Genomic DNA, 54,757 nt, shown 5'->3' with positions numbered 1-54,757 from the left:
CAGGGCGGAGCACGACACCACGATCGCTCTCTCGCGCGCCAGGAGCGCACCGATGTCATCGAGCCAGGGCCCGCGGTCTGCGTCGTCCAGCGGAATGCCGCGCCGCATCTTGCCGACATTCGCCGGCGAATGCAGACTGTCTCCTTCGACGAAGGGACAGCCGAGATAATCCGCAAGCCGCTCGCCAACCGTCGATTTGCCGCAACCCGAGACGCCCATGACGACGACCGGGCTGACGCTGCCGTCGGCGTCAGAGGCTTGTGGTGATGCCGCCGTCGACATAGAGCGTGTGTCCGTTGACAAAGGAGGAAGCGCGGCTCGCCAGGAAGACCGCCGAGCCGACCAGTTCCTCGACCTCGCCCCAGCGGGCCGCGGGGGTCCGCTTCTCCAGCCAGGACGAGAATTCCTGGCTGTCGACCAAGGCCTGATTTAAGGGCGTCTTGAAGTAGCCCGGCGCGATGGCGTTGATCTGCAGGCCATACTTCGCCCAGTCGGTGCACATGCCGCGGGTCAGGTTCCTGACCGCGCCCTTGGTCGCCGTATAGGGGGCGATGCCCGGGCGCGCGAGTTCACTCTGAACCGAGGCGATATTGATGATCTTGCCGGCGCCGCGCGCAATCATATGTCGGGCGACGGCCTGGCCGACATAGAAGACGCTGGAGACGTTCGTCCTCAACAATTGCTCCCAGCGCTCGGCCGGGAAGTCCTCGAGCGGCGTGCGGAACTGCATGCCGGCATTGTTGATCAGGATGTCGATCGGCCCGATGTCCCTCTCGATCGCGTCGACCCCGCGATTCACTGCATCGGTGTCGGTCACGTCGAAATCCGAGACCGCAACGTCATGACCGGCCTCTTTGAGAGAGCTCGCAGCCGAGGCCAGCTTCGAACGATCGCGGCCGTTGAGCACGACGGCCGCCCCGTGCTCGGCCAGCCCGCACGCCAGCGCATAACCAATGCCTTGCGACGATCCGGTGACAAGAGCCCGCCTGCCCGTGAGGTCAAAAATTGGAAAAGCCATAACTTCCTATTCTCCTGTGCCGTCGCGCCTGGCGGCGAGTTTGTCGTCTTCGAGGCGTAGCAGATGGCTCGTCAGTCTTCGACGACGAAACCCTTTGCCTTCAACACCGCTTCCAATTTGCTGACCTCGACGACCGACTTGCCGGCCTTGTATGCGGCGATGTATTCGGCCTCGGCATCCTCCCTGGCCCGCGCCAGCTTCGCCACGTCGCGTGCTTCCGATCGTCGCACGACGACCAGGCCGTCCGCGTCGCCGACGATGATATCGCCCGGATGCACGATTTCGTCGCCAATGAGGATTGGCTCGTTGGTGGCGCCGAGCGTCTCCTTGACGGTGCCCTTGATGCAGACGCTCAAGGAAAAGACCGGGAAGCCAAGCTCGCGCAATTGAAGCGTGTCTCGAACGCCGGTGTCGGTTACAAGGCCGCCGATGCCCTTCGCAAGGCAGGCATTGGCGAGGACATCGCCGAAAGACCCCGCCTCCTCATACTCGCCGGCGGAAACGACGATGATGTCTCCCGGCTGCGCGTAATTGATCGCCACCTGGAGCATGATGTTGTCGCGCGGCGCGCATTTGACCGTGAAGGCAGGTCCGCAGAGTTTCATTCTGTAGTCGATCGGCTTCAACCGGGAAGACAGCGCGCCTCTGCGACCCTGCGCTTCGTGAAGGGTCGCCGGCGAAAACTTGGCGATAGCCTCGATCTGATCCTTGCTCGGACGTTCAAACCGTTGCTTCAGTTTGATCATTTGAAGTCTCCTGGGCCACCGACGGCTGCCGGCATTATTTTTGATCAACGCTGCGTGCAGCTCCCGTATGCGGGCGGCGCGCACGATTGCTCGATGACGCGGCCCGCGCTCGGGCCGCATCTTGGGAAAGCGATATCCATCGCCGTTCAGTGATTACGGGATCGGCTCGAACTTCAGTTCGGTGATCGGGACGACCTTGTCCGTGCGGGTCATCTTGTACTCGGTGCTCGGTCCGAGCCATTTGTCCCAGATCTTGTTGATCTCGCCGGACTTGTCTAGCGAGACCAGGATTTCGTTGATCTTCGCGGTCAATGCCGGCTCGTCCTTCTTCATGCCGATGCCGATCGGCTGGTAGAGCATGGGCTCTTCGATCATGCGCATCTCGGCACCCTTGGTCTTGGACTCGTTGACGATCTTGGTCGTCGTCATCGTGTTTGCGACCAGCCCCCGAGCCTTCCCCTGCTGAACGGCGAGATATGCAGAACCGGTGTCCTGGAACGTCAGCGGCTTGGACTCGTTCTTGCGGATGGCTAGTTCGGACGTCGAGCCCTTTGTCGAGGCAAGCCGGACACCGGCAAAATCGGCCTTCTTCTTGCCAGGGTCATCCGCCTTCACGATCAGCATCTCCTTGGCAAGATAATAGGGATGGCTGAACTCGATCTGCTCTGCGCGGCTCAGAGTGTAGGCAAGATTGGCCACCGCGATATCGACGTGCCCGAGCTTCACCTCGGGAACGCGCGCTTCGACCGAGAGCGGCTTGATCTCGGCCTTGACGCCGAGTTCGCGGGCAATCGCGTTGCAGAGATCGACGTCGAAACCCGCCATCTCGCGCGTTTTCGGATCCGGGGCCGCGAAAGGCGGCACGTCGGCAAAGGTCCCGCAACGAATCACCTTGGCCGCGGTGATGTCCGCAAGCTTGTCTGCCTTTGCCGGACCAGCGATCGCGGTCACCACGAGCGCGACGCCCAGGGTCCATGACTTCAATTTCATTGCTCGTTCTCCTCTGGAGTTGGTTTTTGGTTAATGCCGCAGATCGCTCAGGAAGCGCTGCGCTCGCGTCGTTTGGGGGCGAGAGAAGAATTGTTCGGGCGGGGCGGACTCGACGATCTGCCCCTGATCGATGAACCAGACGCGATCCGCGACATCACGGGCAAATCCCATCTCGTGCGTGACGCACATCATCGTCATGCCGTCGGCCGCCAATCCCTTCATCACGGCGAGGACCTCGCCGACCATTTCCGGGTCGAGTGCGCTTGTCGGCTCGTCGAACAGCATCACTGGGGGCTCCATCGCCAGTGCCCGCGCGATGGCGACCCGCTGCTGCTGACCGCCCGACAACTGAGCGGGATAGGCATGGGCCTTGTCGGCCAGACCTACGCGTTCCAGAAGTTGCGTAGCCTTGGCATAGGCAACGTCGCGCGGAACGCCTTTCACCCGGATCGGCGACATCGCGATGTTGTCGATGGCCGACAGGTGAGGAAAGAGGTTGAAGCTCTGGAAAACGAAGCCGATGCGGCTGCGCAACCGGTTGAGCTCCTTGGCAGGCATCGGCCGATGGATATTGTTGCCGTCGCAGATGATCGAGCCGCTTCCGATTTCCTCCAGCCGGTTTACGGTTCGGATCAATGTCGACTTGCCTGAGCCGGACGGGCCGCAGATCACCACGACCTCGCCACGAGCCACGTCGGCATCGATCCCCTTGAGAACCTCGTAGATACCGTAGCTCTTGCGGACGCCTTTGAGCTGAATCATGGGCGAGTTGTTGGAGGGCACGGTCGTGTTCATGATGGCTGATCCGTGAGAGCTGCGAGTTTGAGGGATTTTGCCGTTGGCTGCGGCGCGGTGCCGGCGCGTCTGCGGGTGATCCGGCGCTCCGTGAGCACGGCCACCCGGCTCAGTGACCAGCAGATCACGTAGTAGACCGCAGCGAGGATGAAGAAGACCTGGAACGGCTGGGTCAGCAGTTGATTGTTGATCTGGCTGGCGGCGAAGGTCAGGTCCGGCACGTTGATCACGTAGCCGAGCGTCGTGTCCTTGATCGTCGCAACGAATACCGAAATGATGCTCGGGATCACGTTGTAGAGCGCCTGGGGCAGGATGACGTAGCGCATGGCGCCGAGATAGCTGTGGCCAAGTGCCCGGGCCGCCTCCATCTGGCCGTGCCCGAGCGCCACGATCCCGCCGCGGACCACCTCGCTCAGGAACGCGCCCTGATAGACGACGAGTGTCACCAGCATCGTGAGGAAGCTCGGGACGCTGGCGCCCGTGACGAGCGGCACGAGGAAATAGCCCCAGAGGATCAGCATCAGCAACGGCACGCCGCGGGTGAAGTAGACGAGCGCGGTTACCGGCCAGTTCAGAAGCGGCGCCTTCGAAAGCCTGGCCAGCGCCAGGGCGATGCTCACCGGAAAGGCGAACGCGATCGCGAGGACGGAAAGCAGCAATGTCGCCGCAAGTCCTCCGAGAGGACCGTTCGGATACTGCCCGATGAGCAGCAGCAGCCAATAATCGCGGATGATGGCAATGATGTCGCTGATCATGCTCGTCCGCTCCTGATTGGGTCGGCTCTCCGAGCGATGTAGGCGCCGGCCGCCATGATGATCAGCGAGAAGACGAGGTAGAGGACCGTTACCAGCAGATAGCTCTCGAAGGTGCGGAAGCTTAAGTTTTCGATCTCCTTGACCGCATAGGTGAGTTCCGCCACGCCGATCGCGACCGCAAGACTGCTATTCTTGAACAACGAGACGCTGTGGTTGATCAGAGCCGGCAGCGCATTTCTGGTCCCTTGCGGAACCATGACGAAGCGCATGGCCGAAACATAACTGTGGCCAAGAGCGCGGGCAGCTTCCATCTGACCGGGGCTCACCGCCCGCATACCGGACCGAAGGTCCTCGCTGAAATAGGCTGCCTGGCAGAGGCCCAATCCGATCACCGCAAAAATCGCCTCGGCGTTGTGATCATTCAACCAGAATGTGATCGGGTCCGGCATCAGCGTGAAAATCCCGAAATACCAGAGCAGGAGTTGCACCAGCGTCGGGACGTTGCGGTGATAGGAAACGTAGGCCGTGACGAACCCATTGCCGAGCGGACCAGGCGCGTAGCGAAGGCCGAGCAGAAGCAGTGCGAGCGTCATTGCGAGAACCCAGGAACCGATCGCCACGACGGAGGTCATCTTGATGCCGAGCAGCAGCATCGACATGTATTCCGGATTGCCCAGGATCTCGGATACGTCGAAGCTACTCACGGCTTTGACCCCCGCTCTTCGGAGACTGTGGTTTGGCCGTCTGCAAACCGCCCATCACCTGAAGTGTCGGCGTGATCTCCATGTGACCTATGTTCACTGCGACCGGCGCCGCGATCGCGAAGGCTATGGCATTGGCGATGTCTTTTGCTTCGGGGAGCTCGAAGCCCTCGATGAAGCGCTCGCGGATCTCGGGGCTGTCGCCATGGACATGCGCAAAGATATCGGTTGCGACGCGCCCTGGGCAGATTTCGGTCACGCGGACACGCTTGCCGAAGGCATCGATGCGCAGCTGGTTCGACAGCATGCTGACCCCTGCCTTCGTCGCGTGATAGGAGGAGTTTCCGCCGAAATTGTACGTACCGGCGATCGACGAGATGTTGATGACATGGCCGCGGTCACGCGCCACCATGCCCGGCACCACCATTCTGCAGAGATGAAGGACCGCACGGAGATTGACGTCGACCAGAAGATCGATGTCGCCATCCTCCGCTTCGAGGAACTTCTTAGGGCGGTCGACGCCGGCATTGTTGACGAGAATGTCGAACTCGACGCGACTCGTGAGATCCGCAAGCGCCGCCCTATCCGTGACGTCGATCCCATGCGCCACACAACCGGTGCGCTCCGCGAGCTTGCGCAACGGCTCCGCACTGCGCGCGATTGCGTGCACTTCAAGCCCTTCGGCGCAAAAGCGCTCGACGACTGCGGCTCCAATTCCAGAGGAAGCACCGGTGACAAGGGCGGTTCTGTAATCGGAAAATGGCATCAGCGATCCCCTTTTGTTTCGGGAACATTAGCTGACCTTTCGAGCGCGCGATAATTCCGATTATCTTTGGAGGGATAAGCCTATCTTATGAAGGCGACGACTGCCTTCTATCGGATTGATTTCACTCGGGTAATTTGTATCGTCGCCGCACGGCGGACCAGCTTCCTTCGACCTGAGCCTCGCATTTCTCCCCCAAGTTTGGCTTGGGAAAGAAGGCGTTACAAGCTAACAGCCAGGTTGTAGTATTCGGATCCACTACAGCAACAGTGAGCGCAATTTCATCAATGGATATCAGGCGTTTCAAATCGTTTGTCGTGATCGTCGATACGGGCAGCATTACGAGAGCCGCGGATATCCTCCACATCGCACAGCCTGCGCTCAGCCAGCAGCTAGCCGCCCTGGAGGAGCACTTCGGAACGAAGCTCCTCACAAGAAGCCAGCAGGGTGTCGTCATGACGGACGCGGGCGCTCAGGTCTATCGCCACGCTCAGATCATCCTGCGGCAGATGGAGCAAGCGCATGCCGATGTGGTGGCTGCGGGAAAACACCTTGCCGGCCGCGTTTCCGTTGGATTGACGCCATTCAGCAGCGCGGCGACCCTGTCGTTCGAACTTCTTGCGGAAACAAGGCGGCGTTATCCCGGCATCGTGCTTCACCTCACCGAGAGCGTCGGGCAGACCTACAGCCAGATGCTGATGAACAATCGACTAGAAATCGCATTGATCCACGGTGCCGGTCCGATGAAGGGCCTGCGGTTCGAACCGCTTCTCAGGGAGGATTTCTACCTCGTCGCGCATGAGAAGTTCGGTATCGAGGCCGGCGATATACCTGTTCCGATTTCGGCGCTCGAACCGCTGCCTTTTTTGATGCCGCCGGCCTACAACTTCGTGCGACGCGCGGTGGAGACCGCTTTCGCGAGAAGCCGGGCGGATTTGACGGTGATCGGGGAGGTCGAGGTTATCCGGACGCTGACGCGAGCGGTGGGGAGTGGTCTCGGTGCGACGGTCATGCCCAAGGCCGTGGCGGATCGTATTGTCGCGGAAGGGGCGGGCCCGACCATCTGCCGGAGCATCTCACCGAAAATCGAAGAGACACTCTCCCTGTGCGTGTCGGAATACGCACCGCTGTCGGAGCCCGCCATAGCGGTGCAGGCGTTGCTGCGCGAACTGACGGAGCGGCTGAAGCAGTAAGCGCCGGAACCGCTCAAGCTCCCACATCTTACCTAAGATCACTGCAGAACTGCGCGATCCGATCGCAGCCGTCCGCAAGTTTCTCCATGCTGGTCGCGTAGGATATGCGGAAGAACGGGCTCATGCCGTAGGCTGCGCCCTGCACGGTCGCGACGTGCTGCTCATCGATGAGCGCCATGACGAAGTCCGTGTCGGTTTCGATCCTGCGCCCCGACTTGCTCGTCCTGCCGATCAGCCCCGCGATGCTCGGAAAGAGATAGAAAGCGCCCTCCGGCCTATGGCAGGTCAGGCCCTCGATGCCGGCGAGCCTGTCGAGCACGAAATCACGTCGCCGGCGATAGATCGCGGCGCGCTCCTTCAAGAGATCCTGCGGTCCGTCGAGCACTGCCGCCGCCGCGGCCTGGGTGATCGTCGAGGTGCCGCCGCTGTTTTGGCCGTTGACGTTGCTGATGGCTGCAATGAGGTCCTTCGGCCCGCCGCAGAAACCCAGGCGCCAGCCCGTCATCGCGTAGGCCTTGGAGGCACCATTGACCGTCAGGACCCGCTCATAAAGCCGCGGCTCCACCTCGGCGATCGTGCAGAACTCGAAGTCGTCATAGACGAGATGCTCGTACATGTCGTCGGTCATGATCCACACGTCAGGATGACGCAGCATGACCTCGGCAATCGCCGCCATCTCCTTGCGCGAGCAGGCGGCGCCGGTCGGATTATTGGGGAAGTTGAGGAACAGCCATTTCGTCCGCGGGGTAATGGCCGCTTCCAGGTCATCGGCGCTGAGCTTGAAGCCGTTCTCCTGGCTGCATGCCACGGAAACCGGCACGCCCCCTGCGAAACGAACGATGTCGGCATAGCTGATCCATGCCGGGGACGGAATGACGACCTCGTCCCCCGGATTGCAGGTTGCAAGGACCGCATTGAAGATCACCTGCTTGCCGCCACCGGAGACGAGAATCTGGCTGGGCTCGTAATCGAGATTGTTGTCGCGCTTGAATTTGCGGGCGATGGCCGCCTTGAGGGCCGGCGTACCGTCGAGCGGCGGATATTTGGTGTCCCCCGCCAAGGCCGCGGCATGGGCGGCCTCGATTGCATGCGGCGGCGTCGGGAAATCCGGTTCGCCTGAGGACAGAGAAACGACGTCGATGCCCCGCGACGCGAGGTCACGGGCACGCTGCGTCATCGCGGCAGACGCGGATACGGAGACATTCTTGAGACGGTCGGCGAGGGTCGGCATGGATTTCTCGTCTTTCAGCTTCGTTGACGGTGTCAGATTTTCTCACGCCGAAAAGTCAGCGTGGATTTGACGCGAGGACTTCACGGGCGGGCGCGATCGTCGCTCCGGCAGCCTCGATCTCACTGCGGACGATGCGGGCAAGCTCGAGCGAACCCGGCGTATCGCTGTGGACGAGGATCGAGCGGGCGCGAACCGTAATCACCTGGTTGTCGATCGTGGTTACCGTCCCACTTTCGAGGAACTGCCGCACCCGAGCACGAACCGCCGCCTCTTCTTTCAGGACGGCGTTCGGCAATTTGCGCGAAACGAGCTGTCCATTGGAATCATAGGCCCGGTCTGCCAGGAAGAGCGTGAGGGTTCTCAACCCGGCACGGGTGGCCGCTCTTTCTATTTCGGTATCGGGCATGGAGAAGACGATGAGCTCGGGGTCCACCGATCTGATGGCTTGCATGATCAGGTCGGCAAGCGCGGCATCGCGGTTGATCATGTTGCCCATCGCCGCGTGGAACCCGATATGCGCGACCGGGACTCCTTCGGCCTTGGCGATCGCGGTCAACGCCCCTAGCTGGTAAAGGACCTGCTGGCGCATCTCATCCGCCTCGACAGGCATTTCCCTGCGCCCGAAACCGAGCCGGTCGGGGAAACCCGGGTGCGCGCCGATGCCGACCCCGCGGGCCTTTGCCAGCCTCACCATCCGCGCCATCGTATCCGGGTCGCCGGCGTGAAAACCGCATGCGATGTTCGCCGACGATACCACGTCCATGAGCGCTTCGTCGTCGCAGAGCCGGTAGGGTCCGAAGCCCTCCCCCATGTCCGAATTCAAGTCGATCTTCATCCTTGCCTCTTCTGTCTTGGCTTTCTCAGCGCACGAACTATCGGCGCGACATCGCCGCCAATGCCTGGGTGAGTATGGGCACCGTGCGACGAATATCGTCGAGATAGGCCTGTACCGCCCGCTCTGCGCCGCGCGCCTCGGCGACGCTCGATTGGACAAACCGGATGCGGCTGCCGATCCGCGCCTGGCCCAGCCGCCACAGGTCGACGTCGATAACGCCTGCTATCTTGGGATAGCCCCCGGCGGTGTTGGCATCGCTCATCTGGATGATCGGCTCGCCCGACGGCGGCATTTGCACGACTCCGGGAACAACGCCGTGCGAACGCAACTCAACGGGAGAGGCAAGCCTGATGGGCTCGCCCGAGAGCCGGTACCCGGTACGGTCGCTTTGCGAGGAGATCTTCCACGTCTGCGACCAGAAGCGTTCGGCCTCGGCACCGAACAGAGCGTATTCCCCGGCGGGAATGGCTCGCACCACCAGCGTGCCGTCCTCTGAGGCCGGAAAGTGTTCGGCAAGCGCGGTTTCGGGCGGCATGGCGCCGAATCCGCCCTGCGGCACCGCACACGCACTGATGCTGCCAATCGCCAATCGGTCATTCGCCGCGAGGAAGCGGCCGTCGAGCCCTCCGAACCCACCTCGAAGCGAGGTGCTGCGCGATCCCATCACCGGCTCGACGTCGATCCCGCCGGCAAAGCTGAGGTAAGCGCGCGCGGAGCGCCGTGGCGTTTCGAGTTCAAGCACCTGTGCGCTTGAAACGGGAATTGCCCACCAGGGCGGGAGCCGCCGTCCGTCCAGACGCGCATCGCAGTCCGCGCCGGTAATCGCGACTGTCATGTCCCTCTCGAATCGAAGGCGAAACGGAAAGGTCTGGACTTCGACAGTGGCCTCCCCTTCATCGTTGCCGACAAGCAGGTTGCCCACCATCAGGGCAAGCCGGTCCATCGCGCCGCTTGAGGTCACGCCCGCGTTGCGGAAACCGAAACGGCCGAGGTCCTGCACCGTGTTCAGCGGACCGGTTTGAAGAACTTCGATCACAGTTCGATCCTCTCGGGAAGGAAGCGGACCCGATCACCGGGATTGAGCAGCGCCGGCGGGGTCTTTGCCGGGTCGAACATTTGCATTTCGGCGAAGCCAATCGAATTCCAACCGTTTGGTCCCGTCAGAGCCGACACACCCGTCTGCATGCCGCCGATCGTCACCGTTCCCTTGAGCATCCTGAGGGACGGCACGGTCTTGCGCGGCATGTAGATACGTGGATCGAGCCCGTGCAGGTATCCAAAGCCGGGCGCGCTTCCGAGTGCGACAACCGTGTAGTTGCCCTGCCAGTGCAGCCGCACGACCTCTCGATCGCTCAGTCCCGAATAATCGCAAACGGCCGCAAGGTCGGTTGCATGCTCGCCGCCGTAGGTGACTGGGATTTCGACCGTCTTTCCGGTCAGGTCGACACTGCGCGCGCAATCCCATTCGTGCCTCAGGCGAGCCTGCAACTGCTCCGGTTCCTCAGGCGTCTGCTTGAGGATCACGAGCAGGTTCGTGACGCCGGGAACGATTTCCCGAACCTCGGGCCACGTCTCGACCGCATGCGACAGGGCCCAGATCCGCCGCTGTGTCGGGAGGTCGAACCCCCCCGGCGCCTCTATGAGGTAGGCGCCCGTGCCGATCATGGAGATCTTCGGCTCGTCGGCTGTTGCGGGCGTCGGGAGAGCTTTGCCTTGCATGAAACTCATTGTGCGGGCTCAATCAGAAAAACGCTGTCGCCATAGCCGACGAGGTCGCCAGACTCGACCGTGCAGGCGTCCAGTGTCCCCGCCTCTTCGGCGCAGATCGGCATGATGAGCGGTCCGACCCTGACGAAGCCGACGATTTGCTCCGGTAAGACGGAAGCACCTATGGTCGCTTCTGCGGCCTCGCGTGCCGGATGCACGGGCAGGAAGTGCCCTGCGATCGGTGCCTTGGCAGGCCTCACACTGGCAGGCTCCGTCGGAACCAACACAAGCCGATCCATGCCGGCGCCATGCGATGTGGTATCCTCGCCGGCCACGATCCGGACGAGCCGGCCGTCTCCCGTCTCGATCTCGATCGAAGCCACACCGGCGTTTTCGAGCCAGAGCGCGATCTCCTCCAGGGTCGCCGGATCCAGTATTTGCTCGGCGAGCGATCCGCTCTTTCGCTTACGACCCTTCGTCATTTCTTTCGCTCGCCCAGCCACTTCTCAAGGTAATGGATATCGGTCTCGCCGGCGCAGAACCCAGGGTCCTCGAAAAGCTCCTGATGGAGCCGAAGATTGGTCGAGATCCCGTCGATTCTGGTGTCCGCCAACGCCACCCGCATGCGGCGGATGGCCTGATCTCGCGTCGGCGCGTGGACGATCAGTTTGGCGATCAGGGAATCGTAGTGCGGCGATACCTTGTAGCCCGCCGTCACATGGGTATCGACGCGGACCCCAGGCCCTCCGGGAAACTCGGCGGCGTTGATCCTGCCGGGCGATGCAGCGAAGGTGAACGGATCTTCAGCATTGATCCGGCATTCGAAGGAATGGCCATGTGCTGCCACATCGACTTGTGAAATCGTCAATGGCAGCCCCTGCGCAACGCGAAGCTGCTCGCGCACGATATCAATGCCCGAGGTCGTCTCCGTTACCGGGTGCTCGACCTGAAGGCGCGTGTTCATTTCGATGAAGTAGAACTCGCCGTTCTCATAGAGAAACTCGAAGGTTCCAGCTCCCCGATAACCAATCCGGCGGCACGCATTTGCACTGCGTTCTCCCACCGCAGCGACGATATCGGCGGGGATGCCGGGCGCAGGTGCTTCCTCGACCACTTTCTGATGGCGCCGCTGCATCGAGCAGTCTCGATGGCCGAGCCACACGGCATTGCCGTGCTCGTCACAAAGCACCTGAATTTCGATGTGGCGTGGGTGCTCGAGGAATTTCTCCATGTAGAGGTCCGGCCTGCCGAATGCCCTTCGAGCCTCCTCGCGGGTGACCGAAACGGCATCGCTGAGCGCCGAGGGATCGTGCACGACGCGCATGCCCCGGCCGCCACCGCCGCCAGCCGCCTTCACGATCACCGGATACCCGATGCTGTCAGCAATGGTCTCGATCGATCTGATGTCTTCGGGAAGCGCCGCATCCGGACCGGGCACGCATGGAACACCCGCTTCGATCATTGCCCGTTTGGCAGCGATCTTGTCGCCCATCGTGCGGATCGCCGAGGCGGGTGGTCCTATGAAGATGAGGCCCGCGCGCGCGACGGCTTCGGCGAAAGCCGCGTTCTCCGAAAGAAATCCGTAGCCCGGGTGAATAGCGCCGGCGCCGGTCGCCCGGGCGGCAAGCAGGACCGCGGCCTGGTTGAGGTAACTTTGGCCTGGGGCGGCAGGTCCGATGCAGACAAACTCGTCGGCCGTCTTCCGATAGGGCGCGTCCCGGTCGGCGTCTGAACAGATCATGACAGTACGCAGGCCCAGCTCACGGCATGCGCGTTGAACACGCATCGCGATCTCGCCGCGATTGGCGATCAGCAGCTTGTCGAACCGACGCCCGCTTTCCCCCTGAGACTGCATCTGACCGGCCGACATCATCCGATCTCCATCAGCGGCTGTCCCGCTTCCACGTCCTGACCATCGTTCGCGAAAATGCGGGTAATCGGCCCGGCCTTGTGCGCAGCGACGGTATTGAAGACCTTCATCGCCTCAACGATGCAGAGGCTTTGCCCCACCACGACGACGTCTCCCAGCTCGACGAAGGCGGGTGCTCCGGGGTCGGGCGACCGATGCAGGACGCCAAATACGGGCGCCACGACAATTTGGCCGTCGACCGCCCGACTTTGGCTCCCATTGTTCTCGTCAGCAGCGATCGCCTCTGCTTGGCGGCTGCCTTTCGGAATTGGGTTTGATGAGTTTCGTTTGAACGAGCCACTCGATATCCGAATGGTGACACCGTCCTCGCTCACCATCAGTTCGGAAACGCGCGAACGGCCGACAAATTCAATAAGCGTTCTGATCGTTTCCAGATCCATCCCGTTCCCACCCACTCATCGCTTTCGAGCCATCTTCTGGATGACCATTCAGATCGCTGGCCGATTAGGCCAACGATCAAACGAAGCGACTGGGATAGTTACACGACGGCTCCATTGATGGGGGCACACAAAGTTTCTATGGCAGTGCCCTGGTGAGGTGGTGCGCACAGACGGGAACGTTCCTCGCTTTTGAGACTTGAGGCACTCCTGGGGGTACGGCTGCTGTCCATCTGTGGACGTATATGGACCCCCGCCCGATTGCAACAGTCGGCTGGATCAGGATCATTGGTCACAACTGCTGACGTATATCCGGCTTCGTGATGCGGCTGGACAACGTCTTCGCCGCGAGCCTCGATGGGTTTTCGCCCGCTTCCACCTCAAAGCCCCGGTGACATTGGCTACCGCCATGCCGGACCACAGATCAGGTTCGGGAAGCGACGGGGTGACCGTTTTTCGATCTCCTGCCATTTGCTGCAATTGCCGGGGTGAGACCTCCTTTGCTTATTCGCGGCTTGGGCTCAGGCCGCCTTCACCGACAGCGCGGGCTCGTAAGCGGTGTCGTCCGAGAGCATGGCCCACACGATCCGCGCATTTTTGTTGGCAAGCGCAACGGCCGCGACGTTGGGATGCCGCCGTTGCCGCATCTTGCCGAGCCAGAGGCTTCGTGGGTCCTGCTTGCCGCTAGCCCGGCTTAAAGCGGCGCGAGCGCCGTGAATCATCAGTGTGCGCAGATAGCGATCGCCGCGTTTGCTGATGCCGAACAAACGGGCTCGCCCTCCACTGGATCGCTGCTTCGGCACCAGGCCAAGCCAGGCCGCGAACTGGCGGCCGTTCTTGAAGGAGGTTCTATCGCCGACGGCGGCGATCAAGGCCGTTGCCGTCACAGGGCCGATGCCTTCGATCTTGCCAAGCCGTTGGCACTGCTCACTGGTGCGGAAGATTTCCCTTATCCGCCGGTCATAGGTTGCAATGCGTCGATCAAGCTCGGCCAACTCCGCCTGCAGTTCCCTCATCAGCGCTTGGACCATCTCGCTGAGGCCGTCATTGACGCTCCCCACGATGAAGGCAAGGCCGCGCCGCAGCTGCGCGATGTCACGGGCAATGACAATCCCATGCTCGGACAGAAGACCGCGGATCTGGTTGACGAGCCTGACCCGGTCGGCGACCAGACGCCGGCGAATGCGATGGACGGCTTGCACCGCCAGCTGATCGGTCGATTTCCGTGGCACAAAGCGCATCGACGGCCGGCCGACCGCTTCGCAGATCGCTTCCGCATCGTTCCGGTCGTTCTTGTTCGACTTGACGTATGGCGTCACGAACTGAGGACTGATCAGCCGCACCTGATGGCCGAGCTCGGTGAGCACGCGAGCCCAGTAGTGCGCCCCGTTCGAAGCCTCCATTCCGACCAGACACGTCGGCAAATTGGCGAAGAAGCGGGACACCGCATCGCGACGCAGCCTCTTTCGCACAACGACTTTCCCGTGCTTGTCGACGCCGTGAACCTCGAAGACATACTTCGCCAAATCCAAACCTATCCGAACGACCTGCATGATATCCTCCTTCATCGCAGTTGACGTTCGAGATTCCACCGCGTCGCGAGGGCGGGGTCCATACCATTGCCCCGTGGACAGCCCTGGTTCTCCCGGCCCCGTCTCGCCGACTGTTGTGCCATACCCTCCTTCGACCGACCACGTCTCCGACGGCCTCAGTCCCGTCCGGCTTACGCCGGAACCGCGGCCGGAGCTCGGTAACTCTCCTGCTTCATGAGCAGCGCCCAAACGATCCATGCCAACTTGTGGCGAGCGCGACCGCCACCAGCATGCGCGGTTTGCGCGCCAGCATCTGTTCCAGCCAAGAGCCCTTCGGTGCGCCGCGCCTTGCCGCCTGTTTTATGACCGCCATGCTGCCGATGATGAGCAGACGCCTGAGCGTGCGCTCGCCCATTTTTGAGAACGCGCCGAGTTCCAGGCATGTCAGACCCATTCGATGCTGCCCGTCATCTCGTTGCTTGTCTGCCAAGCAAAGCGGTCGTCGAGGTCCTCTTCGATCACCCCGGCCGCGTATAACTGATCGAGGAGGTCGGCGACTGCGAGCACGCTGGTTCCGTCCGTCGTGACCCGCATAACCAGCTCGGAGGCTGTGCAGTTACCGCATGCGATCAGATCGCCAACGGAAATCGGAGCGACGTCGTCGAGCACTCGGTGTTCCCTGCTGCGTGAGCGGAGATCGAAGTACCGGTTCCCTGCTTTGTATTGCAGATCCCTGCGGAAGCGGAGCGGCAGGTCGGGGGCTGGGCTCTCGAGCATACGCTGATCGATCATGCTCTGTAGTCCCTCACGGAACTCGTCACGCGTCCTGAAGAAACATTGACCCACGATGCGGTACCCGAGAGGCCAGCGTTCGCTACCCGGTACCGGCGTCACCAGTTGAATACGTCCCTTCGGTATATTTACGAGGAAGCCGGAAACACAGGCGATCGTCGACGGAGAGCCTTCCGGCAAAGCGACCCCGAGCTTCTTCTTCCGCCCGCGCGCGCGCCCGGTGAAAGCCTTTGCCGTCGGCCCCTCTTTGCCCTGCAGGATGAGTTCGACCCCCAGCAGCTCCTCAGGCGAAAACGCCATGTGAATCTGATTGAGATGTTCCGTGCTCAGCACTGAAAAACGATTCATCGTAGTGCCATAAAGGTCAAAGAGTCCGAGCACGCGCCTGGTGAGTGCCTTATCCTTGAGCGGTGCGGCCGTCGTTGTTTGCGGCAATGCGCCCGTGATCTGATAATAGTCGAACAGAAAGTGGTCGTAGTGTGGGTTGTCCATAGGCTCTGTGGCCCAGTAGCAGAAGCCAGTACGGGCTGCCGAACCAAACATCTCGCTCGCGACACCAACCACGCCGCGCCAAAGCGCTGCATGCTCTTTGCTATAGTCGTAATAGCCTTTGAAGCGATCGGCCGAGAGGCCACAGAACCAGCAACCGACGCTGCAGCCTTCGCTCAGCTCAAAAGCGAGGATGGGGTGCGTGATCGAGGGCGCCGAACCGCCCAATTCGTCGTTACAGCGCCGGATTTGGCGCTTGCGCCAGGCATGGAACCGAGGGCTGATGATTGACATTTCGCCTTGGTCTCGCAGGAGGTCGCGATGGCGCAACACTGCGCGCATATAATCGTCCCACATCATAGCCAGCGGCCATGGGGCCGACTCCGGCGTGAAGCGGTACTTCAGGTAGTCACCACGCCAGAGCGGCAGCATCTCCGCTGGGTCAACTTCGATGCCGTAGCGCTCTGTTACCGCCCGAGGGGCGTCGACGTTCTCCGAAAGCGCCGTGCGGAACTTCATGTCACCAGCCAGCCGCTCCATGAAGCGCTTTACGTGTGACAACGTGCGCCGTTGCTCCGGCGTGCGCCGGTCAAAGATCTGTCGCCAATGTTCGCCCTGAGAGTACAGGTGAGTCCTTGAAGCCGCATCTTGTAGGCCTGATGGCATGATCTCATCCGACGAGGTTTGCTTTCATGTTCTCTTTGCACCGGACCGTCCGAGCCAGTGCGGTCAGAGCTAAAAAATTACGTCAGGTCGCGACCACAACAACAACTACAACAAGCAGGACGACCGCGGCGAAGCTAGTGCCCTTTTCCGCGACTTGCACAAGGCTCGTGGGTACATCGGTAGCGTTATTGGCCAAGGCAGTAGTCTGTACAAGGCTGGTCAATGCCGCATGGCTCGAACCACGCTTGCGGCCCGCGATCGCGTCGAGCTTCTTGCTAGGTGACTTCTGTCGGCTGTTCAAACGGATGTAGCTTTGAACCTCGTCGAGCGTGATGTTGTAGTTCAGGCTCTTTCCAATCGCTACAATCGATGCAAGGCCTGTAGCCCTTGGTTTGAGGTCTTCAAGCAGACTGCCTTTTTTCCCTAAATCGTTGACGAATCGCTCTACGTCAGTTCGCGGCATAGCAAATTTCCCCCTTTGCTCAATGTTGCCAACTATCCGTCTCGCTCTCGCAAGCGATCGGATGAAGCCGTGAACAAGCAAGCACCGTACCAACCTGAAAATTTCTGATTTTGGGCGTGGTCTGACCGTACGCATTGTCAACTTGCTCTATCTTTGGCTCGAATGCCCCACACGCCCGTCCATCCGCCTTACACGCGCGCCGTCAGAATTCTCATGCTGACTGGACAGCGCGTCGAGGAGATCGCGCGCGTACATTTCGATCAATGGGATGCCAAGGAACGCATCACAGATTGGTCGACGACGAAGAATGGCAAACCGCATGCCATTCCTGTGCCTGAGATCGCGGCCGAGCTAGTCACTTGTGCCAATCGAACGGCACACTAGAGGCAACCCGGGCGTACGTCCTTCTGAGGACGTGTCCAAGGTCGAACTCGCCGTCACAATCGTCGCAGTACCAGAACAGCTTCCATTCGTGCCAGCCAACAACCACGCCCAGTTGAGATTTGTGCATGAACCGTACGTTGATCGTCATACCAGACGCGCGCGCCAGTTCGCGGATAGACGGTCCGGACACTGAGCAAATGCTTCATGGAAGCCGGCTTGAATATTCCTCGCTGGGGTTGATCAGCGGAACTCGCTGCCCGTCTATAAGGAATCCCGCCCGTAAATCGTCTGCTGTGATTGCCCACCAGCGCTCGCACGTTTGATATGTTCGACGGCTGCCAATCGAATGCGCGTATCTATCGGAGCTTCACTCATTGCGTCGTCCAGTCGGCAGCAAAAGCCCCGGTTATGAGAGAAGCGTTCATCCCAGATACCGATGCTCTCGATGCCACGACAACGCGTCGACTGATGGCGCAGCATGTCGGTTCTTGGGAGGGCGAATGGGCGTTCCCTGAAGATCATAGTAGTGCCGACCGTTATCGAAGTCAGCTTTCAGACGGCCACTGACCTCGAACCGACTATCCGGCGAGACTGTGACGTATCCCAGGTCAAAAAGCCGGTGGATGTCAGTGCGAAGGAGCAAACCGTTCGAAGCCGCGTGCTCTCCGCCGGCCTCGAAAGCACGGATGTGGGCGGCATCCAAAATCGGCAGGGTCTTTTCACCCGAGACAGCACAACGGCGTTCATAGCTATCGGTGATCGTCAGGCGAAAGGCGCCCTGCCCTAATCTCGGCTTGATCAGCGTCGGCTTGCCGAAGCGCTCAGCTATGACCGGCTCTGTATGTTGAATCTCAGGAACCGAGTTCAATCGCTCTGTGACTGCGGACCATAGATATTGCCCATCCCCTTCCTCCGCGCTGAATCCCTTGCCGGTCACGATGTTTGGCGACCAGCTAGCTGGAATAGGCAGCCAGAGCTCTTTCGGCCAAAAGAACGGCTGGGTCAGTATCCGACAACCGATGACGGGATCCTGTCGATCGTCCAGGGCAATCGGATCGCGGCGATAGCTCGCAATTCGCGCCCGCATTTCAGAGCGACTGGAAACGCCGTTCTTAACGCCAAAGGCTTCCCAGGCCAGAGACAGTGGCGCGATTGACGCGTGACCGAAAATGCCGCCGCCAACGATGAAGTTGTTTGGCGCATGCAGCTTGAAGAGGAATAGTTCGCCGGGCTGAAGCGCGCGAAACTGCGTCGTCCCGCTGGGTTGCCAAAAATTGACTTCGTCATGAGGAACAGAGGCGCTCAACTGATCGAACCAGGCCTTGTCCGTAACGCCGACGAAGAGACGAACCATGGCCTAGCCTCTCAGCTCGGCTGTGTTTTGAAGCGCCGACGTTCTGGCAATCCACATTGCCAGCGCCACAGCCCGAGAGCCAACTACTGCGGAGCATAGCTTGCAGATCGTCGTCGTCTTGTTCCTTTTCACTTCGGCGTTCCTCACGCGTCCACCGTGTCTCATGTCGCGAGCACCCGCCTGAGATCCGACAACAGCTTTTCTCGTCGGCCCTCCGAAAGTTCGGCCAAGTTGTCGACCTTCCAGCGCACCGCCGGCAAGTCCGCGGCTCCAGGCACTCCTAGCAAGTCCCACTCTGGCTCGCCGGCCTTGAAGGAGAGAAGAAAGCGCCGGTGCTCGGCAGGCATCTTGCCAACCACCTCGGCGATTAAAGCTTCACGAGCATCGTACAACGCCTCCAGGGTCACGGGCTCTTCCGTCATTCCGGCAAACCCAGCCTCGAACTCCTGCCGCAGGTCTTTGCGCGTCGGCGCCAAAACCTCCGCCATCGGCCTATTGTGGCTCAGCATGTATACAATGAAGGCGCGCCTTAGCTCATCGGATATACCCTCATTCGCGAGCAGATATCTGACATCGAACAGATCTCGCGGGTGCTGCCGATCCAAGGCGGCGACGATCTTGCCGGCGTAGAGGTCCGGGAAGGACACAACAGGCACCTCGGCATAGCCGAAGAGCTCTTCGACCCGGTCGCAAACTGCCCGTGTCTCGGGAGAGTAGACGCAGCCACGAATGACAGGTGTCACCTCGATCTTGATCTGCACACCGTCGGAGGTAACCAGCACCTTTGTTGCAGCGCCTTCGCTGTGCAGCGGCACGACCTGGGTGCGGCTGCGCGGTACATTCTCCCCTATTCGAGCAGCAATCCGTCGTATGGCAGCGTCAATGTTGGCGAGAGAAGTCGCGCGATCCTCGACCGGCAGATAGGTCAGATCGATATCGACCGACAGGCGTGGAAGGTCTCTAACGAAAAGATTGATGGCCGTGCCACCCTTCAATGCAAAGACATTCTCCTCTGCAACGAGCGGCAGAACTCGAACGAGGAGGCTGACTTGCGCGCGATAAGCTTCAGACGCCGGCATCGAGTGTCTCCGGCACAGTGATCTGATACTTGCTGTCCAGCCGACCGCCGACCACGATCTGGCGCTTACCACGACCGAGGTCGATACGTTTGAGATCGAGCCGGCCGAACCATGGATGGGCGTGTCGCTCGGCGAACCAGAGAAACAGCCTCTTCACCTTCACGCTGCGGCACGCTTCCAGCACGGCCTGAACCCGCTTCGGACTTAGAATGCGAACCGACTCCATTAGAACATCCGCTTGATGGAAGGTCTCCTGGGAAGGGAGAAGGTCAAGAAGCTCGCAAAATGCTCGCTCCGGCGCGGAGACGTCGAGCTCCCATCCCCAATGTCCCCATGCCATGCGCGTCCTTCCAGGTGCGTCGGCATCGAAGAGCTTGTCTGCCTTATGTTCGACGAACTGAGCGTCGGTCGGTATCCGCTGGACCCAGCCAGGCAGACTTCCATAGGCATAGAGGTGTATTTCTGGCTTGCCAGAAAAGCGGAGGTAGTGCGTCAGGCCTTGTAGCTCGAGGGCACTGCGGCCGCCGACGTGCACGGATTTGTCCAGAAGTCGCTGGAGCGAGATGATCACGCGCTGCCAGGCTATCGCCTGATCAACGTTGCCTGTCGGTCGCTGATAGACGCCACGAACGACACCTTCGAGCCAGCCCTGCGCCACGTACTTTTCGCGCCACTGCCGACGGTAGCCGTGTTTTTCCAGCCAAGCGGTGTCAACCACCAGCCCCTCGGGGAGCAGGCGACGAAGTTGGTTTATCTTTTCGTTCTTTTGACCTACCATTAGTGGGTGAAAATAGCACGAGTCCAAACCGCAGGACAAGTTCGGGAATTCGCATTTTCGACCCATCAATGGTAGGCATAAAAGCACAATATTCAAACCACCAAGACACAACAGGCCTGGAGGAGGAAATGGCCAAGCTGCCGAAATTCACGCTTACGCACAATGAGAAGAAGGATCGGTGGGACCTGACCAAAGACGGCGCCAGCCGTCCCACGACGACCTTCGCCACCAAAGCCGAGGCCACCAAGGTGGCGCGCTCGAGAAGGCTGTCGGCAAGGCCGGCGGATCGGTGAAAATTCAGAAGGTCAATGGCGACTTCCAGGAGGAACGGACATATCCGCGTGCCTCCGACCCCAAAAAATCACCGGGCTAATTCGTCTCCGTCTATCGTGCATCGGTGAGAGCAAACAGCATAACCCGAACCATTAACGCAGTCATAGCCGATCTTCCACCGGCCCAGCAGGAGGAAATCGAGAGGCGATATCACGCGTTGCGTCAAGTTTTGGCGCCCCCGCAGCGCGACAAGGCGCCAGACAACCTGCCGACCGGCGAAGGCACGGGTTCTCGCCTGCGCCGCCATTAATCTATTGGGACTTCCACACCCTCACCGCCTACCACCGCGAGGGCGGGAAGCCGTGATCGTCATCGTCACCAAATAGCTGCTCCGCCTCAAAGCGACCCTCGATCGCCTGCGGGGACAGGCGAGCCTCGCGCTGGGCCAAGTGCTCTCTGGTCCAAGCCAGAAACGCTGACAATCTGGGGCTCGGTTCGGCCGGAACCTTCTCGGTGAGCATGGAGATGAGACGACGGAGCCTTTCCAGTTCATCAAGTTCGGAGAGAATCGCCGCCAGTCCGGCGGTACGGCGATCCTCAACATGTTTGATACGCGCTACCAGTTCGCGGCGACGACGCTCTTCCTCGATCTTTCGCTGCTCTGCTTCTCGCCTGAGCCGATCTTCAGTTTTCGCTGCAGCAAGCACCGCAAGGCCGACAGCGATGTCACTGGCCATATTCTCCAGTCGCTGGACTTTGGCGTCGCGGAAGCTCCGGCGCGGAGCCTCGGTAAACATATACCTGCTCGAACTCAAACGAGAGCTGGCCGGTCGGATGGTAGTCCCACTCCGGAAAGCGGGGCCTATCGAAGAAAACGTCGTCCTAGGAGTTTCGCCGCGAGAGGAATTGTATCGTCTTGAACTGATCCAGAAGATTCGGCCAGCGCAGCTTGACAGTCGTCCAGGGGCCGCCGAGTTGCACGGGCTCAGCCGCAGACCCACGGTTTTGCTCGCATTTCCGGGATTTCGGCCTGAGCTTGGTACAAGGCGGAGGCCGTCACAGCTGCCATGGACTCCCGACTTGTCCCGTTTCCGGCGTGACGATCATTCGACAGTGACCGATTTTGCCAGATTACGCGGCTGGTCGACATCGGCGCCCAAGAGAACTGCCGTGTGATAGGCAAGGAGCTGCACCGGCAGCGAGAAGATCATCGGAGCGATGATCTCGTCGACGTCGGGCAGCACGATCGTGTGCATCGTATCGAGCTTCGACACCGCCGCACCCCTTCCGTCGGTGATGAGGATGATCCGGCCGCCTCGTGCCGCCACCTCCTGCATGTTCGAAACGGTCTTGTCGAAGAAACGGTCATGCGGCGCAATGACGATGACCGGCATGTTTTCGTCGATCAGCGCGATCGGCCCGTGCTTCAACTCGCCGGCGGCATAGCCTTCCGCATGGATGTAGGAGATCTCCTTGAGCTTCAGCGCGCCTTCCATCGCCAGCGGAAAACTGGTGCCACGGCCGAGGTAGAGCACGTCGCGGCATTTCGAAAGCTCGCGCGAAAGGAGTTCTATCTTCGGCTGGATGCTGTTCAACACCTGACCCATGATGCGCGGCATCTCGGCGAGGCTGCGGACGAGCACCTGCTCCTCCTCCTCATTGACCGTTCCCCGCGCCCTACCGGCGCCAATCGCGAGCGCAGCAAGCACGGCGAGCTGGCAGGTGAAGGCCTTGGTCGAGGCGACGCCGATCTCCGGACCGGCCAGGATCGGGAAGACCGCATCGGACTCCCGCGCAATGGTCGATTCGCGGGTGTTGACGACGGCGCCGATCTTCAGCCCATGTTCCTTGCAGTATCGAAGTGATGCCAGCGTGTCGGCCGTCTCGCCCGATTGCGAGATGAAGAGGGCCGCCGATTGCGGCGACAGCGGGATCTCCCGGTAGCGGAACTCGGAGGCGACGTCGATCTCGACCGGCAGACGGGCATAACGCTCGAACCAGTATTTGCCGATCAGACCGGCCAGATAGGCCGTACCGCACGCCGAGATCGCGAGGCTCGGCAGCTTGGCGAAATCGATGTTGGAACTCGGCGCGACCCGCTTGTCGATGAAGTTGACGTATTGGCCGAGAGCGTGGGCCACGACCTCCGGCTGTTCGTAGATCTCCTTCTCCATGAAATGGCGATGGTTGCCCTTGTCGACCAGATAGGCCGCCGCCATCGAAACCTGCCGCGGACGCGTGGCGATATTGCCGTCGATGTCGAAGATGTGCACGCCGGTCGTGCCGATCACTGCCCAATCGCCATCGATTAGATAGGTGATTTCATTGGTGAACGGTGCCAGCGCGATCGCGTCCGATCCCAGGAACATCTCTCCATTGCCGTGACCGATCGCGAGCGGCGGTCCGTTGCGCGCTGCCATGATGGTCGAAGGGTCGTCCTCGAAGAGGACAGCCAGAGCATAGGCGCCCCGCACGCGCTTCAGCATCGCATGCATGGCCTGCCATCGGCCCATGCCGTCCCGCCGATACTTGGCGACGAGCTGTGCCACAACCTCCGTGTCGGTCTCGGTCTGAAACTCGGCACCCGTGGCGATCAACTCATCCTTGATCTCCGCGAAATTCTCGATGATGCCGTTGTGGACCACTGCAACGCCGTCGGTGAAATGCGGATGCGCATTGCGTTCAGTCGGCGCTCCATGGGTTGCCCAGCGTGTATGGGCGATGCCGATGGCGCCAGGGAGAGGCTCCTCCTTCAGCTTGGACTCAAGATTGACAAGCTTGCCCTCGGCGCGCCTGCGACGTAGTGCTCCGCCCTCAATCGTTGCGACGCCGGCCGAATCGTAGCCGACGGTACTCCAAGCGCCTCAGCGCATTGACGAGCCGCTCCGACACCGGCTGGTTGCCGACGATGCCAACAATACCGCACATATCGCCTTTCGCGCTCCTTCCATGCCGATCGCGTCGTACTTAAACTCGAACCTGACCAGGGCTACATCAGCAGCTCCCGTATGGCTTCAGACAGCAATAATTTCTTCGACGGGCGCCACCTGTTGGTCGAACTTTCGTGCCGAGAATCGACGTCCCGTGAGACACTTCAGCGCTTTCTAATAGCACTCAACCGGTTGGAAAAATTGATTCTTTGGATCACATCCATCCAAGGCGTGGATTCACTTGCAACGTGTTTCGAGAATTTGATGCCACGTAAGGAAATCCGTTTGGTTTTGGAGCAAGCGCCGCAATGGACGACGTGCATTTCGGTGGCTGAACGCCGGCCATACGAACAGCGGAGTTTCGCCCCCTAATGGAACTCCTGCGCCGCCGCCTCATGTTCAAGAACGCAGCTACGATCGCGATCGAGATCGATCCGCGCACGTTTACGACGGAAATGGCCGAAGCCTCCGAAAGCAGCCGAGGTGTACCCGCTAGCCTCGACGTCCAGAGCTTCGATCCCATTGTCAGAAGGTGTGTGCAGTTGGAGGTACGGCACCTCACACCTTCTGTCCGGCTTTGTCGGGCCCGCTACACGGATTCCTTTAGCCAATCACCTATTTTTCTTCAGGCTAACTTGCTAACAAATAACCGTTAAGGCTGTTCATCAGTCCGCGAGCGGAATTGGCACGAATCTTGAGTGTCTTTGGTAGAGGCGGCGGGAGCTGCCGAGCTGCAGTTAGGTCGCAGCTAGCACCGAGGATTGGACAAAGCGAGGAAATGACATGTCATGTCCGCTTCAGACTTCCTACGCACAGGCAGGCCGGCAGGTCCACAACCTCCCGAAAAGGGTGCAAGAAGGAAGAGCTAAGTGAAGCGTGCGGCACTTACAGGTGTGAAGGTACTCGACTTGTCGCGGCTCGTCGCCGGCAATATGGCGACGTTGCAGCTGGCTGATTTCGGTGCCGATGTCATCAAGGTGGAACAGCCGAAGGTCGGAGACCCGCTGCGTCAATGGCGAAAAGGCAATCTCGATCTCTGGTGGCGCGAATACGGGCGAAACAAGAGAAGCCTCGCGCTAAATATCAAAACGCAGCGCGGGCAGGAACTGCTTCTGTCACTGGTCAGGCGGGCCGACATTCTCGTGGAGAACTTTGTTCCCGGCAAACTGGAGGAGCTCGGCTTGCCGCATTGCCGCTTTCTCATCGAAAACTCCCGGCTTGTTATCCTGAGCATCAGTGCGTGGGGGCAGGATGGTCCCTATCGTAATCGTCCGGGGTTCGGCACGCTCGTCGAAGCGACGAGCGGTCTTGCATCCATGCTCGGTTTCGTTGATGGTCCACCCACGCTACCCCCTATTCCGATGGCTGACATGATCACCGGAATTTACGGTGCATTTTCAGCCCTTACCGCTCTACGGCACCGCGACGCGACCGGCGAAGGCCAGATAATTGATCTTTCCCTTCTTGAGGCCATCTACTCGGTGCTTGGGCCGGTGGCCGCAGAGTACGAAAGAACGGGCCGCTATCCGAAGAGGAACGGAAACCGCTCTACCAACTCGTCACCTCGCAACACCTATGCGACATCGGACGGGAAATGGCTCGCGCTTTCCGCGTCGACACCGAAAATGGCGGAGAAGCTTTTTCAACTGACAGGGCTTGGTGATCTTCTTGATGACGAGCGCTTTGCAACCAATGAAGCCCGCGTCCGTAATGGCGACGAAACCGATCGGATCGTCGCCGAGGCACTCGGCAAGTTCACGTTGGACGAACTGATGCGCCGATTTGACGAGGCGGGCGTTGCGGGCGCGCCGGTCTATGAAGTCCCCGATTTCGTGATGGATCCGCATGTGAAGGCCCGAGGCATTCTGGCCGAGTTCGACGATCCAGAACTCGGGGCTTACAGGATGCACGCGCCGCTTCCGCGCATGAGCGCGACGCCGGGCCGGATTCGCGCGCAGGGCCCACGGCTTGGAGAGCACAGTGCTGCAATTCTGAAGGAGACTCTTGGTTTAACGCCGCAGGAAATCTTGTCGCTCGCCAGAGAAGGAGTCGTCGGCCAATGACCAGCGGGCCGTTCACCCATTCCCACCTCTGGCCGACTGCGATTACTGCCTTCGACGAAGATCAGATCCTTATCCGCGGTAGGAATGTCGTGGATTTGATGGAGACTCGAGATTTCGGCGCCGTCGCCCTTCTCCTGCTGACCGGTCGGCAGCCCACACTGGCAGAATCCGCCGTGTGGAACGCGATCATGATCGCATCGTCCGATCACGGTCCGACATCGCCTTCAACGTTTGCCGCGAGGGTCATAGCCAGCGGAAACCGCCGCGCGCCGGAAGCGGCGGTCGGAGGTGGCATTCTTGCTATCGGTGATGCGCACGGCGGCGCCGGTGAGGAGGCTATGGTTTTTCTCCAGGAGGGCTTGTCCCTAGCGCGACGGTCGGGCGGAAGCTTGCGGCTTGCGGCCAAGGAGATCGTCCGGAACCATAAAAGCGCGGGGCGCCGTCTGGCGGGCCTCGGGCATCGTTTCCATGTCGTCGATCCGCGGACCGACCGGCTCTGGTCCCTGTCGCAGTCGTTCGGGCTGTCCGGCGACGGCATCGCCCTGATGAGAGAAATCGCGACAGAACTCAGTGAAACGGTCGGACGGCCAATGCCCGTCAATGTGGACGGGGCGATCGCGGCGACCCTGACCGACATGGGATTGGCGCCCCCCGTTGCGCGCATGGTATTCATTCTGGGGAGGACCGCGGGTATTGCGGCCCATGTGCTTGAGGAGCTCGCACGGGAGAAGCCGATGCGCTTCCGATTCGGTTTCCAGTACGACGGCCCGTCGGCGGAGCAGAGCTTCAGCGGCAAGCGAGAGGAGGCTTGATCATGTCCAAAGCCAATATTCTGCGGCGCGGCATGGTACCCGGTGCGTTGGTGCATGTCATGGCGGCGTATGGCCAAGCTTGGAAGCTACATCCCCCTACATCAGGAGCAATACATGACAGTGGAATCACGAGGAGGCATCACACGCGACTCTAAGGCGTTCGAACACGTGGAGTGGAATATTCTTGGCCAGAGATATCAGACTGCGATTCGACATTCGCGTTCGAGACCAACTCCGAACCTGTGGTAGCGGAGGGTGAGCTGGACCTGAAGCTCGACGGAGAATGGCAAACGGCGAGATCCGGTGACTTGGTGCGCATGCCACGCGGCGTTCCCCATGGTTACTTCAACAAGTCGGACAAGCCAGCCAGGGCACTTTTCTGGGCGTCCCCTGCTCGCAACCTCCACGATCTGTTCAAGGTCTTGCATAACATGTCCGACGTCGAAGCGGTCATTCGCGCCTCGGCCGAACACTAAGTCGATTTCCTTCCGCCGGAAACCGCCGATTGAATTCGGTGGCAATAGCGGCGCGTGCCTGGGGCCAGATGGAGCAAGCAATTCCCGTTGTCTTGTAATAGTGTCCTGGCCCGGTTCCGGATCTGCCACAATCAACCCGCAAGGGGGCCCGCTAACAAGCTGCTGCCGCTCGGGCTTTCGCCTTCGCGATGATCGCGCCCAGCTCCGACCCTAGCCCGCGATCTGATGGTCCCGGTCACCGTCTTCGAAGTGGACGGCGTCTGCTGCCAGGCGAGATCGAGGCCTCCGACGACCTTGAACTCCTGCATGAGTTCTTTCCCGGGCCGCTGATTGAGCCGCTCCTTGTTCGTTCTCTGGGCCGTACCGGCTGCCGCTTGAGCCGGCTGCCGCAAGGGAGGCTGCGCCGTGGCTGGGGAGGCATGCACTGTTGGATCCGACAATTGCCAGCCACGCCCTTGCAGCCTTTGCTCTTCGCGGCGGTCAGGAGTGGTCCCGCGATACTCCGGGGAAGAAAAAAGGTGAGAGGCCGATCGTGAGCGATCGGGAGAAAATATGAAAAGAGAAGATATCGAGCAGTTGCGACAGCGTGTCTGTTGCTCCGCAGTGCTGGAGACGTCGGGCTTTGCTGTCGACGTCAAGGAAAGCACGCGCCGGGCCGTGAAGTTTCGCCGCGGTTCCGAAATTGTCATCGTGACGCACGAAGGTCGTGGCTGGTTCGATCCGCTCACGGACAGCAAGGGCGACATCTTTTCGCTCGTTGCGCACCTCCATGGCGTCGGGTTTGTCGAGGGTCTTGAGCGGATCGCCGCGCTTGTCGGCTTTCAGCCGTCGCTACCCACATGGCGCAAGCTGCCGCCGCACCGGACGACTGTTACGTCGATCGCCGATCGGTGGGCACCGCGCGAAAGCCCTGTCCCAGGTTCGGGGGTGTGGCGGTACTTGAGATGGGAACGCTCATTGCCTGCCGCGATCATTCAGACGGCGATCAGACAGGGTGTTCTGCGCGAGGGACCTTGCGGCAGCATGTGGGCTGCACATACCGACGAAACAGGCGCGGTGACCGGTTGGGAAGAGCGGAGTGCGAACTGGCGCGGCTTCGCAACAGGTGGAGCCAAGGTTCTTTTTCGCCTTGGTTCCTCCCCTGCTTCACGGCTGTGCGTGACGGAGGCTGCGATCGACGCGATGAGCCTTGCTGCCATCGAAGGAATGCGAGAGGGCACGCTTTATCTCAGTACGGGCGGTGGCTGGTCGCCGGCGACCGACGCCGCCCTCCGCGCGCTTGCAGCCGATACCGAAGTTCAGCTCGTTGCTGCCACGGACGCCAATTCGCAGGGCGACGCGTATGCTCAACGACTTCGGGCCGTGGCCGAAGAAATGGGCTGCGATTGGCTGCGCTTGCGGCCATCAGCGGACGACTGGAATGACGTGCTGAAGCAGCAGGAGAACGAAAAAGCGGAAAGAGGAAGGTGGACACGTGCCGCATGCCCGATCGGCGCGTCAGCGGTGAGGCTTCGCCCCGCAAAGCCGGCCCTTGACCCACCGATGCGCGATCGCGGCGGCCCTGGAGGTGTCAAGAAGGACTGAAGAGGATGGGAGCTTGTGAGCTTCAGAAGGAGGGCACAGTCCCCATCGCATCGATCGGCGGCTTCGATTTCATCTTTGAGGGAGAGCGCTTCGGCAAGGGCGACAACTATAATTACCAGACGTTGCTACAGCGCACTGGGGCGACGCACGAGATCGATCTCGCCGTCACCGTCACGCCGCTGGGCGCCATCGCCCAGCTTGAACACGCGCTCAACGGCTTCGAAGACGAGCGGGAGCATTATCGCCAGCGTCTCGAAGAGGCGCGTCGGCGGCTCGCCTCGTGTCGCTCGCGTGAGGGCGGCAAGTTCGCCTTCGCTGAGGAACTCGCGGAAAAGCGGCGCAAGCTGGCCGAAGTCAGTGCCGAACTCGCTGCCACCAAGGAGGCGGCTTGACGCTCAGCGAATTGTTTTTAGAACTTGAAGTCGATCGACTTCGGGCAATGATCGCTGAGGCGATTTCCGAGTTCGGCTGCTTCGGTTTCATCGTAGAGAAGCTCAACAAAGCTCTGATCGACAATGGCCTCAGTCGCAAGCTTGTTTGTGACGATGAAATCGATCGGCTCGGGGCGATCCGATTCCCTTGTTGTCGGGCATCGGGAGGCCTCCCTGAATGGAGTTCTGATCAGATCCAGCGATGCGGGATCGGCATCATCTATCTCGGCCCAAAGATGATCGTTCTGACCGTGTACATCAAACTTGCGGTTAAAGTCTCCAGCGATCACCACGGGCAAGCCCGTCGCTTCCTTCTCGTCGATCCAGTCTTCGAGCGGCTTCATCTGCATGGCCAAGGTCTTGCAATCGTCCGAAACCGGTTGCGTGAGGGATTTTGCAAAACAGGCCGACTTCAGATGCACACCGAGAAGCCAGAAGCGTTTCTCGTCCGCCTCGACGAGGACCTGTATGCCGCGGCGGACCGGGCGGCCATCACCGGGATTGATCACGCCGAGCGGCTCGTAGTCCTTGCCTTCCACAATCCTAGCCCGACCTTTTTTCACGACGACCGCAGTAAAGATGTCGGGATCGTTTCCAGGCCTGTAGCGGCTTTCGAACACCATATCCCATTGACTCTCCGGGAACACTCGGCGCAGTGCCGCGGGGTTTCCCATCTCCTGAAGGGCAATTACGTCAGCACCGAGCTCGGCCGCGTATTTCTGCAGCAGAATGTAATCGTTGTCCTCCCGGATGGGAGCGCGATCACGAAGAGCGACACCTGACTTGTCGTTCAGATTGTTGATGTTCCAGGTCGCGATCCGAATGGTCTCAGCCGACGCGGACGTTGCCGCGAGAAAACCGCTCACAACGAGCGCTGCAAGAGTCTTCATGACGTTCCTCCCGATCCCGACCGAAGTATGTTGCGGAGAAAAGAGAAACTCAAGTGATAGTTGTGTGATGAGCCGAGAGGAAACCTTTCGCAGAACGGTCCTCCCGCCGCCGCTGTCGATGGCCGGCTGATCCGCAAGGAGGGGCCGCGCAAGCTCCGTAGCTATACGTCGCCGGGATACTTCACCCTTTACCAGGGTGACATCGGCAGCAAAACCACCATCATCGTGAACATCCACCGGACCTTCGCGCTGGATTCCGATCTCACTTTCAAGATGCTCGAGCGTCCACCAGTGGGCGCGGTCCGCATCTTCGGCCGCGCCGGCGAAGCCCGCGAGCTGCTCCTCCTGGCCGAAAACCAGACCTCCGCCGAAACCTGGTGAAGGCTATGTCGCAGTCGCAGCTTGCTATGATCTATGCCGAGGGCGTGGTGTCACATAGCACCGCCACTCATAGGGGCATTCATCTGTCTTCCGACCGAAACAAACGCGTCGATGTGGCGCTTCGCGCGGATGGTGGCTGGTATGAGGAAGATGCCGAGTGGGCGATCGTCGCGATCACGTTTCCTGACCTCTTCACGTCCCACGAGCACAAACGCGCCCACGAGACCTATCCGGAACAGTTGGCCGAATGTCTGGGAGAGAACCTACACGGACTCGAACTTGCCCCCGGCGAGTCGTGGGCCAAAGACAAGGCCGCTTTCGATCGAGCCTATGCCGACGACTGGATCGCCGTCTCAGCGATCCAGTCCGATTATCACCCGGATATGACGGAAGTAATCACAACCCGCGGCGGCCGGCGCAACGGCCACGCCGAGGAGATGCGTTTCCTCGTGCCCGCGCCGAATACGAAGCGCGTGGCCCCTTCGGCCTCGTCATCGATCCTGGCCGTCACGCTCCCTAAGAGGGGGCTTCCAGTTTTGTAAGCTGGCGCGGGAGGGCTGCGTGATGGCTCCAACGCCAACCCGCAACGCGCAACTCTCGCGCATGGAAGAAGCGCGGCGGCAGACGGAGCGCCAGCTGAAACTGATCGATCGCCAGATCCCACGCCGAATGGGCGGGCCGCCCCGGTCCGACCTGGCTGCAACTCTATCGCCTGCCCAAGTGAACGGCCCCGGCCAAGACGGTCATCGCGTCTGTCGAGCGTGAGCCCGAGCCCGGCAGGCGACGAAGTGTAGTGTCCCCCGCAGTCATTTTCCTTTCCGAACTTGTTTGGACCGGATCGGGGCCGGTTTGCCCTTCGGTTTTGCTGCGGTCTGACCCAGCGGCCGTTCGCTTCAAGGCCGCTTCGCGCCGCGGCGCGGCCGAAGACGCCGTCCTTCACGGAGCAGGCTCGCTTGGCTTCGCAAGGCAGGACGCCCCGCTTGCCCGCAAACCGGCTCCGCTCTGCCTGTCGTCTTCGGACCTTGAAGCGACCGTCTTCCGCCGGTTCGGGGCGACCGCACCGAAGGGCACGCCGGCACGGGGCCGGAGCCACTTCGAGATTGGAAAGGAAGAAACCATGGCAAAGCCCGCTACCGCCTCTCGTCAATCCGCCCGCGTCGTACAGCTGCGCAAGGGCGCCACCGTCGAAATGGTCCGGCTCACATGCCCTGATAGCGCCCAGGCGCTGAAGATCGCCGAGAGCTTCGGAACCGCAATCGTCGACAGCGACGGAATTCGTGACCTCCACGAGCGCCTCATCTCCGAGACGGCTGATGCTCTGAGCGAGGGGCTCGGTGAGAAGGCCATGCAGATCCACCTGCAGCGGATCGTCGGCGCCTTCGTCGGTTCCGCGCACGGCGCGGGACAGTTCTACAGCCGCGCGGTCACCGAGGCGCGCGACGCCACGGCCAAGGCCGCTAACGACAGTCGCGACGAGGACCTTGACGGACCCGTCGGCTACGATAGTGCTGCCCAACGCAAGCGCGAGTTTGCCGCCGACATGGGCGTGCAGGCACACGCGCTCAGGATGGCTGCCGAGGGCGCCGTTGCAGCATACAAGCAAGTCGTCGGCGAGACCTGGAAGCCCTTCGATCGGCCCGTCGACAACCCAGGTCATTCCCTCGATCGCAAGGCGGCCCAAGCACAGATGTCGGCCTTCGACTGAGCGCTCGCACGGCGGGGCTCCGGCCCCGCCGTGTTGTGACGGGAATCAAGCCTCCCGGCGGCCTTGGAAAAGACCGCGCAGTGATCTACATTCTTTTGGAGAATTATCTACATGGAGATAACCCATGCCGATCAACGTCAACAATCCGGAAGCGGACGCGCTGACGCGCAAGTTCGCCGAAATGGCCGGCGTCGGCATCACCGACGCCATCGTCATCGCCATGCGGGAGGCGATCGAGCGTCGCAATCGCGCGGAGACGCCATTGCAGACTGCGGCACGTTTGCGGGAAAAACATGGGGTCGCCATGAGTGACGACATCCGCAAGCCTCTTCCCCGTGAGGCCTTCGACGACATGTGGGATGATCGGTGATGTTCGTCGATGCCTGTGCGATCATCGCGCTTCTCTCTGATGAGCCAGAAGCGGCGCGCGTTTCCGACGCCTTTGCTTCGGCCAGACATCCGTTCACATCACCTGTTGCCATTCTCGAGACTGTCCTCGGCCTTGCCCGGCCCGACAAGTTCAATCTTCCGGTGCCCGCAATCGAAACGATCGTAATGGAGTTCCTCGAGGCGCGTGAAATCGAAGTTCGTGATCTTCCGCCGGCCTCTGAGACGACGCGGCTCGCCCTCGTCGCCGCGCACCGATATCGCAGCGGCCGCCATGGTCTGAACCTCGGCGATTGCCTTCATTACGCCTGCGCAAAATTCCATGGCGTGCCGATCCTCGCCACGGCCGACGAGTTCAGGTCGACCGATCTCGAAACCGTTCCATGAACCTACTGAAGCAGTGACGCCGAAATTGGCCTGCCGCAACCCCGTCCGGCCTTCGGTCCTGGCGGAGCGTGGTGTTCGGGCAACGGCTTCGCCGTCCTCCACGTCCGTTCCGGCCATGCCGGTGCCCTCACCCCTTTCCGCTCCGCCATTTGGACCGCCGTGACGGGTTCGGTCCCAATTGAGGCGCCGTGGTGCGTTGGCCAACCACTTTCGCTCCTCGTCAACCGAAATGAGCTCCAACACGCATAGCGGCAGCTCCTCATCGACTTCTGCATCGATCCCAAGCGCGACGTAGTCCTCCTGCAGGGCCACAGTCGCGGCACAGAATCCAGTACAATGTGTAATGCTGCCAACTACGCCAGACGGCCAAAGCGGCGCCCGGTCCGGTCCGCTTGGGATGGCGCACGGAGGAAAACCGAGTTTGGACAATACCGATCTCGCACAGGACCGTCCGGTGGAAAATTCAAGCCTTCTACTTTCGATCGCCCCTGCCACGGCACTCTCTTCTTCGGGCATTACGTCGATGCTTCTACTTACTCGAGAGGTTTGCGCCGCGATATTGGATGGAAGCAACGTCTTTATCACCTGAGAATTCCTTTCGCTCGACCACGATATTATCGCGGCGCGGGCCACATTGTTACCTCAGTATGTACGTCCCCAAGTATCTCCAGCGGGAGCCTCCTAGATCCAAGCAGTGATGCGAGTCAACGTGCGCGCATCCGCTATCTAAATGGCTTCTATTGCCTCAATAGATTATTCAAATCGCCCAAAAAAGAATATGCAAGTGTCAGGTGGCGTCTGTGGCTGCAACAAAGGAGTATTATCTGGATGGCTATCCAAGGCGGCACGGGTGACGATAGTGTCTTCGGCGGCGCGGGCAATGACCAATTGACAAGCTCTACGGCGGTCCGGGTGCCGATATCCTCTTCGCCGGCGACGGAAGAGATCAACTGACCGGCGGTGATGGCCACGACACCTTTGTGTTTCTGTTCCACAACCCGACCCCTGGGGTAGACACAAAGTACGGTCCGAATCCGGACAACACGACCATCGTGGATTTCGATCCGGCAGAGGACACCCTCGCCTTCGATGCTGTGGGCTTCTATAGCGACGGTTTCGGCGCAAACTTCGTCAACAACGCCGGCGGGCCTGGCCAAACCATAGAACAGTTTCCAGCCGCCAGGCCGTCATGAGCTGCTCGGAACAGGCAAAGGAGATAGCATGGATCCCTTTAACAACATCAATCCATCCCGCGTCTCAGATCTCGCCCGCACAGACGATGCAGGCTCGCAACAGCAGCAGACCGACCAAGCGCGTTTTCAGGAGCATCTGAACGCGTTGCAGCCGGGCCAGCATCGGCAAGCCGTTCCAAACAGCCGTCTTGCCAGGCGGACCGGCTCACATGCAGATGCGGTTGGACCGAGGATGCTGCAAGAGGAGGACGCCGGGGAAGGCGGTTCGCACTTGCCCTTTGCTCCACCAGCTCACTCACCTGCGCAGAGTTTTGACCAGGACGAGCTCTTTGCCGCCGCCGACCGCGCCGGGCCGTTGCCGGCTGCAAGTTTCGCTTCGGCGCAGTTCTGGCAGGATGCGGAGCGGGTGGTCCACTCACCCGCGCAAAGTGTCGATCAGCCGCGGAGCCGCGCAGCGATTGGGGGCGGTTACGAAGCTTTGAGTTCCATCCCGCCGCCGCGGGTCAACCTGCCCGCCACGGGATTTGGAAGCGCACCCGATGGCGTGAACCTCCCTCACGCCGTCGCGGACGCATATCGGCCTGCGGCCAATCAACAGGGCGATTTGACCGGCGCGCGCCATACAATGCCGGCCGAGGCGCCGCACCAGGCTGCCGTCGTTCAGCAAACGCGCAGCCAAAAGCGCGGCCGCGAGCACCCGGACGAGGCGCTTTTTGCCGCCTACCGTGCCGAGGCGGATAAAACAGCCAAGGTGAGTGAAAGCTCGATTGCTCGCGGTATAACGGCGCTACGCAAGTTCAGCACATGGCTTGACGAGAACCACCAGAGCCAAATCAACGGTCGGATTGAGGACGAGCAGCTGGACGGCCTGGCGAAGGACTTTGCGGGCAACGATGTCGTACTACTGAGCGACACCAAAGTGGCGTTGGGAAGGCTCCGGCAGCATTTTGCCGGACAGCCTGTGACGGCTGCTTCGACTGTTCGACCCGGCACGAAGGACGATGAGGAACTCTTCGCCCAATACCGGGCAAAAGCCGTGGTCAAAGAACCAACCGTGAGGAGCGATCTAGCGGCGCTGCGCAAGTTCAGCAAATGGCTTGACGAGAACCACCGGACGCAGATCGCCGGCCGGATTGAGGACCCGGGGTTGGACGCGCTGGCGAAGGACTTCGCGGAGCGCGAGAGCGCGCGTATCAAGCCGGCGCTGAAGAGGCTCCGGCAAGCTTCTGTCAGACAGCCTGTGACGGCTGCTTCGAATGTTCGACCTGGTACCAAGGATGATGAGGAACTCTTTGCCCAGGCTGCCGGCCTCAAAGAAAGAAGCATGGGAGGCGATTTGACCGGCGCGCGCCATACAATGCCGGCCGCGGCACCGCACCAGGCTTCCGTCGTTCAGCAAACGCGCAGCCGAAAGCGCGGCCGCGAGCACCCGGACGAGGCGCTTTTTGCCGCCTACCGTGCCGAGGCGGATAAAACAGCCAAGGTGAGTGAAAGCTCGATTGCTCGCGGTATAACGGCGCTACGCAAGTTCAGCACATGGCTTGACGAGAACCACCAGAGCCAAATCAACGGTCGGATTGAGGACGAGCAGCTGGACGGCCTGGCGAAGGACTTTGCGGGCAACGATGTCGTACTACTGAGCGACACCAAAGTGGCGTTGGGAAGGCTCCGGCAGCATTTTGCCGGACAGCCTGTGACGGCTGCTTCGACTGTTCGACCCGGCACGAAGGACGATGAGGAACTCTTCGCCCAATACCGGGCAAAAGCCGTGGTCAAAGAACCAACCGTGAGGAGCGATCTAGCGGCGCTGCGCAAGTTCAGCAAATGGCTTGACGAGAACCACCGGACGCAGATCGCCGGCCGGATTGAGGACCCGGGGTTGGACGCGCTGGCGAAGGACTTCGCGGAGCACGAGAGCGCGCGTATCAATCCGGCGCTGAAGAGGCTCCGGGAAGCTTCTGTCGTACAGCCTGTGACGGCTGCTTCGAATGTTCGACCTGGCACCAAGTATGATGAGGAACTCTTTGCCCAGGCTGCCGGCCTCAAAGAAGGAACCATGGGAGGCGATTTGACCGGCGCGCGCCATACAATGCCGGCCGCGGCACCGCACCAAGCTTCCGTCGTTCAGCAAACGCGCAGCCGAAAGCGCGGCCGCGAGCACCCGGACGAGGCGCTTTTTGCCGCCTACCGTGCCGAGGCGGGTAAAACAGCCAAGGTGAGTGAAAGCTCGATTGCTGGCGATATAACGGCGCTGCGCAAGTTCAGCAAATGGCTTGACGAGAACCACCAGAGCCAAATCAACGGTCGGATTGAGGACGAGCAGCTGGACGGTCTGGCGAAGGACTTTGCGGGCAACGATGCCGTACTACTGGGCGACACCAACGTGGCGTTGCGAAGGCTCCGGCAAGCCTATGCCGGACAGACTGTCACAACAGCCAGATCGCGCTCGGTCCGCGAAGAGAACCAGGTGATCGAAGATGCATGTAAGGCAGCTGCAAGCGGGTACGGAAAAAGCACGCTAAATAACTATCGGAGTACTTTGGGTCGTTTCAACAGCTGGCTTAGTCAGAACTTCGGCAAGGGCATTGCCCAGATTGAACCCGCGGTGCTGAGCCGGGCAGTTGAAGAGTACGAGAAGAACGCAGGCCCCGGTTTCGGCACAGCTTGGAACTTTCTGCAGAGATATCGGCAAATGGTCGCAGCCAACAATGCGCTGGGCTTGGCAGCCCATGGGCAAGCGGCCTCGGCTTGGGACGCGCTGCGAGCCTTCCATGAAAAAGAGGCCGCACAGCCTGGTCCGCCAACGACTACCGATGTGCCGCAGTTCCATCAGACGACATTGCTCCCGCCACAGTTGGCCCCCGTGCCGGCCCCATCCTCGCCTGCTCAAAGTGCCGGCTCGTCCTCGACCTTCGCCGCCCTTGCGCCGCTGTCGCCCACACCTTATCGGCGTCCGGATTTTGATCTGAATGCGCTCCCGCCCGGGCAACTGGCTGAGGATGCTGACATTAGCGGCTCGGGCCATTGGACCGCAGTTGCCGGCTCGGCAATTGCCCAGCCCGGCTCGTCACGTAGATCATCGCAGATCTATGCCGGTCTTGATGACATCGTCGACTTGCAGGACGATGCCGGCTCCGCGCCGCGGTCGGACGCTGCCAGGTCGAGATCGATTGCCGGGCCATCGCCGTCATCGAGCGTGCCTGGCGAAGGTTCCTCGGCGTTGAGCGCTGCGCATGGCAGGCTCCCGGACCTCGCGCCACAGTTTGGCTCGCGGGAGCAGGCCGATTGGGGGGTAAGGCCCGCCGCCTCGCAGGAAAGTTACAATCAGTCGCAACTTTGGCAGGAGGTGGACCAAGCCGGAAGGCAAAGACCTGCCGGTTGGGACCGCCCCTGGTCAGGGCCGTCGCCGCAGTCGGGTCAGGACATGGGGCCAGCTCGGCGGTCCGCGTCAGCTCGCTCGTCTGATATCTACCGCGGTCTTGATTCCCTGGTCGATTTGCCGTCCACACCGGCCGAGCTACGTGATGATGCCCATTATGCCCCGCCTCTAGGTACAGCCTCCGACGCTCAGGTTAAGGCGCTCGATCCGCAAGCCTCGTCTCACGACCGCAGCGGGCTGGCGCTCGACGCCACGCAATGGCTGGGGGATCGGCACATCCAGAGAGACTACGAGCTGCTGGCGCAGGAGCTGCAGAGGGACAATCCAGATCTTGCCGCCCGAACGCGGCTCGTCGACCCGCTGATAGCCCATTACCATCTGCGCCTGGGCTCCGATAATGCCGCCCTCAGGGCTTTCCAGCGCATCGTCTATGATCGCAATGGCAATGATACAGCCGACTTCCTGTTCCTGCCTGTCAACGATGCCAGCGCTACCGATCCTCAACGCCGCGGCACCCACTGGTCGCTGCTGCTGGTTGATCGACGCGAGCGGGAAAGGCCGGTTGCCTATCATTACGACTCCGCCGGGCGGCTCAACGACCAGCCCGCGGCACAGCTCGCACAACGGCTGGGAGCCCGCCAGGAGCCGGTCCGCATAACCCAGCAGCAGAACCGCTATGATTGCGGCGTCTTTGTGCTTGACGGCACGAGGGCGCTGGTCGGACGACTGGGGCAAAGGCGGCAGCCAGCCAGGCTGCACCTCGACAACCTCGTCATCGATCGGCAGGCACTCCAACACCGACTCGGTCATGGGGCTGTTCCAGGAGTCGCGCTGCCCATCAGACAAGGCTCCGATCAGGCCCGAGCCGAGCTAATGGCTTCCTTCAGAAGCAGAGAGCGATCTGACGCGGGGCGTTGAGTCTCAGTGGCTACCGTCAAGCAGATCAGCGCTAGACGTCATGTTTCCGAGGCGGAGATCGGTGGCCCGCCCGCACGTACGGAGCGCGAGCCATTCCTCAACCATGCGCAGGCTGAGCGGAAAGCGAAACTAGAGCCATACTGCGTGCGCAATGATCTCGGCGGGAAAGCGGTGGTCATCGGCAAAAGATCAGACGTCATCGTTTATGATGGCGGGATGTTAGGCTGGCTGCCGCTTGTAGACGCTCAGTTATGTGGAGTTGTATCGTGGGAAGTCGCGCGTCTGCGGGCTCTTGCGGTATCAGCTCCACATCTCTGCGCAGTGCACGTTAATCGGGTAATGTGCAGCACAACATTACTGGACGACTGGGGTCCCGAGAAGCTCAAGGACGAGCAGCGGCGCGATCTCCTGGAGATCATCGAGGACCGCTACGAGAAACGATCCACCATCGTCACCAGCCAGGTGCCCGTCGATCACTGGTATGACATGATCGGCAATCCAACGATCGCCGATGCCATCCTCGACCGCCTGTCCACAACGCCTACCGCATCGAACTGTCCGGCGAGAGCTTGCGAAAGCAACGTCAAACACCATGCTAAACCGCGCACGAAGGCGTATGGACATTGACTGGGCCTGGGGAGCCTTCAGTCGGCCAGATTCACAGCCGACTTTGATCTCACCGTCATGACTGGGCATGCATTCCAAACCATTGTAAACGATGAAGAACTGCGGGATTTTCTCGTAGTTGTTCGACGCGCCCTTGCATGCGGCGGCTGTTTTGCTTTCGAAACGCAGAGCACCAATGCTTGCCGCAGGTGAGTCAGAGCACCTTATGGTTTCTCGACATCGACACCTTGCGGAACATGCTGGAAGAATCGGGCCCGCAGATCGAACAGCAATTCGGCGACTTTGATGAAGTAGACTTATGCCACGATTCTCCCGAAATAATCACATTCGCAATCGGTTGAACACACGCGTCTGCCTCCCACCCCTCTACGAATTTTATCTCTGACTGAATCGACGTCCGGGACAGACCGCAAGCGTTCTATGCCGAGCTCCTTTACTGGAAGCATGCTTCTCTCTCGCCCCTAAACCGTGGCGCGGCATAATCCGGAACCCGGCATAATGCGACTTATGCCGATATCGGCATAACGTCCATTGGACTGCGCCCGCCAGCCGCATCGGCCGTGATCTCTCCCGCTATGCCAAGGTAGAAGCGAGCGCGCACGCGAGGAACTGATTGCCTTATCTTGACAGTCTGCACCGACTCTCAGTGTCCTGCTGCGTCGATGCAACAGGACTGACGGAGGCGCTATCCAGGCCGGCCGCAGCGCTCCCACATAGCTGGCGGAGGCCGGCCTGGATAGCGCCGGGCAAGTTGAACGCCTTCGTTGATGCTGGCTCCCTGCCTGAAGCAGGCAACTGATGCCAAAGGCCCGCTGACAGCCTTGTGCCAGCCGACCCTTTGTCCCAATGCCTGCATCACCGCAAGACATCGGCCCGCCTGGGCCCGTTCAGCGCAAGAAGCCAGGAGCCTGTTGAAGGAGAAGCGGCTGTCCCATCTTCAGCGGAGTATCCTCCAGCGGGACCTCGAGCGAATGATGGCGGTCCTGATCAGCATAGACGGGGTTCGGACTGCGTCTGGCTCCTGATGCTCAGCTTATTGAGCTGTGCTGTCGCCGCCCGATCCGTTGACCCCAGGGATGTCGCCTTGCAGCCCTCGCCGCGAGACGACGCCGGCTGAGAGCCGCGTATCATCCCGGCCATGTTCCGCGCGCCGATCATGGTCTGCGCCTCCTTAAGCTCGCCCGTCGAGGCAGGGCTCGGGTGTGGCAGACGCTGCCAGCCCATCAACCCTGTTCCGCACCAGCACCGAGAACAGGGTGTGACGGGCCGGCCTCCCGCGTCTGCCCCTGCCGCCTCGCCCTCGACGGAGAGGGCGAGCTTAAGGAGGCAGCAATGACCACAGATCGCACCCCCCAGACCCCGACCGATGTCTACGAGCGCGTCACCAGCCAGATCATCGCCGCCATCGAGGCCGGCGCCGGCGAGTACCGGATGCCCTGGCATCACGACGGATCGGCCATCACCACTCCCGTCAACATCGCCTCAAGCAAGGCCTATCGCGGCGTCAACGTCGTCGCACTCTGGGCCGCTGCGCACGCGGCCGGCTATCCCGCCGGCATCTGGGGCACCTACCGCCAATGGCAGGCGCTCGGCGCCCAGGTTCGCAAGGGCGAACGCGGCCACCTTGTCGTGTTCTGGAAGACCACCGATCGCGGCGAGGCGGACGATCAGGACGGCGAAGCGGATCGCGACGAGCCCGGCCGGCGCATGTTCGCCCGCGGCTATACCGTGTTCAACTGCGCGCAGGTCGACGGCTACACGCCACCCGCAATGCCAGTGTTGCCCGAGGCCGAGCGAATCGAGCGGGCCGAACGCTTCTGTGCGGCGCTCGACATCGACATCCGCCACGGCGGCTCGCAGGCCTATTACCGCCCATCTACGGATCACGTGCAGATGCCGGAGTTCGCCTGCTTCCGTGACGCCCTCGCCTATTATGCCGTGCTGCTTCACGAATGCGGCCACGCTTCCGGCGCCAGCCACCGCCTCGACCGCGATCTCTCCGGACGCTTCGGCTCGGCCGCCTATGCGATGGAGGAATGCACAGTCGAGCTCTTGAGCGCGATGATCTGCGCCGATCTCAGCCTCAGCGTCGAACCGCGGCCCGACCATGCCCGCTACATCGCTTCCTGGCTCGAGGTGCTACGCTCCGACAAGCGCGCCATCTTCACCGCCGCCAGCAAGGCGCAGCAGATCGCCGACTGGATGCACGCGCAGCAGGCCGGCGCTCGCCAGCACGAGGTCCGGGGCGCCGCATAGGCGCCCCCAGCTCGATCAGATAGCGTTGCGCTCCTGGAACAGCGTCTCGATCAGCGGACATTCCGGGAGCGTGCCGTCGCCGCACTGGGCAACGACGTCTTTCAGCACCCGTTCCATGCGCTTGAGGTCGGCGATCTTCGCGCGGACGTCGGCAAGGTGGACGGCCGCGACGTCTCGTGCTTCGGCGCAGGGCCGGTCACGCTCGTCAACGAGACGCAGGAGCTCGCGGATTTCATCAAGCGAGAAGCCGAGCTCGCGCGCCCGCAGGACGAAGCGAAGCCGCCGCTCGTGCGCGCCGTCATAGCTTCTGTAACCCGCCGTCGTGCGCGGCGGCTCGGGCAGCAGCCCGACCTTCTCATAATAGCGCACCGTCTCCAGATTGCAGCCCGTCCGCCGGGCGAGCTCGGCCCGCTGCATACCTGTCACCCCGGCGTGATCACGCATCGCAAATACCCTCTTGACCCTGTAGTTGCTACAGACTGCACACTAGCGCTTGGATAGGAGTTCGGCAAGGAAAGCGAGGCCCGATATGAATGCATCGCGACACGGAACGGCCTCTGCGCTGATCTCGGCATCGCGCCGGAACTCGAGCCGCGGCCGGATCACGCGTCCTACCTTCAGTCCTGGCTCACCGTCCTGAGGAGACAAACGGGCGATCTTCCACGCCGCGGCGCATGCCCAGCGTGCCGTTGCCTATCTTCACGATCTTCAGCCCGGGTGGCCAAGACCGACAGGCGGCTTGATTAGGTTAATGCAGCTCCCGGTCTTGCGTGGATCAGGACTGCCCGCCGCCAGCGGCGGTGGCGGACTCCGCCACCGGCTCGGTCGTCACCTGCAGATATTCCTCCGTTCGCAGGTCCAACTTTCCCCAGATCGACGTCTTCTGTGTGCCGGATTTCGGCTTGCGAGACGGCTTGATTTCGACGGTGAACGGCTTTGTCTGCTTGCGCATGGGTCCTCTTCGGCAGAACGAATCGCGCCGCAACGATTTCCCGCGCATGGACCAACGCAACCGGCGAGTCTGCCGAGATCGATGCGGAGATGTTCACCGCAACGACCTGGCATCCGGAGCGGTTTCACCTGTGAGCCGTTCGAACAAATGCGATGGTACGCTGCAAGTCGCCGTTGCCATGCTCCTTCTCCTCATGGTTGCCAGCGCTCCCTTCTGCGGGCTCGATGAGGCATGTCTGACCGAAGAACGGCTTCGCCTCGATCGGCTTCCCGCAACGGGCCTCCAGAACTTTCTCCCCCTGACGGCTGTGCCGCCATTCCTCGCGGAACAACAAAGTTCTTCCGGCCGCCCTCCACAGTGTTCCGGCCTTTCAGGTGCGGTCCGATCGTCCCGGGTCTTTGCGACAGCCATCGAGGCCGCGAAGGGCGCGGCCCGAAACAAGGAAAGGAACATGACAATGGCTACCATCGGCACCTTCACCGCAAACGAAAACGGCTTCACCGGCTCGATCCGCACTCTCGCCCTCAACGTCAAGGCTCGCATCGCCCGCATCGAAAATCCCTCGGACAAAGGCCCGCACTTCCGCATCTACGCGGGCGCCGTCGAACTGGGCGCTGCCTGGCAGAAGCGCTCCGAACAGACGGATCGCGACTACCTCTCGGTCAAGCTCGACGACCCGAGCTTTCCGGCTCCGATCTACGCGACACTGACGGATGTCGAAGGCGAAGATGGCTTCCAACTCATCTGGTCGCGCCCGAACCGGGATTGATATTATTGGTTAAGGCCTCGCCGCCCAGGCGGGGCCTTAACCGCCGAAATGCACAGTATTTACAACAATGCTGTAAATGCCGGATTTGTGCTGGTTCCGAAGTTATAGTGCGGTCGGCAAACACATCTGGAGATCAGCATGCCCCGCACCGGTGGTACCTATTCGACAAGCGATCTTTCCCGGAAGTCCGGCGATATCATCGCCGAGGCGTTGCGCCATCCGGTCACGATCACCCAACGCAACAAGCCGCGCCTCGTCCTTCTTAACATCGATGACTACGAACGGCTGATGCGGCAATCCGATGCCCGTTCAGTCGGCACACTCGAAACCAAGCCGAGTGAGCTGCTCAACGAATTCGAGGCGGCGGTGGACGCCTATGCGGGGACCGACGAGACCAACCGATGAGCAGCTATGATGACATCCAGACCGCGACGGTCATCCGTTATCCCTGTTTATGGGCGCGGCAAGCCCGAAAGGCGAGACAGAGGGGCAAAAGGATCGGCCAGTCGCCGTCGGCGTGAGGCTTGCCCGACCTGACGGCGACCTGGTTCTGTTTTTCCCGATCACCACCAAGCAGCCCGAGCTGGCTCGCTTCGCGGCTGAAGTTTCGGCCATGGAGAAGCGGCGGGCCGCGGCTGTTCCGGCCTTGGGAGATGCGGCCGGATCGTCCCGGTCTTTGCCGCTGGGGCCGCTAAGGGGGCGGCCCGAATCGGGACTGAGGAGCTACCGGCCCCCGCTCGCCAAGCAGGGCCAATCCTCATCGCAGAAGCCGGAAACAGGCATTGAGCCCGTTTCTGGCTTTTCGGTGCCGAGAGGTAGGGTCTGCTCAGACAGTGCCATTTTGCCGTGGTGAAAGGGCAGCCTCAAGGACTTCGCGGTTCCTCCAAAATGCTGGCGCATTTCGGCTCCCCCACCCGCCGCGGTGCGGTCGCTTCGCGCTCCTTGACCCTGCCCTGTCGCCACGCCCGCGGTCGTCATCCTTCTCAAACTACAGGAGATGACGATGACCATCGAACAGCACATCGAAGAACTGCGCGCCGAGCTGCGTAACGCCGTCGACGCTAACGAGCGTCGGCAGATCGAGGCCGAACTTGAACTCGCCGAGGCCGAACGCGAAGTGATCTCGGCCGAGCAGGACGGCCGTGTAAGCGCCGAGCCTCCGTTCTGATCGAGGCTTATCTCCATCCCGTGAGCTTGGCCCGGCCGGATCGACCGGCCGCCCGGCTGTCAGGGATTTCACCCCTCGACGCTCCCCGCCGGCTCGCGCCGGGAAGGGTCGCGTTCCCTTCGGGTACGCGGGGCTCTTCTCTCTCTGACCTCCTATTTTACTCCAGCAAATCCGGCGTCAAGGACGGCGCGGTCTCCCCAATTTTTCCGCCGCTGCGTTGCACTGCGCTTCAGAAAAATCGGTTCCCCCGCTTGCAAGTCGCATTCCGCGATCCCTGACCCCTCTTTGCCACGGAGTGGCCGATCTCCGTCATAAAGATGAAGGAGATCACAAATGACAACTGATCAGAACCTTACCCTCGTCGCCGCGCTCTCCGGTTTCCGGCTCCTCGTTCTCGCCAACCGCTTCGGCTGCGATACCGACTTCTCGCGAGAGCTCCATGATCGCCTGATCGAAGGACTGGATGCCGCCACCGCGCGCGTCCGGACCATCATGGCGTTGGAGCGGAACGTTCTCACCGGAGAGGACGAATTCGCCGAATATCAGTTGGACGGCGAAACCGAGACAAGGTGATTAGCCACTTCTTCCGCAACGGAAAGCTAGGCCTTAGCTGGCCATCACGATCCTATTCTTCGTCGAGGTCGAGGTGTCGTTCGAGACCGACCGGAACCGGCGCCGCTGAGGCGCCGTAGAGCACCGCTTCGGCGGATTTTTTCATATGGACATAGAAGCGCGCGGACGATAACCGCGTTTTCGTTTCCGTCGGAGCAGATCGAGAAACAGCCGGACCGCTTCTTCTTCCCGGCGGAAATGATGGACCATCATCTGCCCTCTGGTTCCAATGCGGCCCCACTTCCGAAGCAGGCAGATGTCCCCGAACAGGTTCGGTTCGATAGACATGGCATAGTAGCGGGCCATATTCCTCGAGGGATCCGAGCGTTCGACGTAGAGGCGGTAGGGTTGCGAGATCATGACGTCAGGATCGCTGATCCGGGGAGTCGCGTCCAACGACACTTATGAATCGATGGGCATGGATCGATTCACATCGGTGATGATATGCGAAGGGCTTGGGCGCGACGCCTGCGGCGCACGGCTCTACTCGCTGCGCTCACGGAGCCCGCCCGCGGTCTCCGCCCCGTCGGGTGACGATCCTCTCGCGACCCCTCAGTCACACCATCCGTGTCTCTCACCGTCCCAGCGCCTGGCGAGACCCTCATAAACGAGCGTGCTCCCCACCGAGCGCCCGGCTCGTGTCACCGTGCGCAGCTTGCGCCCGTACTTGTCCTCATCTCGTAAGCCGGGCGAAAGCGAGAATGTCCCCGCGTTGAGCAGGGCGAGAAGGCGTGTTTTCGCCTCCTCCCCCTTTGTCCGTTCGGCCTCGCATCGCGGAGGGCTCAACTCAGGTGTGTCGATATCGGCAATGCGGATTTTCTCGCCTTCGAACCAGAACGTATCGCCATCGACGACACAGTTGATGTGACGGCTATCGCCGCAGATCGAAAACGAAGCTGACTGTGAATCCGCTGTCGAGGGGTTGGCCAAGGCCAGGAGGCTCGTGAGGTTGCTTGTGCCGTAAGCTGAGAGGAATCCAGCGACGGCAATGATCGCGAGCCCGACGATCGCGATTGGTCCTCCGCGACGACGAGGATAAGCCACACGGGGTCGCTTCCGCTTAGCGGGTATTTCTTGCCGGCGGCCGCCGCCGGCCTTCCGGGGCCTCCGGAATGGCATCACGTTGTTTTGCGCCAATTTAGTCTCCATGCATTTCGCCGAACGGTACGACGGCCATGGTTTCGTCCGGGTTTACCGACAACCCGGTACGGCCGATAAAGCCGTGTGCGAGGTGCGGGGCGCAGTCGGTCCCGCCTCCCCTTCGGGCCACAATGTTGAGGCTCCTGCGGCTGCGCTGTTTCCCGCCCTCGCACGACGAGAATTCCCGAAATCCCGCCCGTTGGGGGTCGCTCACGCTGATTTCTCCGATACTCTTCATTCTCCTGGATCCGCCTTGCTCGTTGCACTGCGCGCCGGCTGGATCAGGCGGGCTTCCGACGTCTTTCCAATCGTGTGAAATCGGTTCGTTCCGACGCAAGCCTTCATGTCTTCCCGCCGGAACCAGATTGCTCGGCCGCATCGAAGCGGCGCATTGCCGGCCGTAAACACGATCTGCTCATCGGCGCGCATACGCAGCACCTCGTGTGGCTGGATAAGCGGTCGAGCGGCCAATTGCTTCGAGCGCGTGCGTGACGATCCCTTCGCCTGGAAACTGCGGCTGACCTGGTCGATCTCGACGGTGGTCATGCCGCAACGCTTCGAGATGTAGTCGGCCGTATCCGGATCGTTGATCGCGGCGAAGGAGATCCAGCTCGCGCTTTCGAACCATTTGCTCGCCGCATCGCGGCCGCCATAGGTTTCGCGCATCTGGCCGATCGACTGGTAAATCATGGTGAGCGTGATTCCGTATTTTCGCCCGGCATCGCGCGCGGTCTCCAGAATCCGCATGTAGCCGAGGCGCGCCACCTCATCGAGGAGGAAGAGCGCCCTGCCCTTCACCGCGCCGTCACGGTTGTAGATCGCGTTGAGAAACGAGCCGATAATCACGCGCGCAAGACCGGAATGTGTCTCCAGCGTCTTCAGGTCGATGTTGATGAACACGTCGGTCTTGCCGTCCGCAAGCGCGTCGGTCGAGAAAGTCGAACCCGACACGAGTGCGGCATAGTTGGTGTATGACAGCCAGTGCGTTTCCTTGACCGCATTGGCGTAGACGCCGGAGAAGGTTTCCGGCGTCATGTTGACGAAGGCGGCGACATTCTCCTTCACGAAATTCGAGTTCGAGTTGTCGTAGATCGACTGCAGCCGCTCGCGCAGTTTCGGCTCCGGTTCCGCCAGATTGGCCCGAACCTGACGCAAGGTCTGGTTCTCTTTCTCCGTGTGGCCGGACAGGCAGACGTCGGCGATCAGCGCGGTCAACAGCTGTAACGCCGATGCCCGGAAGAAGTCGTCACGCACACCGCGCATGCCGCCGCTATCGCTCATGATCCATGATGCGACCGAGGCGATATCCTCCTCCTTCGTCCCGCCAAATCGACCGATCCAGTCGAGCGCGTTGAACCCGGTTTCCGGTTCCTTCGGATCGAGAATGCGGATGAAGCGTGCCGCGCCTTTGCGATGCTCATGCACCATCGGCGCGACTTCGTTCGATGGATCGAGGACGACAAGTGCCCCGCCCCATTTGAGCGCTGTCGGGATTGTCACCGACGTCGTCTTGAAACCGCCCGAACCCGCGAAGACGATCCCGTGCGAGGATCCGAACGAACCGTCGAAGCAAAGGAGCGGCGACTTGCCGCCGGCGCCCCAGGTGTCGAGATCATCGGCGCGAAACGAGCGCGCCGCCGTGCTGTCCTTGTCGACCCGGTAACGCTCGCCGATGACGATGCCGCCGGTATCGGCAAAGCGTTTTTCCGCTTCCTGCATCTTCATCCAGTCGGCTTCACCGTGGAGCGCCCTTTTTCCCCGGATGCGTTTCGGCTCGGCGCGTGCGAAGGCGGCATTGCCGATCAGCGCGACGCGTAGCGCAAAACATCCCACCATCAACGCCGCCGTCGCACCGAGCATCGTTGCATGATCAATGTACGAGGTGATGGACTTGCCGTCCGGCACTTGCCCGGCGAATGCGGCGAGACGGTTCGCCTCGCGCGTCGTCGCGACCAACATCGTTGTCGCGCTTCCCGCTAGAGCGCCCCAGCCGGCCACTTTGACGCTCGCCGAGCCGGCGCTCGCGAATAGGTAGATCACTCCGATCGCCGCGGCGGTGACATAGGGCAAGGCAATCCCGACCCGGCCCAGTGTCAACCTTGCAGCATCGGTCTTGCCCAAGGTCGACAGCCATTGCTCGATCCCGGTCATGCCGATGACGGCCAAAACCATCAGCACGACCGGGGCGCCGGCGGGAGCAAGCTTATTCGCCGTCATCGCCGAAGGCCTCCGCCCCGATCGCGATCAACCGCGCCCGCTCGCCGTCGTTGGAATTGAGCCGACGGCGAAGGTCAACCAGGGCTCCAAGCAAAAGTGCGCGCTTCTCGTACCGCAAGCCCGCCTTCACGATCAGGCCGCCGAGCTCGATCTTCTCCCGCGTATCCTTCTTGCGGGCGTCGGATGTCGTCGTCCTCGCCATTCGCTCAAGCTTCGCCATTGCTGCCCTGAGCCGCGCCAGACGCGAGCGCCGCGGTCGATGTCGATCCGATGCCGTCGCCGGCACCCTTCTTTCCTCCGGTCGTATTTCCCTGATCCCCGCGAAAGCGCTTCGCCAGGCTCTCGAAGGCTGCCTGAAGCTCGGCTTCCTCGATCTTGATGTCTCCAAGGCCAGCCTTGAGGGCAATCCGGCCGATGCGCTCGGCGTCGCGGGTTTCCGCGGCCTTGAGCTGTTCCTGCAGCTTGGCGATTTCGTTGCGGATCTTCGAGGTTGGTTTCTTCATTCCGTCCGGCTCCTTGGCTGAGAAAGCTTGTCTTTCGAAGCCAGTTTTTCCGAACAGAGTGCGGAACGCACTACTGTGAATCCTACAATCGCCAAGGGCGATGCTTTGGTGAATGATCCCGGCCGTTCCGAAGGAGCGGCTTCCAAGGGCGCAGTTATACGTCGCTGATGCGACGCTCCGCTTTTGCCCCCCGGCGGGGCCGCCGCTCCCGACGAACCTGTTGAATCTGTTCGCAATCGGGAGCTCAGACCGCCGTGGCCGTTCCGCATTTCTCCGTCAGTGTCGTCGCCCGCGGCTCCGGCCGCAGCGCTGTGCTGTCGGCGGCCTATCGCCACTGCGCCAAGATGGAATACGAGCGGGAAGCGCGGACGATCGACTACACCCGCAAGCAGGGCCTCCTGCACGAAGAGTTCGTCATCCCTCCCGACGCACCGGAGTGGCTGCGCTCGATGATTGCTGATCGCTCGGTCTCCCGCGCGTCGGAAGCCTTCTGGAACAAAGTCGAGGAGTTCGAGAGGCGCTCCGATGCGCAGCTCGCCAAGGATGTGACGATTGCGCTGCCGATTGAACTGACCGCCGAGCAGAACATCGCGCTTGTCCGCGACTTCGTCGAGCGTCACATCACCGCCAAGGGCATGGTGGCCGATTGGGTCTATCACGATGCGCCGGGCAATCCGCATGTACATCTGATGACGACCCTTCGGCCGCTCACCGAGGACGGGTTTGGCGCCAAGAAAGTCGCGGTTCTCGGACCGGACGGCAATCCGATCCGCAATGACGCCGGCAAGATCGTCTATGAGCTCTGGGCCGGAAGTCTCGATGACTTCAATGCCTTTCGCGACGGCTGGTTTGCCTGCCAGAACCGGCATCTGGCACTCGCCGGTCTCGACATTCGTATCGATGGCCGATCCTTCGAAAAACAAGGCATCGAAGTGGAGCCGACCATCCATATTGGTGTTGGTGCAACGGCCATCGGCCGCAAGGCGGAGCAGGCGAGGACGCAGTCGTCGGCAGGGTCACCAAAGCTCGAACGGATCGAGCTGCAGGAGGCACGGCGAAGCGAGAACGCGCGGCGCATTCAGCGCCGGCCTGAGATCGTCCTCGACCTGATCACCCGCGAAAAGAGCGTCTTCGATGAGCGAGATGTTGCGAAGATCCTGCATCGCTATATCGATGATAGTGCCCTGTTTCAGAGCCTGATGCTTCGCGTCCTCCAAAGCCCCGAAGCGCTCCGTCTCGAGCGCGAGCGGATCGCATTTGCGACCGGAGCCCGGGTGCCGGCCAAGTACACGACGCGCGAGCTGATCCGGCTCGAAGCGGAGATGGCCAACCGCGCGATCTGGCTTTCGAGGCGATCCTCGCATGGCGTGCCGGAAGCAGTGTTGGAGGCGACGTTTGCACCCCACTCGCGCTTGTCGGAGGAGCAGAGGACAGCGATCGAGCATGTCGCGGGATCCGAGCGGATTGCAGCCGTCATCGGCCGCGCCGGCGCCGGCAAGACGACGATGATGAAAGCCGCGCGCGAGGCGTGGGAAGCCGCCGGATATCATGTTTTAGGTGGCGCGCTTGCCGGCAAGGCCGCCGAAGGTCTGGAGAAGGAAACAGGGATATCGTCGCGCACGCTTTCGTCCTGGGAGCTTCGTTGGGGTGCAGGCCGAAACCAACTCGACGCAAAGACTGTCTTCGTTCTCGACGAGGCCGGCATGGTGTCGTCGCGGCAGATGGCGCACCTGGTCGAGATGGTTACGAAGTCAGGCGCCAAGCTTGTCCTGGTCGGCGACCCGGAACAGCTTCAACCGATCGAAGCTGGGGCCGCGTTCCGCGCGATTGCAGATCGCATCGGTTATGCCGAGCTCGAAACCATTTATCGTCAGCGCGAGCAATGGATGCGCGACGCTTCGCTCGATCTCGCCCGCGGCGACATCCGCAAGGCCGTCGATGCGTATACCGCTCAGGGTCGAATGATCGGTTTGCGTCTCAAGGACGAGGCTGTCGATACCCTTATAGCCGACTGGAGCCGCGACTACGATCCGGCGAAGACGACACTGATCCTCGCCCACCTCAGACGCGATGTGCAAATGCTCAACGAGATGGCACGCGCCGAGCTCGTCGAGCGTGCCATTATTGGCGAAGGTTTTGCTTTCCGGACGGAGGACGGACACCGCAACTTTGCGCCCGGCGACCAGATCGTGTTCCTGAAAAACGAAGGCTCACTCGGCGTCAAGAACGGCATGCTCGGCAAAGTCGTCGAAGCCGCTCAAGAGCGCATTGTCGCCGAGATCGACGAAGGCGAGCACCGCCGTCAGGTCACAGTCGAGCAGCGGTTCTACAACAATCTCGACCACGGCTATGCCACCACGATCCATAAGAGCCAAGGCGCCACCGTCGACCGGGTCAAGGTGCTCGCTTCGCTCTCCCTCGATCGGCATCTGACCTATGTGGCGATGACGCGTCATCGTGAGGATCTCCGCGTCTATTACGGCTCTCGATCCTTCGCGTTTGCCGGCGGCCTGATCAAGATCCTGTCGCGCAAGAATGCCAAGGAAACCACGCTCGATTACGAGAGGGCCACCTTCTACCGCCAGGCACTGCGCTTTGCCGAAGCGCGCGGGCTGCATCTCGTCAACGTCGCCCGCACGATAGCCCGCGACCGGCTCGAGTGGACGGTCCGCCAGAAGCAGAAACTGGCCGATCTTGCCCACCGGCTCCTCGCCATCGGCGCCAAGCTCGGCTTCGGCACCAGCACCAAACCGACCCACTCGCAAAGCAGCAAGGAGGCCAGCCCCATGGTTGCCGGCATCGCGACATTCCCGAAATCGGTCGAGCAGGCGGTTGCCGATAAGCTCGAATCCGATCCCGGTCTGAAGAAGCAATGGGAAGATGTCTCGACCCGCTTGCATCTCGTCTATGCGCAGCCGGAAGCCGCCTTCAAGGCCGTCAATGTCGATGCCATGCTGAAGGATGAGACCTTCGCCAACTCGACGCTTGCGAGGATCGCTGGCCAGCCGGAAAGTTTTGGTGCACTCAAGGGGAAATCCGGCCTGCTCGCAAGCCGCGCCGATAAGCAGGATCGCGAGAGGGCGGAACGCAACGTTCCCGCTCTTGCTCAAAGTCTCGGCGATTACCTGCGCCAGCGCAGTCAGGCCGAACAACGCCATCAGGCGGAGGAAGTGGCGGTCCGCCGCAAGGTGTTGATTGACATCCCGGCACTCTCTCCCAATGCACGCCAGACGCTCGAGCGCGTGCGGGACGCCATCGACCGCAACGACCTTCCGTCGGCGCTCGAGTTCGCGCTTGCCGACAAAATGGTGAAGGCGGAACTGGACGGATTTGCCAAAGCTGTCGCTGAGCGTTTCGGCGAGCGGACCTTCCTGCCCTTGGCCGCCAAGGATGCGAATGGCGAGACCTTCAAGACGATCACCGCCGGCATGAGCGCCGGTCAGAAGGCGGAGGTCGAGTCTGCCTGGGGCCTGATGCGCGCAGTGCAGAAACTCAGTTCACACCAGCGGACCACCGAAGCCCTCAAGCAGGCCGAGACGCTGCGGCAGACGAAGAGCCAAGGGATGTCGCTGAAATGACTATTCCTTTCATTGCAACGGCGTTGAGGAGGCGACGCAAGAAAGCGCTCCTGCTTGGCTTCGCCACCATCACAATGGCGTTGCTGGGAACGATCTCGGTCGCCTGGTTCGGCGGCTACCGGATCAATCTCACGCCGAGCGAACCTCTCGGTCTCTGGCGTATCGTCAAGCTCGACAGACCGGTCGCCGCTGGCGACCTGGTCTTCATTTGCCCGCCGCAAACGGCAGCGATGCGGGAGGCACGTATACGCGGTTACCTGCGCTCCGGCCTGTGCTCGGCCGGCGTTGCGCCGCTCATCAAGTCGGTCGTGGCCGTTGAAGGACAGCGCGTCGAAGTTGGTACTAGCGTCTCCGTGAACGGCCGTCTGGTTCCCTCCTCCACCATAGCGCAGCGAGACGCGTGGGGTCGGCCAATGACGCCGTTCTCGGGCGGGATCGTGCCCGCCTATTGCGTGTTCCTGCACTCGGCTTTCGCCGGCTCCTACGACTCCCGCTATTTCGGTCCGATCCCGGCTGCCGGCATTCTCGGCCTGGCGCAAGAGGTACTGACCTATGCGCCGTGATCACCTACAGCCGGCAGTGCTGACCGTCGCGTCTGTTCTTGCCGGAATGGTTGGGTGGAGCGGGAATGTCCTGCTCCTTCCGGCGGCGCTGGGTTTCCCCGTCCTATGGGGGCATGCGCGATCGAGATACGTGGCGGCGATAGTTTCGGCCGGATATTATCTGGCGGCATCCCGTGGTCTGCCGCAGGGCGTCGCGTCTTTCTACGCCTCCGATCTTTGGCCGGGCTTATTGCTATGGCTGTGCGCCTCGGGGAGCTTTGTTGTCGTGCATACCGTGCTCTGGACGAAGCGCCCTGACCGTCGACCAGTTCGCTATCTCTTAGTCGCTGCGCTTATGGCTGTACCGCCAATGGGCATCACGGGCTGGGCACATCCTGTCACGGCGGCCGGCGTTTTGTTTCCCGGATGGGGATGGCCGGGACTGGTGGCGATGACAGCCGGCCTCATGGGCCTCGTAACCCGCATGTGGCCGGCTGTTGCCATCGCCTTCGCAGGCCTTTGGCTCTGGTCCGCCGCCTTCTGGACCGATCCGAAACTACCTGAGGGCTGGCAGGGCGTCGATCTGCAAATGGGGTCATCGCTCGGCCGCGACGCCAGTATTCAGCGGCACCGTGATCTGATTGCCACGCTGACGGACCGCGCATCCGGCGGCATCAGAAATATTGTTCTGCCGGAAAGCGCCCTGGGCTTTTGGACGCTGACGGTCGAACGGCTCTGGGTCAAGGCTCTGCAAAGCACGGATATTTCCGTGATCGCTGGCGCCGCCATGGTCGATGCGGCTGGATACGACAATGTGCTCGTCACGCTCTCCGATAGCGGTGGCAATGTCCTCTATCGCGAGCGAATGCCGGTCCCGGGCTCCATGTGGCAACCATGGCGGTCTTGGCTGGGGACAAGTGGCGGCGCCCGAGCGCATTTCTTCGCCAATCCAGTTGCGACTGTGGGCGATCGTCAAGTAGCGCCACTCATCTGCTACGAGCAGCTCGTCGTCTGGCCGGTACTGCACTCGATGCTCCACGACCCAGACCTGATCGTTGCAGTTGGGAACGGATGGTGGACCAAGGGGACTTCCATCGTCGCGATTCAGCGCGCGAGTGCCGTCGCATGGGCGAAGCTCTTTGCAAAACCACTTGTTATTTCCTTCAACACCTGAAGCCCAAGGAGACGCTGTGTTGGACGCTGCCCTAATCAAAGAGTGCGCCGATCCCACCCTGAAGCCCGCGATCGTCGAACAATTCGTGTCGGCCGCGGGCTCCGCGGACCCTCTCGCCGTGACCGTCAAATCGGGGGGACGGTTGATCCTGGTGCCAAAGGCCACTTCGGCCGACGAGGCGATGGCCATCGTGAGGCAATATGTGGGTCAGGCGGTAGTGCGCGTCGGCCTGACACAGTTTCCGGCGGGCGTCGGCGCGAAGAATGCAGCGGACCTTCAGCCGGCCCTCGTCGATGCCTGCAAAAACCTTCGCAAGGGAACGTCAATTTTTGCCAAGGTTCTGAGGATCGTTGCCAAGTGGTACGGCAATCCTAAGAGCCAAGACGCCTTCCCCCACATATTCGAGGATGCCGTCTACGCCTGGAAGACGGGTGAGTTCGAAGGGGTGAGCGTGTTTCAGGCTCCTGATCCTGGTGGCAGCGTGCCGCCAAACTATGTGCGGCCTTCCGACAAGGAAGACAGCGACACTGGCACTGCTCCAGATCCCAAATCAGAAAGCCCTGAAAACGATGCCGTTGGATCGGCGGAGATGCGGATCGACCTTTCCCGCATCGGCGGAAGATGAAGTGTGAACGCCTTCAAGCTGTTCTCTGTTTTTCCGCAGTATGAGGGCCCGCAACTTCGCTTTCCGGCTCCTTTGCGGCCGTGGGGCGGGAATGGCTCGTTCGAGCCCGAAGCGGCCCATCCAGGTGTCGAGTTCAGCGGCACAGATGCGGACTTTTGAGACGTTCGTTCAACCGACACTTCCGACCCGCTGCGGTCCTTGACGTCC

Annotated in this window: 52 protein-coding genes and 12 pseudogenes (1 of these 64 cut by a window edge); 29 read left to right on the top strand and 35 right to left on the bottom strand. The window is 61.3% G+C overall.

What is annotated here, in order from left to right; genetic code table 11:
- From AYK65_RS18205 to AYK65_RS18170, 8 genes are all read right to left on the bottom strand, one after another.
- On the bottom strand, positions 1 to 282 hold the 5' end (the start) of the coding sequence (locus tag AYK65_RS18205; RefSeq protein ID WP_081159328.1) for a gluconokinase. The gene continues 294 nt to the left of window position 1, outside the view; 282 of the gene's 576 nt are visible here — the first part of the coding sequence; it begins with the start codon at positions 280 to 282; its stop codon lies beyond the left edge, outside the window.
- Positions 251 to 1,018: an SDR family oxidoreductase gene (locus tag AYK65_RS18200; RefSeq protein WP_081159326.1), complete on the bottom strand. Its 768-nt coding sequence runs from the start codon at positions 1,016 to 1,018 to the stop codon at positions 251 to 253. The genes AYK65_RS18205 and AYK65_RS18200 overlap by 32 nt, the downstream gene beginning before the upstream one ends.
- A gap of 71 nt (positions 1,019 to 1,089) precedes the next feature.
- The gene (locus tag AYK65_RS18195) at positions 1,090 to 1,764 is read right to left on the bottom strand and encodes a 4-carboxy-4-hydroxy-2-oxoadipate aldolase/oxaloacetate decarboxylase (protein ID WP_081159324.1); all 675 of its coding nucleotides are present in this window, start codon (positions 1,762 to 1,764) and stop codon (positions 1,090 to 1,092) included.
- A gap of 153 nt (positions 1,765 to 1,917) precedes the next feature.
- Positions 1,918 to 2,754 carry an ABC transporter substrate-binding protein gene (locus AYK65_RS18190; protein ID WP_081159323.1) on the bottom strand — a complete coding sequence of 279 codons (837 nt, stop codon included), beginning with the start codon at positions 2,752 to 2,754 and terminating at the stop codon, positions 1,918 to 1,920.
- Positions 2,755 to 2,784: 30 nt separating this feature from the next.
- Entirely contained in the window at positions 2,785 to 3,549 is a 765-nt protein-coding gene (locus AYK65_RS18185; RefSeq protein WP_081159321.1) for an amino acid ABC transporter ATP-binding protein, read from the bottom strand.
- Entirely contained in the window at positions 3,546 to 4,304 is a 759-nt protein-coding gene (locus tag AYK65_RS18180; protein ID WP_081159320.1) for an amino acid ABC transporter permease, read from the bottom strand. The genes AYK65_RS18185 and AYK65_RS18180 overlap by 4 nt, the downstream gene beginning before the upstream one ends.
- Positions 4,301 to 5,008, bottom strand: a complete 708-nt coding sequence (locus tag AYK65_RS18175; protein ID WP_081159318.1) for an amino acid ABC transporter permease — start codon at positions 5,006 to 5,008, stop codon at positions 4,301 to 4,303. Before AYK65_RS18175 ends, AYK65_RS18180 begins: the two co-directional genes overlap by 4 nt.
- Complete coding sequence (locus AYK65_RS18170; protein WP_081159317.1) at positions 5,001 to 5,771, bottom strand: SDR family oxidoreductase; 771 nt, start codon at positions 5,769 to 5,771, stop codon at positions 5,001 to 5,003. Before AYK65_RS18170 ends, AYK65_RS18175 begins: the two co-directional genes overlap by 8 nt.
- Positions 5,772 to 6,055: 284 nt before the next feature.
- Here AYK65_RS18170 and AYK65_RS18165 point away from each other — a divergent pair, with 284 nt between their 5' ends.
- The gene (locus AYK65_RS18165) at positions 6,056 to 6,961 is read left to right on the top strand and encodes a LysR substrate-binding domain-containing protein (protein WP_081159315.1); all 906 of its coding nucleotides are present in this window, start codon (positions 6,056 to 6,058) and stop codon (positions 6,959 to 6,961) included.
- A 28-nt stretch (positions 6,962 to 6,989) separates the two neighbouring features.
- Here the strand turns inward: AYK65_RS18165 and AYK65_RS18160 are convergent, their stop codons facing one another.
- The 11 genes and pseudogenes from AYK65_RS18160 to AYK65_RS18110 all read right to left on the bottom strand — a co-directional run bounded on the left by AYK65_RS18160 (position 6,990) and on the right by AYK65_RS18110 (position 16,983).
- On the bottom strand, positions 6,990 to 8,192 hold the full coding sequence (locus AYK65_RS18160; protein ID WP_081159313.1) for a pyridoxal phosphate-dependent aminotransferase: 1,203 nt from the start codon (positions 8,190 to 8,192) through the stop codon (positions 6,990 to 6,992).
- A 55-nt stretch (positions 8,193 to 8,247) separates the two neighbouring features.
- Positions 8,248 to 9,027, bottom strand: coding sequence for a 5-oxoprolinase subunit PxpA (locus tag AYK65_RS18155; RefSeq protein WP_081159311.1), 780 nt, complete (start codon positions 9,025 to 9,027; stop codon positions 8,248 to 8,250).
- Positions 9,028 to 9,064: 37 nt separating this feature from the next.
- Positions 9,065 to 10,063, bottom strand: coding sequence for a 5-oxoprolinase subunit C family protein (locus AYK65_RS18150; RefSeq protein WP_081159310.1), 999 nt, complete (start codon positions 10,061 to 10,063; stop codon positions 9,065 to 9,067).
- On the bottom strand, positions 10,060 to 10,755 hold the full coding sequence (gene pxpB, locus AYK65_RS18145; RefSeq protein WP_081159308.1) for a 5-oxoprolinase subunit PxpB: 696 nt from the start codon (positions 10,753 to 10,755) through the stop codon (positions 10,060 to 10,062). The genes AYK65_RS18150 and pxpB overlap by 4 nt, the downstream gene beginning before the upstream one ends.
- On the bottom strand, positions 10,752 to 11,216 hold the full coding sequence (locus AYK65_RS18140) for a biotin/lipoyl attachment domain-containing protein (RefSeq protein WP_081159305.1): 465 nt from the start codon (positions 11,214 to 11,216) through the stop codon (positions 10,752 to 10,754). Before AYK65_RS18140 ends, pxpB begins: the two co-directional genes overlap by 4 nt.
- Positions 11,213 to 12,607 (bottom strand): acetyl-CoA carboxylase biotin carboxylase subunit, encoded by a 1,395-nt coding sequence (accC, locus tag AYK65_RS18135; RefSeq protein ID WP_081159303.1) that lies wholly within the window; start codon positions 12,605 to 12,607, stop codon positions 11,213 to 11,215. Before accC ends, AYK65_RS18140 begins: the two co-directional genes overlap by 4 nt.
- The gene (locus AYK65_RS18130; RefSeq protein ID WP_081159300.1) at positions 12,604 to 13,044 is read right to left on the bottom strand and encodes an acetyl-CoA carboxylase biotin carboxyl carrier protein; all 441 of its coding nucleotides are present in this window, start codon (positions 13,042 to 13,044) and stop codon (positions 12,604 to 12,606) included. The genes accC and AYK65_RS18130 overlap by 4 nt, the downstream gene beginning before the upstream one ends.
- A 518-nt stretch (positions 13,045 to 13,562) precedes the next feature.
- Entirely contained in the window at positions 13,563 to 14,594 is a 1,032-nt protein-coding gene (locus AYK65_RS18125) for an IS110 family RNA-guided transposase (protein ID WP_081159337.1), read from the bottom strand.
- Between the two features lie 170 nt (positions 14,595 to 14,764).
- Positions 14,765 to 15,006: pseudogene (locus AYK65_RS18120) on the bottom strand (IS110 family transposase); the annotation flags it as partial.
- An 11-nt stretch (positions 15,007 to 15,017) separates the two neighbouring features.
- Positions 15,018 to 16,520 (bottom strand): radical SAM family RiPP maturation amino acid epimerase, encoded by a 1,503-nt coding sequence (locus tag AYK65_RS18115; protein ID WP_081159298.1) that lies wholly within the window; start codon positions 16,518 to 16,520, stop codon positions 15,018 to 15,020.
- An 82-nt stretch (positions 16,521 to 16,602) separates the two neighbouring features.
- Positions 16,603 to 16,983 carry a hypothetical protein gene (locus tag AYK65_RS18110; RefSeq protein WP_081159296.1) on the bottom strand — a complete coding sequence of 127 codons (381 nt, stop codon included), beginning with the start codon at positions 16,981 to 16,983 and terminating at the stop codon, positions 16,603 to 16,605.
- 145 nt (positions 16,984 to 17,128) lie between these two features.
- On the opposite strand from AYK65_RS18110, the pseudogene AYK65_RS33055 reads away from it, so the two are divergent.
- A pseudogene (locus AYK65_RS33055) lies at positions 17,129 to 17,340 on the top strand (site-specific integrase); the annotation flags it as partial.
- 448 nt (positions 17,341 to 17,788) lie between these two features.
- On the opposite strand, the gene AYK65_RS18095 reads toward AYK65_RS33055, so the two are convergent.
- The 3 genes from AYK65_RS18095 to AYK65_RS18085 all read right to left on the bottom strand — a co-directional run bounded on the left by AYK65_RS18095 (position 17,789) and on the right by AYK65_RS18085 (position 20,578).
- Positions 17,789 to 18,721, bottom strand: a complete 933-nt coding sequence (locus AYK65_RS18095; protein ID WP_081159294.1) for an HNH endonuclease — start codon at positions 18,719 to 18,721, stop codon at positions 17,789 to 17,791.
- 161 nt (positions 18,722 to 18,882) lie between these two features.
- Entirely contained in the window at positions 18,883 to 19,800 is a 918-nt protein-coding gene (locus AYK65_RS18090; protein WP_028002761.1) for a nucleotidyl transferase AbiEii/AbiGii toxin family protein, read from the bottom strand.
- The gene (locus AYK65_RS18085) at positions 19,787 to 20,578 is read right to left on the bottom strand and encodes a type IV toxin-antitoxin system AbiEi family antitoxin (protein ID WP_028002760.1); all 792 of its coding nucleotides are present in this window, start codon (positions 20,576 to 20,578) and stop codon (positions 19,787 to 19,789) included. Before AYK65_RS18085 ends, AYK65_RS18090 begins: the two co-directional genes overlap by 14 nt.
- 128 nt (positions 20,579 to 20,706) lie before the next feature.
- Between AYK65_RS18085 and AYK65_RS18080 the strand changes: the two genes are divergently transcribed.
- Positions 20,707 to 20,871 (top strand): DUF2188 domain-containing protein, encoded by a 165-nt coding sequence (locus AYK65_RS18080; protein WP_210190407.1) that lies wholly within the window; start codon positions 20,707 to 20,709, stop codon positions 20,869 to 20,871.
- A 318-nt stretch (positions 20,872 to 21,189) separates the two neighbouring features.
- Here the strand turns inward: AYK65_RS18080 and AYK65_RS18075 are convergent, their stop codons facing one another.
- Entirely contained in the window at positions 21,190 to 21,648 is a 459-nt protein-coding gene (locus AYK65_RS18075) for a hypothetical protein (protein ID WP_081159291.1), read from the bottom strand.
- A 306-nt stretch (positions 21,649 to 21,954) separates the two neighbouring features.
- A pseudogene (gene glmS / locus AYK65_RS18070) lies at positions 21,955 to 23,779 on the bottom strand (glutamine--fructose-6-phosphate transaminase (isomerizing)).
- A gap of 871 nt (positions 23,780 to 24,650) precedes the next feature.
- Between glmS and AYK65_RS18060 the strand changes: the two are divergent.
- The 3 genes and pseudogenes from AYK65_RS18060 (at position 24,651) to AYK65_RS18050 (ending at position 27,132) form a co-directional block, all read left to right on the top strand.
- A complete protein-coding gene (locus AYK65_RS18060) occupies positions 24,651 to 25,844 on the top strand; it encodes a CaiB/BaiF CoA transferase family protein (RefSeq protein ID WP_081159288.1) in 1,194 nt (397 codons plus the stop codon).
- Complete coding sequence (locus AYK65_RS18055; RefSeq protein ID WP_081159286.1) at positions 25,841 to 26,656, top strand: citrate/2-methylcitrate synthase; 816 nt, start codon at positions 25,841 to 25,843, stop codon at positions 26,654 to 26,656. Before AYK65_RS18060 ends, AYK65_RS18055 begins: the two co-directional genes overlap by 4 nt.
- A gap of 114 nt (positions 26,657 to 26,770) precedes the next feature.
- Positions 26,771 to 27,132, top strand: a pseudogene (locus AYK65_RS18050) (cupin domain-containing protein).
- A gap of 131 nt (positions 27,133 to 27,263) precedes the next feature.
- Here AYK65_RS18050 and AYK65_RS32460 read toward each other — a convergent pair.
- The gene (locus AYK65_RS32460) at positions 27,264 to 27,440 is read right to left on the bottom strand and encodes a hypothetical protein (RefSeq protein WP_172402012.1); all 177 of its coding nucleotides are present in this window, start codon (positions 27,438 to 27,440) and stop codon (positions 27,264 to 27,266) included.
- A gap of 244 nt (positions 27,441 to 27,684) precedes the next feature.
- Between AYK65_RS32460 and AYK65_RS18045 the strand changes: the two genes are divergently transcribed.
- Together AYK65_RS18045 and AYK65_RS18040 are read left to right on the top strand one after the other, a co-directional pair.
- Positions 27,685 to 28,716 carry a DUF3991 and toprim domain-containing protein gene (locus AYK65_RS18045; RefSeq protein ID WP_081159284.1) on the top strand — a complete coding sequence of 344 codons (1,032 nt, stop codon included), beginning with the start codon at positions 27,685 to 27,687 and terminating at the stop codon, positions 28,714 to 28,716.
- Positions 28,717 to 28,733: 17 nt separating this feature from the next.
- A pseudogene (locus tag AYK65_RS18040) lies at positions 28,734 to 29,108 on the top strand (hypothetical protein); the annotation flags it as partial.
- 17 nt (positions 29,109 to 29,125) lie between these two features.
- On the opposite strand, the gene AYK65_RS18035 reads toward AYK65_RS18040, so the two are convergent.
- Complete coding sequence (locus AYK65_RS18035; RefSeq protein ID WP_139793225.1) at positions 29,126 to 30,274, bottom strand: endonuclease/exonuclease/phosphatase family protein; 1,149 nt, start codon at positions 30,272 to 30,274, stop codon at positions 29,126 to 29,128.
- On the opposite strand from AYK65_RS18035, the gene AYK65_RS32455 reads away from it, so the two are divergent.
- The 5 genes from AYK65_RS32455 to AYK65_RS18005 all read left to right on the top strand — a co-directional run bounded on the left by AYK65_RS32455 (position 30,263) and on the right by AYK65_RS18005 (position 32,897).
- Positions 30,263 to 30,418 carry a hypothetical protein gene (locus tag AYK65_RS32455; RefSeq protein ID WP_172402011.1) on the top strand — a complete coding sequence of 52 codons (156 nt, stop codon included), beginning with the start codon at positions 30,263 to 30,265 and terminating at the stop codon, positions 30,416 to 30,418. The two genes, AYK65_RS18035 and AYK65_RS32455, sit on opposite strands and share 12 nt — an antisense overlap.
- A 26-nt stretch (positions 30,419 to 30,444) precedes the next feature.
- On the top strand, positions 30,445 to 30,960 hold the full coding sequence (locus AYK65_RS18025) for a DUF7007 domain-containing protein (protein ID WP_139793224.1): 516 nt from the start codon (positions 30,445 to 30,447) through the stop codon (positions 30,958 to 30,960).
- A gap of 575 nt (positions 30,961 to 31,535) precedes the next feature.
- Complete coding sequence (locus tag AYK65_RS18015; RefSeq protein WP_081159336.1) at positions 31,536 to 32,123, top strand: hypothetical protein; 588 nt, start codon at positions 31,536 to 31,538, stop codon at positions 32,121 to 32,123.
- Positions 32,124 to 32,247: 124 nt separating this feature from the next.
- Positions 32,248 to 32,493: a type II toxin-antitoxin system VapB family antitoxin gene (locus AYK65_RS18010; RefSeq protein ID WP_071023121.1), complete on the top strand. Its 246-nt coding sequence runs from the start codon at positions 32,248 to 32,250 to the stop codon at positions 32,491 to 32,493.
- The gene (locus tag AYK65_RS18005) at positions 32,493 to 32,897 is read left to right on the top strand and encodes a type II toxin-antitoxin system VapC family toxin (protein WP_081159276.1); all 405 of its coding nucleotides are present in this window, start codon (positions 32,493 to 32,495) and stop codon (positions 32,895 to 32,897) included. Before AYK65_RS18010 ends, AYK65_RS18005 begins: the two co-directional genes overlap by 1 nt.
- 318 nt (positions 32,898 to 33,215) lie before the next feature.
- On the opposite strand, the pseudogene AYK65_RS33050 reads toward AYK65_RS18005, so the two are convergent.
- Positions 33,216 to 33,413: pseudogene (locus AYK65_RS33050) on the bottom strand (4'-phosphopantetheinyl transferase family protein); the annotation flags it as partial.
- 312 nt (positions 33,414 to 33,725) lie between these two features.
- Between AYK65_RS33050 and AYK65_RS33045 the strand changes: the two are divergent.
- The 3 genes from AYK65_RS33045 (at position 33,726) to AYK65_RS33035 (ending at position 38,387) form a co-directional block, all read left to right on the top strand.
- Positions 33,726 to 33,851: a hypothetical protein gene (locus tag AYK65_RS33045; RefSeq protein WP_275531669.1), complete on the top strand. Its 126-nt coding sequence runs from the start codon at positions 33,726 to 33,728 to the stop codon at positions 33,849 to 33,851.
- Positions 33,818 to 34,090 (top strand): hypothetical protein, encoded by a 273-nt coding sequence (locus AYK65_RS33040; protein ID WP_476700516.1) that lies wholly within the window; start codon positions 33,818 to 33,820, stop codon positions 34,088 to 34,090. Before AYK65_RS33045 ends, AYK65_RS33040 begins: the two co-directional genes overlap by 34 nt.
- 544 nt (positions 34,091 to 34,634) lie before the next feature.
- Positions 34,635 to 38,387, top strand: coding sequence for a Ulp1 family isopeptidase (locus AYK65_RS33035; protein ID WP_244560005.1), 3,753 nt, complete (start codon positions 34,635 to 34,637; stop codon positions 38,385 to 38,387).
- A 78-nt stretch (positions 38,388 to 38,465) separates the two neighbouring features.
- Here the strand turns inward: AYK65_RS33035 and AYK65_RS31810 are convergent.
- A pseudogene (locus tag AYK65_RS31810) lies at positions 38,466 to 38,543 on the bottom strand (IS6 family transposase); the annotation flags it as partial.
- Positions 38,544 to 38,741: 198 nt separating this feature from the next.
- Here AYK65_RS31810 and AYK65_RS17995 point away from each other — a divergent pair.
- The 3 genes and pseudogenes from AYK65_RS17995 to AYK65_RS17985 form a co-directional block, all read left to right on the top strand.
- Positions 38,742 to 38,986, top strand: a pseudogene (locus AYK65_RS17995) (ATP-binding protein); the annotation flags it as partial.
- A 557-nt stretch (positions 38,987 to 39,543) separates the two neighbouring features.
- A pseudogene (locus AYK65_RS33870) lies at positions 39,544 to 39,632 on the top strand (antirestriction protein ArdC); the annotation flags it as partial.
- Between the two features lie 714 nt (positions 39,633 to 40,346).
- Positions 40,347 to 41,270 carry an ArdC family protein gene (locus AYK65_RS17985; protein ID WP_081159275.1) on the top strand — a complete coding sequence of 308 codons (924 nt, stop codon included), beginning with the start codon at positions 40,347 to 40,349 and terminating at the stop codon, positions 41,268 to 41,270.
- A gap of 15 nt (positions 41,271 to 41,285) precedes the next feature.
- Here the strand turns inward: AYK65_RS17985 and AYK65_RS17980 are convergent, their stop codons facing one another.
- The gene (locus tag AYK65_RS17980; RefSeq protein ID WP_081159273.1) at positions 41,286 to 41,714 is read right to left on the bottom strand and encodes a MerR family transcriptional regulator; all 429 of its coding nucleotides are present in this window, start codon (positions 41,712 to 41,714) and stop codon (positions 41,286 to 41,288) included.
- Between the two features lie 78 nt (positions 41,715 to 41,792).
- On the opposite strand from AYK65_RS17980, the pseudogene AYK65_RS31805 reads away from it, so the two are divergent.
- Positions 41,793 to 41,985, top strand: a pseudogene (locus AYK65_RS31805) (zincin-like metallopeptidase domain-containing protein); the annotation flags it as partial.
- A 60-nt stretch (positions 41,986 to 42,045) separates the two neighbouring features.
- On the opposite strand, the gene AYK65_RS32445 reads toward AYK65_RS31805, so the two are convergent.
- Positions 42,046 to 42,222, bottom strand: coding sequence for a hypothetical protein (locus AYK65_RS32445; protein WP_172402010.1), 177 nt, complete (start codon positions 42,220 to 42,222; stop codon positions 42,046 to 42,048).
- Positions 42,223 to 42,679: 457 nt separating this feature from the next.
- On the opposite strand from AYK65_RS32445, the gene AYK65_RS17970 reads away from it, so the two are divergent.
- From AYK65_RS17970 to AYK65_RS17950, 5 genes and pseudogenes are all read left to right on the top strand, one after another.
- On the top strand, positions 42,680 to 42,991 hold the full coding sequence (locus AYK65_RS17970) for a DUF736 domain-containing protein (RefSeq protein WP_028002734.1): 312 nt from the start codon (positions 42,680 to 42,682) through the stop codon (positions 42,989 to 42,991).
- Between the two features lie 138 nt (positions 42,992 to 43,129).
- Complete coding sequence (locus AYK65_RS17965) at positions 43,130 to 43,396, top strand: type II toxin-antitoxin system prevent-host-death family antitoxin (protein ID WP_081159272.1); 267 nt, start codon at positions 43,130 to 43,132, stop codon at positions 43,394 to 43,396.
- Positions 43,393 to 43,622: pseudogene (locus tag AYK65_RS33865) on the top strand (hypothetical protein); the annotation flags it as partial. The gene AYK65_RS17965 and the pseudogene AYK65_RS33865, both read left to right, overlap by 4 nt.
- A 372-nt stretch (positions 43,623 to 43,994) precedes the next feature.
- Complete coding sequence (locus AYK65_RS32440) at positions 43,995 to 44,159, top strand: hypothetical protein (protein WP_172402009.1); 165 nt, start codon at positions 43,995 to 43,997, stop codon at positions 44,157 to 44,159.
- A gap of 333 nt (positions 44,160 to 44,492) precedes the next feature.
- Positions 44,493 to 44,723, top strand: a pseudogene (locus AYK65_RS17950) (hypothetical protein); the annotation flags it as partial.
- A 150-nt stretch (positions 44,724 to 44,873) separates the two neighbouring features.
- On the opposite strand, the gene AYK65_RS17945 reads toward AYK65_RS17950, so the two are convergent.
- The 5 genes from AYK65_RS17945 to traC all read right to left on the bottom strand — a co-directional run bounded on the left by AYK65_RS17945 (position 44,874) and on the right by traC (position 48,631).
- Positions 44,874 to 45,131 carry a WGR domain-containing protein gene (locus AYK65_RS17945; RefSeq protein WP_081159270.1) on the bottom strand — a complete coding sequence of 86 codons (258 nt, stop codon included), beginning with the start codon at positions 45,129 to 45,131 and terminating at the stop codon, positions 44,874 to 44,876.
- 192 nt (positions 45,132 to 45,323) lie between these two features.
- Positions 45,324 to 45,764: a thermonuclease family protein gene (locus AYK65_RS17940; RefSeq protein WP_420810257.1), complete on the bottom strand. Its 441-nt coding sequence runs from the start codon at positions 45,762 to 45,764 to the stop codon at positions 45,324 to 45,326.
- A 381-nt stretch (positions 45,765 to 46,145) separates the two neighbouring features.
- Positions 46,146 to 48,128, bottom strand: coding sequence for a Ti-type conjugative transfer system protein TraG (traG, locus tag AYK65_RS17930; protein WP_081159267.1), 1,983 nt, complete (start codon positions 48,126 to 48,128; stop codon positions 46,146 to 46,148).
- On the bottom strand, positions 48,115 to 48,330 hold the full coding sequence (gene traD, locus AYK65_RS17925; RefSeq protein WP_081159266.1) for a type IV conjugative transfer system coupling protein TraD: 216 nt from the start codon (positions 48,328 to 48,330) through the stop codon (positions 48,115 to 48,117). The genes traG and traD overlap by 14 nt, the downstream gene beginning before the upstream one ends.
- A gap of 4 nt (positions 48,331 to 48,334) precedes the next feature.
- Positions 48,335 to 48,631 carry a conjugal transfer protein TraC gene (gene traC / locus AYK65_RS17920; protein ID WP_081159264.1) on the bottom strand — a complete coding sequence of 99 codons (297 nt, stop codon included), beginning with the start codon at positions 48,629 to 48,631 and terminating at the stop codon, positions 48,335 to 48,337.
- Between the two features lie 254 nt (positions 48,632 to 48,885).
- Here traC and traA point away from each other — a divergent pair, with 254 nt between their 5' ends.
- From traA to AYK65_RS17900, 4 genes are read left to right on the top strand one after another with little or no spacing between them, the layout of a single operon-like run.
- Positions 48,886 to 52,209, top strand: a complete 3,324-nt coding sequence (gene traA, locus AYK65_RS17915) for a Ti-type conjugative transfer relaxase TraA (protein WP_081159263.1) — start codon at positions 48,886 to 48,888, stop codon at positions 52,207 to 52,209.
- Positions 52,206 to 52,772 (top strand): conjugative transfer signal peptidase TraF, encoded by a 567-nt coding sequence (traF, locus tag AYK65_RS17910; protein WP_081159261.1) that lies wholly within the window; start codon positions 52,206 to 52,208, stop codon positions 52,770 to 52,772. Before traA ends, traF begins: the two co-directional genes overlap by 4 nt.
- Positions 52,762 to 53,925: a conjugal transfer protein TraB gene (locus tag AYK65_RS17905; protein WP_081159260.1), complete on the top strand. Its 1,164-nt coding sequence runs from the start codon at positions 52,762 to 52,764 to the stop codon at positions 53,923 to 53,925. Before traF ends, AYK65_RS17905 begins: the two co-directional genes overlap by 11 nt.
- A 16-nt stretch (positions 53,926 to 53,941) precedes the next feature.
- Positions 53,942 to 54,550, top strand: coding sequence for a TraH family protein (locus AYK65_RS17900; protein ID WP_081159258.1), 609 nt, complete (start codon positions 53,942 to 53,944; stop codon positions 54,548 to 54,550).
- Positions 54,551 to 54,757: the final 207 nt, after the last annotated feature.

This window comes from Ensifer aridi, from assembly GCF_002078505.1.
In the GTDB taxonomy this organism is placed as follows: Bacteria; Pseudomonadota; Alphaproteobacteria; order Rhizobiales; family Rhizobiaceae; genus Sinorhizobium; species Sinorhizobium aridi.
This window is presented reverse-complemented; position numbering and strand designations above follow the sequence as displayed.

What these genes read in the sequence shown, in the direction of transcription:
- AYK65_RS33045 (WP_275531669.1), top strand. Translation starts at nt 33,726, where the DNA reads ATGGCTATCCAAGGCGGCACGGGTGACGATAGTGTCTTCGGCGGCGCG.
- AYK65_RS18140 (WP_081159305.1), bottom strand. Translation starts at nt 11,216, where the DNA reads ATGACGAAGGGTCGTAAGCGAAAGAGCGGATCGCTCGCCGAGCAAATA.
- AYK65_RS18010 (WP_071023121.1), top strand. Translation starts at nt 32,248, where the DNA reads ATGCCGATCAACGTCAACAATCCGGAAGCGGACGCGCTGACGCGCAAG.
- AYK65_RS32445 (WP_172402010.1), bottom strand. Translation starts at nt 42,222, where the DNA reads ATGCGCAAGCAGACAAAGCCGTTCACCGTCGAAATCAAGCCGTCTCGC.
- AYK65_RS18170 (WP_081159317.1), bottom strand. Translation starts at nt 5,771, where the DNA reads ATGCCATTTTCCGATTACAGAACCGCCCTTGTCACCGGTGCTTCCTCT.
- AYK65_RS18160 (WP_081159313.1), bottom strand. Translation starts at nt 8,192, where the DNA reads ATGCCGACCCTCGCCGACCGTCTCAAGAATGTCTCCGTATCCGCGTCT.
- AYK65_RS18075 (WP_081159291.1), bottom strand. Translation starts at nt 21,648, where the DNA reads ATGTTTACCGAGGCTCCGCGCCGGAGCTTCCGCGACGCCAAAGTCCAG.
- traG (WP_081159267.1), bottom strand. Translation starts at nt 48,128, where the DNA reads ATGACGGCGAATAAGCTTGCTCCCGCCGGCGCCCCGGTCGTGCTGATG.
- traD (WP_081159266.1), bottom strand. Translation starts at nt 48,330, where the DNA reads ATGGCGAGGACGACGACATCCGACGCCCGCAAGAAGGATACGCGGGAG.
- AYK65_RS17980 (WP_081159273.1), bottom strand. Translation starts at nt 41,714, where the DNA reads ATGCGTGATCACGCCGGGGTGACAGGTATGCAGCGGGCCGAGCTCGCC.
- AYK65_RS18190 (WP_081159323.1), bottom strand. Translation starts at nt 2,754, where the DNA reads ATGAAATTGAAGTCATGGACCCTGGGCGTCGCGCTCGTGGTGACCGCG.
- AYK65_RS18130 (WP_081159300.1), bottom strand. Translation starts at nt 13,044, where the DNA reads ATGGATCTGGAAACGATCAGAACGCTTATTGAATTTGTCGGCCGTTCG.
- AYK65_RS18080 (WP_210190407.1), top strand. Translation starts at nt 20,707, where the DNA reads ATGGCCAAGCTGCCGAAATTCACGCTTACGCACAATGAGAAGAAGGAT.
- AYK65_RS18015 (WP_081159336.1), top strand. Translation starts at nt 31,536, where the DNA reads ATGGCAAAGCCCGCTACCGCCTCTCGTCAATCCGCCCGCGTCGTACAG.
- traF (WP_081159261.1), top strand. Translation starts at nt 52,206, where the DNA reads ATGACTATTCCTTTCATTGCAACGGCGTTGAGGAGGCGACGCAAGAAA.
- AYK65_RS17905 (WP_081159260.1), top strand. Translation starts at nt 52,762, where the DNA reads ATGCGCCGTGATCACCTACAGCCGGCAGTGCTGACCGTCGCGTCTGTT.
- AYK65_RS18090 (WP_028002761.1), bottom strand. Translation starts at nt 19,800, where the DNA reads ATGCCGGCGTCTGAAGCTTATCGCGCGCAAGTCAGCCTCCTCGTTCGA.
- AYK65_RS18180 (WP_081159320.1), bottom strand. Translation starts at nt 4,304, where the DNA reads ATGATCAGCGACATCATTGCCATCATCCGCGATTATTGGCTGCTGCTG.
- accC (WP_081159303.1), bottom strand. Translation starts at nt 12,607, where the DNA reads ATGATGTCGGCCGGTCAGATGCAGTCTCAGGGGGAAAGCGGGCGTCGG.
- AYK65_RS18110 (WP_081159296.1), bottom strand. Translation starts at nt 16,983, where the DNA reads ATGCCGCGAACTGACGTAGAGCGATTCGTCAACGATTTAGGGAAAAAA.
- AYK65_RS18200 (WP_081159326.1), bottom strand. Translation starts at nt 1,018, where the DNA reads ATGGCTTTTCCAATTTTTGACCTCACGGGCAGGCGGGCTCTTGTCACC.
- AYK65_RS17945 (WP_081159270.1), bottom strand. Translation starts at nt 45,131, where the DNA reads ATGATCTCGCAACCCTACCGCCTCTACGTCGAACGCTCGGATCCCTCG.
- AYK65_RS17965 (WP_081159272.1), top strand. Translation starts at nt 43,130, where the DNA reads ATGCCCCGCACCGGTGGTACCTATTCGACAAGCGATCTTTCCCGGAAG.
- traC (WP_081159264.1), bottom strand. Translation starts at nt 48,631, where the DNA reads ATGAAGAAACCAACCTCGAAGATCCGCAACGAAATCGCCAAGCTGCAG.
- AYK65_RS32460 (WP_172402012.1), bottom strand. Translation starts at nt 27,440, where the DNA reads ATGCAGGAGTTCAAGGTCGTCGGAGGCCTCGATCTCGCCTGGCAGCAG.
- AYK65_RS18085 (WP_028002760.1), bottom strand. Translation starts at nt 20,578, where the DNA reads ATGGTAGGTCAAAAGAACGAAAAGATAAACCAACTTCGTCGCCTGCTC.
- AYK65_RS18045 (WP_081159284.1), top strand. Translation starts at nt 27,685, where the DNA reads ATGAAAAGAGAAGATATCGAGCAGTTGCGACAGCGTGTCTGTTGCTCC.
- AYK65_RS18005 (WP_081159276.1), top strand. Translation starts at nt 32,493, where the DNA reads ATGTTCGTCGATGCCTGTGCGATCATCGCGCTTCTCTCTGATGAGCCA.
- AYK65_RS18025 (WP_139793224.1), top strand. Translation starts at nt 30,445, where the DNA reads ATGATCTATGCCGAGGGCGTGGTGTCACATAGCACCGCCACTCATAGG.
- pxpB (WP_081159308.1), bottom strand. Translation starts at nt 10,755, where the DNA reads ATGAGTTTCATGCAAGGCAAAGCTCTCCCGACGCCCGCAACAGCCGAC.
- AYK65_RS18155 (WP_081159311.1), bottom strand. Translation starts at nt 9,027, where the DNA reads ATGAAGATCGACTTGAATTCGGACATGGGGGAGGGCTTCGGACCCTAC.
- AYK65_RS17985 (WP_081159275.1), top strand. Translation starts at nt 40,347, where the DNA reads ATGACCACAGATCGCACCCCCCAGACCCCGACCGATGTCTACGAGCGC.
- AYK65_RS18185 (WP_081159321.1), bottom strand. Translation starts at nt 3,549, where the DNA reads ATGAACACGACCGTGCCCTCCAACAACTCGCCCATGATTCAGCTCAAA.
- AYK65_RS32440 (WP_172402009.1), top strand. Translation starts at nt 43,995, where the DNA reads ATGACCATCGAACAGCACATCGAAGAACTGCGCGCCGAGCTGCGTAAC.
- AYK65_RS18125 (WP_081159337.1), bottom strand. Translation starts at nt 14,594, where the DNA reads ATGCAGGTCGTTCGGATAGGTTTGGATTTGGCGAAGTATGTCTTCGAG.
- AYK65_RS18165 (WP_081159315.1), top strand. Translation starts at nt 6,056, where the DNA reads ATGGATATCAGGCGTTTCAAATCGTTTGTCGTGATCGTCGATACGGGC.
- AYK65_RS18115 (WP_081159298.1), bottom strand. Translation starts at nt 16,520, where the DNA reads ATGCCATCAGGCCTACAAGATGCGGCTTCAAGGACTCACCTGTACTCT.
- AYK65_RS18055 (WP_081159286.1), top strand. Translation starts at nt 25,841, where the DNA reads ATGACCAGCGGGCCGTTCACCCATTCCCACCTCTGGCCGACTGCGATT.
- AYK65_RS17970 (WP_028002734.1), top strand. Translation starts at nt 42,680, where the DNA reads ATGGCTACCATCGGCACCTTCACCGCAAACGAAAACGGCTTCACCGGC.
- AYK65_RS18095 (WP_081159294.1), bottom strand. Translation starts at nt 18,721, where the DNA reads ATGGTTCGTCTCTTCGTCGGCGTTACGGACAAGGCCTGGTTCGATCAG.
- AYK65_RS18195 (WP_081159324.1), bottom strand. Translation starts at nt 1,764, where the DNA reads ATGATCAAACTGAAGCAACGGTTTGAACGTCCGAGCAAGGATCAGATC.